This is a genomic window from Herbiconiux ginsengi (genome assembly GCF_900107435.1).
Taxonomy (GTDB): Bacteria; Actinomycetota; Actinomycetes; order Actinomycetales; family Microbacteriaceae; genus Herbiconiux; species Herbiconiux ginsengi.
Genome location: NZ_FNPZ01000003.1, coordinates 227,335 through 285,005, shown reverse-complemented (window position 1 = coordinate 285,005; position 57,671 = coordinate 227,335). Strand labels below are relative to the sequence as shown.

General features: G+C 69.3%; 48 protein-coding genes, 1 tRNA gene and 1 riboswitch (2 of these 50 only partly in view). Of the genes, 21 read left to right on the top strand and 28 right to left on the bottom strand.

Translation table 11 applies throughout. The annotated features are described in order from the left end of the window. On the top strand, positions 1-1,312 hold the 3' portion of the coding sequence (locus BLW00_RS14045) for an MFS transporter (protein WP_092555209.1). The gene continues 68 nt to the left of window position 1, outside the view; the window shows 1,312 of its 1,380 coding nt (coding positions 69-1,380); its start codon lies off the left edge, out of view; the stop codon is at positions 1,310-1,312. Positions 1,313-1,557: 245 nt separating this feature from the next. After that, positions 1,558-2,442 (top strand): LLM class flavin-dependent oxidoreductase, encoded by an 885-nt coding sequence (locus BLW00_RS14040; protein WP_092555208.1) that lies wholly within the window; start codon positions 1,558-1,560, stop codon positions 2,440-2,442. A 15-nt stretch (positions 2,443-2,457) separates the two neighbouring features. Here BLW00_RS14040 and BLW00_RS14035 read toward each other — a convergent pair whose 3' ends face one another. Further along, the gene (locus BLW00_RS14035; protein WP_092555206.1) at positions 2,458-4,776 is read right to left on the bottom strand and encodes an LLM class flavin-dependent oxidoreductase; all 2,319 of its coding nucleotides are present in this window, start codon (positions 4,774-4,776) and stop codon (positions 2,458-2,460) included. Positions 4,777-4,840: 64 nt separating this feature from the next. On the opposite strand from BLW00_RS14035, the gene BLW00_RS14030 reads away from it, so the two are divergent. The 5 genes from BLW00_RS14030 to araA all read left to right on the top strand — a co-directional run bounded on the left by BLW00_RS14030 (position 4,841) and on the right by araA (position 10,542). Then, on the top strand, positions 4,841-5,284 hold the full coding sequence (locus tag BLW00_RS14030; protein ID WP_092555204.1) for a winged helix-turn-helix transcriptional regulator: 444 nt from the start codon (positions 4,841-4,843) through the stop codon (positions 5,282-5,284). Between the two features lie 60 nt (positions 5,285-5,344). Beyond that, on the top strand, positions 5,345-6,403 hold the full coding sequence (locus BLW00_RS14025) for a LacI family DNA-binding transcriptional regulator (protein WP_092555202.1): 1,059 nt from the start codon (positions 5,345-5,347) through the stop codon (positions 6,401-6,403). 169 nt (positions 6,404-6,572) lie between these two features. Next, positions 6,573-8,288 carry a xylulokinase gene (locus tag BLW00_RS14020; RefSeq protein ID WP_092555200.1) on the top strand — a complete coding sequence of 572 codons (1,716 nt, stop codon included), beginning with the start codon at positions 6,573-6,575 and terminating at the stop codon, positions 8,286-8,288. Between the two features lie 29 nt (positions 8,289-8,317). After that, complete coding sequence (locus BLW00_RS14015) at positions 8,318-9,022, top strand: L-ribulose-5-phosphate 4-epimerase (protein ID WP_092556112.1); 705 nt, start codon at positions 8,318-8,320, stop codon at positions 9,020-9,022. Next, the gene (gene araA, locus BLW00_RS14010; RefSeq protein WP_092555198.1) at positions 9,019-10,542 is read left to right on the top strand and encodes an L-arabinose isomerase; all 1,524 of its coding nucleotides are present in this window, start codon (positions 9,019-9,021) and stop codon (positions 10,540-10,542) included. Before BLW00_RS14015 ends, araA begins: the two co-directional genes overlap by 4 nt. Positions 10,543-10,584: 42 nt before the next feature. On the opposite strand, the gene BLW00_RS23490 is transcribed toward araA, so the two are convergent. Continuing rightward, entirely contained in the window at positions 10,585-10,743 is a 159-nt protein-coding gene (locus BLW00_RS23490; protein WP_175494284.1) for a hypothetical protein, read from the bottom strand. Between the two features lie 149 nt (positions 10,744-10,892). On the opposite strand from BLW00_RS23490, the gene BLW00_RS14005 reads away from it, so the two are divergent. Next, positions 10,893-11,705, top strand: a complete 813-nt coding sequence (locus BLW00_RS14005; protein WP_175494283.1) for an alpha/beta fold hydrolase — start codon at positions 10,893-10,895, stop codon at positions 11,703-11,705. A 222-nt stretch (positions 11,706-11,927) separates the two neighbouring features. Here BLW00_RS14005 and ftsY read toward each other — a convergent pair whose 3' ends face one another. From ftsY to BLW00_RS13980, 5 genes are all read right to left on the bottom strand, one after another. After that, on the bottom strand, positions 11,928-12,803 hold the full coding sequence (ftsY, locus tag BLW00_RS14000) for a signal recognition particle-docking protein FtsY (RefSeq protein WP_092555196.1): 876 nt from the start codon (positions 12,801-12,803) through the stop codon (positions 11,928-11,930). Further along, positions 12,796-13,083, bottom strand: coding sequence for a mycoredoxin (locus tag BLW00_RS13995; RefSeq protein ID WP_092555194.1), 288 nt, complete (start codon positions 13,081-13,083; stop codon positions 12,796-12,798). The genes ftsY and BLW00_RS13995 overlap by 8 nt, the downstream gene beginning before the upstream one ends. Continuing rightward, complete coding sequence (locus BLW00_RS13990; RefSeq protein ID WP_092555192.1) at positions 13,080-14,057, bottom strand: ribose-phosphate diphosphokinase; 978 nt, start codon at positions 14,055-14,057, stop codon at positions 13,080-13,082. The genes BLW00_RS13995 and BLW00_RS13990 overlap by 4 nt, the downstream gene beginning before the upstream one ends. Before the next feature lie 20 nt (positions 14,058-14,077). Continuing rightward, complete coding sequence (gene glmU / locus BLW00_RS13985) at positions 14,078-15,523, bottom strand: bifunctional UDP-N-acetylglucosamine diphosphorylase/glucosamine-1-phosphate N-acetyltransferase GlmU (protein WP_092555190.1); 1,446 nt, start codon at positions 15,521-15,523, stop codon at positions 14,078-14,080. A gap of 134 nt (positions 15,524-15,657) precedes the next feature. Continuing rightward, positions 15,658-15,729: transfer RNA gene (locus tag BLW00_RS13980), tRNA-Gln, on the bottom strand. A 78-nt stretch (positions 15,730-15,807) separates the two neighbouring features. On the opposite strand from BLW00_RS13980, the gene BLW00_RS13975 reads away from it, so the two are divergent. Beyond that, positions 15,808-16,308 (top strand): MarR family winged helix-turn-helix transcriptional regulator, encoded by a 501-nt coding sequence (locus BLW00_RS13975; protein WP_092555188.1) that lies wholly within the window; start codon positions 15,808-15,810, stop codon positions 16,306-16,308. A gap of 30 nt (positions 16,309-16,338) precedes the next feature. On the opposite strand, the gene BLW00_RS13970 is transcribed toward BLW00_RS13975, so the two are convergent. Next, positions 16,339-18,141, bottom strand: a complete 1,803-nt coding sequence (locus BLW00_RS13970) for an ABC-F family ATP-binding cassette domain-containing protein (protein ID WP_092555186.1) — start codon at positions 18,139-18,141, stop codon at positions 16,339-16,341. Between the two features lie 104 nt (positions 18,142-18,245). Here BLW00_RS13970 and BLW00_RS13965 point away from each other — a divergent pair, with 104 nt between their 5' ends. Then, the gene (locus tag BLW00_RS13965) at positions 18,246-19,127 is read left to right on the top strand and encodes a spermidine synthase (RefSeq protein ID WP_092555184.1); all 882 of its coding nucleotides are present in this window, start codon (positions 18,246-18,248) and stop codon (positions 19,125-19,127) included. A gap of 184 nt (positions 19,128-19,311) precedes the next feature. Here the strand turns inward: BLW00_RS13965 and BLW00_RS13960 are convergent, their stop codons facing one another. From BLW00_RS13960 to rsmI, 10 genes are all read right to left on the bottom strand, one after another. Next, positions 19,312-19,803, bottom strand: coding sequence for a YdeI/OmpD-associated family protein (locus BLW00_RS13960; RefSeq protein WP_092555182.1), 492 nt, complete (start codon positions 19,801-19,803; stop codon positions 19,312-19,314). Positions 19,804-19,832: 29 nt separating this feature from the next. Next, the gene (locus BLW00_RS13955) at positions 19,833-20,462 is read right to left on the bottom strand and encodes a Pr6Pr family membrane protein (protein WP_092555180.1); all 630 of its coding nucleotides are present in this window, start codon (positions 20,460-20,462) and stop codon (positions 19,833-19,835) included. 56 nt (positions 20,463-20,518) lie between these two features. Beyond that, positions 20,519-21,454 carry a 4-(cytidine 5'-diphospho)-2-C-methyl-D-erythritol kinase gene (locus BLW00_RS13950; RefSeq protein ID WP_092555178.1) on the bottom strand — a complete coding sequence of 312 codons (936 nt, stop codon included), beginning with the start codon at positions 21,452-21,454 and terminating at the stop codon, positions 20,519-20,521. Positions 21,455-21,489: 35 nt separating this feature from the next. Continuing rightward, entirely contained in the window at positions 21,490-22,311 is an 822-nt protein-coding gene (locus BLW00_RS13945) for an alpha/beta fold hydrolase (RefSeq protein ID WP_175494282.1), read from the bottom strand. A gap of 90 nt (positions 22,312-22,401) precedes the next feature. Continuing rightward, positions 22,402-23,706, bottom strand: coding sequence for a cell wall-binding repeat-containing protein (locus tag BLW00_RS13940; protein ID WP_092555174.1), 1,305 nt, complete (start codon positions 23,704-23,706; stop codon positions 22,402-22,404). 74 nt (positions 23,707-23,780) lie between these two features. Next, entirely contained in the window at positions 23,781-24,665 is an 885-nt protein-coding gene (gene rsmA / locus BLW00_RS13935; protein ID WP_175494281.1) for a 16S rRNA (adenine(1518)-N(6)/adenine(1519)-N(6))-dimethyltransferase RsmA, read from the bottom strand. Further along, complete coding sequence (locus BLW00_RS13930) at positions 24,662-25,588, bottom strand: TatD family hydrolase (RefSeq protein ID WP_245741592.1); 927 nt, start codon at positions 25,586-25,588, stop codon at positions 24,662-24,664. The genes rsmA and BLW00_RS13930 overlap by 4 nt, the downstream gene beginning before the upstream one ends. Next, the gene (gene metG, locus BLW00_RS13925; RefSeq protein WP_092555170.1) at positions 25,585-27,153 is read right to left on the bottom strand and encodes a methionine--tRNA ligase; all 1,569 of its coding nucleotides are present in this window, start codon (positions 27,151-27,153) and stop codon (positions 25,585-25,587) included. The genes BLW00_RS13930 and metG overlap by 4 nt, the downstream gene beginning before the upstream one ends. Positions 27,154-27,222: 69 nt before the next feature. After that, positions 27,223-28,146 (bottom strand): NADP-dependent oxidoreductase, encoded by a 924-nt coding sequence (locus BLW00_RS13920; protein WP_092555168.1) that lies wholly within the window; start codon positions 28,144-28,146, stop codon positions 27,223-27,225. An 87-nt stretch (positions 28,147-28,233) separates the two neighbouring features. Beyond that, positions 28,234-29,058: a 16S rRNA (cytidine(1402)-2'-O)-methyltransferase gene (gene rsmI / locus BLW00_RS13915; protein ID WP_092555166.1), complete on the bottom strand. Its 825-nt coding sequence runs from the start codon at positions 29,056-29,058 to the stop codon at positions 28,234-28,236. Between the two features lie 65 nt (positions 29,059-29,123). Here rsmI and BLW00_RS13910 point away from each other — a divergent pair, with 65 nt between their 5' ends. From BLW00_RS13910 to BLW00_RS13900, 3 genes are all read left to right on the top strand, one after another. After that, positions 29,124-30,791, top strand: coding sequence for a dolichyl-phosphate-mannose--protein mannosyltransferase (locus BLW00_RS13910; protein ID WP_245741591.1), 1,668 nt, complete (start codon positions 29,124-29,126; stop codon positions 30,789-30,791). Further along, positions 30,782-31,873 (top strand): YeiH family protein, encoded by a 1,092-nt coding sequence (locus BLW00_RS13905; RefSeq protein WP_407650971.1) that lies wholly within the window; start codon positions 30,782-30,784, stop codon positions 31,871-31,873. Before BLW00_RS13910 ends, BLW00_RS13905 begins: the two co-directional genes overlap by 10 nt. 151 nt (positions 31,874-32,024) lie before the next feature. Next, a complete protein-coding gene (locus tag BLW00_RS13900) occupies positions 32,025-33,359 on the top strand; it encodes a Vgb family protein (RefSeq protein ID WP_092555164.1) in 1,335 nt (444 codons plus the stop codon). Positions 33,360-33,388: 29 nt separating this feature from the next. On the opposite strand, the gene BLW00_RS13895 is transcribed toward BLW00_RS13900, so the two are convergent. Next, positions 33,389-33,703 carry a DMT family transporter gene (locus tag BLW00_RS13895; protein WP_092555162.1) on the bottom strand — a complete coding sequence of 105 codons (315 nt, stop codon included), beginning with the start codon at positions 33,701-33,703 and terminating at the stop codon, positions 33,389-33,391. Between the two features lie 15 nt (positions 33,704-33,718). Then, a riboswitch (guanidine-III (ykkC-III) riboswitch) is annotated at positions 33,719-33,781 on the bottom strand. A 146-nt stretch (positions 33,782-33,927) separates the two neighbouring features. On the opposite strand from BLW00_RS13895, the gene BLW00_RS13890 reads away from it, so the two are divergent. The 3 genes from BLW00_RS13890 (at position 33,928) to BLW00_RS13880 (ending at position 39,553) form a co-directional block, all read left to right on the top strand. Further along, the gene (locus tag BLW00_RS13890) at positions 33,928-35,217 is read left to right on the top strand and encodes an O-acetylhomoserine aminocarboxypropyltransferase/cysteine synthase family protein (protein ID WP_092555160.1); all 1,290 of its coding nucleotides are present in this window, start codon (positions 33,928-33,930) and stop codon (positions 35,215-35,217) included. Between the two features lie 16 nt (positions 35,218-35,233). After that, positions 35,234-35,806 (top strand): CoA-binding protein, encoded by a 573-nt coding sequence (locus BLW00_RS13885; RefSeq protein WP_092555158.1) that lies wholly within the window; start codon positions 35,234-35,236, stop codon positions 35,804-35,806. 300 nt (positions 35,807-36,106) lie between these two features. Then, positions 36,107-39,553, top strand: coding sequence for an AfsR/SARP family transcriptional regulator (locus BLW00_RS13880; RefSeq protein WP_175494280.1), 3,447 nt, complete (start codon positions 36,107-36,109; stop codon positions 39,551-39,553). A gap of 6 nt (positions 39,554-39,559) precedes the next feature. Here the strand turns inward: BLW00_RS13880 and BLW00_RS13875 are convergent, their stop codons facing one another. The 3 genes from BLW00_RS13875 to BLW00_RS13865 all read right to left on the bottom strand — a co-directional run bounded on the left by BLW00_RS13875 (position 39,560) and on the right by BLW00_RS13865 (position 42,698). After that, positions 39,560-40,375 (bottom strand): ABC transporter permease, encoded by an 816-nt coding sequence (locus tag BLW00_RS13875; RefSeq protein ID WP_092555154.1) that lies wholly within the window; start codon positions 40,373-40,375, stop codon positions 39,560-39,562. Next, positions 40,372-41,397 (bottom strand): ATP-binding cassette domain-containing protein, encoded by a 1,026-nt coding sequence (locus BLW00_RS13870; protein WP_092555152.1) that lies wholly within the window; start codon positions 41,395-41,397, stop codon positions 40,372-40,374. Before BLW00_RS13870 ends, BLW00_RS13875 begins: the two co-directional genes overlap by 4 nt. 125 nt (positions 41,398-41,522) lie before the next feature. Then, positions 41,523-42,698 (bottom strand): RtcB family protein, encoded by a 1,176-nt coding sequence (locus BLW00_RS13865; protein WP_092555150.1) that lies wholly within the window; start codon positions 42,696-42,698, stop codon positions 41,523-41,525. A gap of 374 nt (positions 42,699-43,072) precedes the next feature. On the opposite strand from BLW00_RS13865, the gene BLW00_RS13860 reads away from it, so the two are divergent. Beyond that, positions 43,073-43,984: a sulfurtransferase gene (locus BLW00_RS13860; protein ID WP_175494279.1), complete on the top strand. Its 912-nt coding sequence runs from the start codon at positions 43,073-43,075 to the stop codon at positions 43,982-43,984. Between the two features lie 65 nt (positions 43,985-44,049). Here BLW00_RS13860 and BLW00_RS13855 read toward each other — a convergent pair whose 3' ends face one another. Continuing rightward, positions 44,050-46,206, bottom strand: a complete 2,157-nt coding sequence (locus BLW00_RS13855) for a thioredoxin domain-containing protein (RefSeq protein WP_092555146.1) — start codon at positions 46,204-46,206, stop codon at positions 44,050-44,052. Between the two features lie 32 nt (positions 46,207-46,238). Further along, a complete protein-coding gene (locus BLW00_RS13850; protein WP_092555144.1) occupies positions 46,239-46,958 on the bottom strand; it encodes a DUF1684 domain-containing protein in 720 nt (239 codons plus the stop codon). Between the two features lie 281 nt (positions 46,959-47,239). Here BLW00_RS13850 and hrpA point away from each other — a divergent pair, with 281 nt between their 5' ends. The 3 genes from hrpA to BLW00_RS13835 all read left to right on the top strand — a co-directional run bounded on the left by hrpA (position 47,240) and on the right by BLW00_RS13835 (position 53,811). Continuing rightward, positions 47,240-51,313: an ATP-dependent RNA helicase HrpA gene (gene hrpA / locus BLW00_RS13845; RefSeq protein ID WP_092555142.1), complete on the top strand. Its 4,074-nt coding sequence runs from the start codon at positions 47,240-47,242 to the stop codon at positions 51,311-51,313. Between the two features lie 420 nt (positions 51,314-51,733). After that, the gene (locus tag BLW00_RS13840) at positions 51,734-52,939 is read left to right on the top strand and encodes an MFS transporter (RefSeq protein WP_092555140.1); all 1,206 of its coding nucleotides are present in this window, start codon (positions 51,734-51,736) and stop codon (positions 52,937-52,939) included. A 29-nt stretch (positions 52,940-52,968) separates the two neighbouring features. After that, a complete protein-coding gene (locus BLW00_RS13835; RefSeq protein WP_092555138.1) occupies positions 52,969-53,811 on the top strand; it encodes an aldo/keto reductase in 843 nt (280 codons plus the stop codon). A 77-nt stretch (positions 53,812-53,888) separates the two neighbouring features. Here BLW00_RS13835 and BLW00_RS13830 read toward each other — a convergent pair whose 3' ends face one another. Together BLW00_RS13830 and BLW00_RS13825 are read right to left on the bottom strand one after the other, a co-directional pair. Next, positions 53,889-54,878 (bottom strand): aldo/keto reductase, encoded by a 990-nt coding sequence (locus tag BLW00_RS13830; RefSeq protein WP_092555136.1) that lies wholly within the window; start codon positions 54,876-54,878, stop codon positions 53,889-53,891. A 45-nt stretch (positions 54,879-54,923) separates the two neighbouring features. After that, positions 54,924-55,139, bottom strand: coding sequence for a hypothetical protein (locus BLW00_RS13825; protein WP_092555134.1), 216 nt, complete (start codon positions 55,137-55,139; stop codon positions 54,924-54,926). Between the two features lie 168 nt (positions 55,140-55,307). Between BLW00_RS13825 and BLW00_RS13820 the strand changes: the two genes are divergently transcribed. Continuing rightward, positions 55,308-56,183: a DUF4349 domain-containing protein gene (locus BLW00_RS13820; protein ID WP_092556102.1), complete on the top strand. Its 876-nt coding sequence runs from the start codon at positions 55,308-55,310 to the stop codon at positions 56,181-56,183. On the opposite strand, the gene BLW00_RS13815 is transcribed toward BLW00_RS13820, so the two are convergent. Next, complete coding sequence (locus BLW00_RS13815) at positions 56,180-57,178, bottom strand: IS481 family transposase (RefSeq protein WP_139256722.1); 999 nt, start codon at positions 57,176-57,178, stop codon at positions 56,180-56,182. The genes BLW00_RS13820 and BLW00_RS13815 overlap by 4 nt on opposite strands. Positions 57,179-57,293: 115 nt before the next feature. After that, on the bottom strand, positions 57,294-57,671 hold the 3' portion of the coding sequence (locus BLW00_RS13810) for a glycoside hydrolase family 3 N-terminal domain-containing protein (protein ID WP_175494278.1). It continues 870 nt past the right edge of the window; the window shows 378 of its 1,248 coding nt (coding positions 871-1,248); its start codon lies off the right edge, out of view; the stop codon is at positions 57,294-57,296.

Sequence of the window (57,671 nt, the reverse complement as noted above, 5' to 3'; positions counted from 1 at the left end):
GAACGTGGGCACCTGGATGCAGCGCACGGCTCAGGACTGGATCGTGCTCACCGAACTCACCGACCACGACGCCGCGGCGCTCGGCATCACGGTGGCCCTGCAACTCGGTCCGCAGCTGCTGCTCGTGCCGGTTTCGGGGCTGATCGCCGACCGGCTGAACAAGCGGCACACGCTGATGGTCACGCAGATCTCGATGGGGGTGCTCGGACTCGCTCTCGGCATCATCGTGCTCACCGGCACGGCGCAGCTCTGGATCGTCTACGTCTTCGCCCTGCTGCTCGGCGTCGCCTCGGCGATCGACGCTCCTGTGCGCCAGACCTTCGTGGCCGAGCTGGTCTCGGGCGCGAACGTGTCGAACGCGGTGGCGCTCAACTCCGCGTCGTTCAACGCGGCGCGCACCATCGGGCCCGCCATCGCGGGGCTGCTGGTGGCGGTGATCGGCGCCGGATGGGTGTTCGTCATCAACGCGGTCACATTCGCCGCGGTGGTGGTGTCGCTGAAGTTCATCCGGATCGGGGCCGCCCAGCTGATGAAGCAGGCACCGCGGGCCAAGGGGCAGTTGCTGGCCGGTTTCCGCTACGTGCGGGGGCGGCCGGACCTCCTGATCATCTTCGTCATCGTGTTCGTGATCGGCACCTTCGGGTTCAACTACCAGATCTTCACCTCGACGATGGCGACGGTGGAATTCGGGCAAGGCTCGGCCGGGTTCGGATTGCTCACCTCGATCATGGCGATCGGATCGGTCGCCGGGGCGCTGGTGTCGGCCAGCCGCGATCGGCCGCGGGTGCAGCTGGTGTTCCTCGCCAGCGCCGGGTTCGGCGTCAGCGCGCTGGCCGCCGCACTCGCACCGAGCTACTGGGTGTTCGCGGGCGCGCTGGTGCTGATCGGGTTCTCGGGGCAGATCCTGATGACCACCGCCAACGGCACCGTGCAGACCACCACCGACCAGACGATGCGCGGCCGTGTGATGGCGCTCTACATGGCGATCTTCATGGGCGGCACCCCGATCGGCGCGCCCCTCGTCGGCGCCATCGCCAACACTCTCGGCCCGAGGTGGGCGCTCGGTGTGGCCGCCGTAGCGGGCGTCGCCGCCTTCCTCATCGGCGCCGCCTGGCTGGTGCTCCACCGCAGACTCCGCGTGCACCTCGGCCCCGACCACCGCCCCCACGTCGTCTTCGGCCGCGCCGGCAACGAGACCCTCACCGGCTCCTTCGGTGCGGTCGCCGCAGAGCCGATCGTGGCCGCCACCGATCACGGCGAGGAACTCGAGGAAGACTTCGCCCTAGACGAGGCCGATGCGAAGCGAGCCTGAGGTGGTGCGGGTGGGCGGACGCGTCCCGGCCCGTGTGCCCGCACGCACCTCGGCGTCCGCACGGCACCGAACGTCACGGGCCGCTCCCTGACGACCCAGGGTGAGCGCGCGGCCGCTGGCGACCGCACGCGAACATGTCGCGCGGCGCCGGGCAGGGACCGGCGACGCCCGGTGAGGCCGCGCGCAGCACGGCCTCACCGGCAACTAACACAGCCCCGCGCAGAGCCAAGTGGCAGAGTAGCCACATGCGCTACGGAATCGTCATCCTCCCCCAAGACCCTTGGCCCGAGTCCCGCCGCAAGTGGGTGCTGGCCGAGGAGCTCGGCTTCGATCACGCCTGGACCTACGACCACCTCTCCTGGCGCTCGCTCGCCGATGAGCCGTGGTGCGCCACCATTCCGCTGCTGACCGCGGCAGCGACGGCGACCACGCGCATCCGTCTCGGCACCTTCGTGGCCTCGCCGAACTACCGGCACCCGGTTCCGTTCGCGAAAGACCTCGCCACGCTCGACGACATCTCGGGTGGCCGGTTCACGCTCGGCGTCGGATCGGGCGGCACCGGTTTCGACGCGTTCGTGCTCGGCCAGGAGCAGCTGACCCCGCGGCAGCGGCACGAGCGGTTCACCGAATTCGTCGGTGTGCTCGACGAGCTGCTGCGCTTCGAACCCGCCGGCTCGCACGGGATCTCGGCGTCGGGAGAGTGGTACACCGCGCACGAGGCCCGGATGGTGGGGGCGCCCGCGCAGGTTCCGCGGATGCCGTTCATGCTCGCGGCGAACGGGCCGAAGGGGCTCGCGCTGGTGGCCCGCTACGGGCAGAGCTGGGTCACCACGGGCGCCGAGGGGGCGACCGGCGAGGACTGGTGGCGATCGGTCGGCGAGCTGTCGCGCCGCCTCGACGACGCGGCCGAGGCGGCCGGGCGCGATCCGCTCTCGATCGATCGCGTGCTCTCGCTCGACAACCCCGAGACGTATTCGCTGTCGAGCGTCGCGGCCTTCGACGACACCACGGGGCGGGCTGCCGAACTCGGCTTCACCGACGTGATCAGCCACTGGCCGCGACGCGACGGCATCTACGCCGGGTCGGAGGACGTGCTCCTGGAGGCGGCGGCGCGCATCCGTTCGTCCTGAACCGGGTCGGTCGGCTCACGGCAGCAGAGCAGCCCTGCCCACCGCGAAGTTGTCGCGGAACACATGCTCGGGATCGAGCTCCTCTTTCAGCGCGCGGAGGCGGGCGAGCGTCGCGGGCGGGAAGGCGTCGTCCAGGCGCTCCGGTCGCGAGTCGGTCTCGAAACTGAGATAGAGGCCCTGGAAGTGCTCGGCGAGGTCGTCCCAGAGGTCGTCGAGACGCTCGCGGCGCGAACCGAACGCCACCACGGAGAAGTTGGCCGAGCGGTGAGCGTAGGCCGTCGCCTCGGGCTCGACGTCGGCGACCGCACCACCGACCGAGCGGATCTGGAAGAAGTAGACGGCGCCGGTCTCGAGCATCCGCGTGGCCGCCCGCGCGAACTCCGGCGTGATGTGCTCGAGCAGGCCCGAGCGCGAGGTCGGCTCGCCGCGGCCGTCGTGGTCGCCGCCCTGAGCGTTCGCCATCACGGCGGAGTACGGCAGGAGCTGCACCGACTGGTCGACCAGCGGCGCGGCGTCGGCGAGCGGTTGCAGGCGGTCGACGATCGTCTCGGGGTCGGCGGAGTCGACCACGGCGAGCACCTGCGCGATGGCGGGCTGGCCGGGCCGCGGGCCGCCCATGATGAGGAAGCTCGTGAGATCGCGCGGTGCGCTCTCGACGGCCGCGCCCCAGCGCTCGAGGAAGCCGGCGGTGTCGCTGGCGTCGAAGGCGAGCTGCGCCCAGCCGACCTCGCCCACCACGTCGACCTCGAACTCGAAGGAGACCACGATGCCGAAGTTGGCGCCGGCGCCGCGCACCGCCCAGAACAGCTCGGAGTTCTCCTCGTCGCTCGCTCGAACCACGCGGCCGTCGGCCAGCACCACCTCGACGGCGCGCAGGTGATCGATGGTGAGCCCGTGTTCGCGCACGAGCCAGCCGATGCCACCGGCCGTGGCGAGACCGCCGACGCCCACTCCCCCGTAGTCGCCCGAGCTCAGCGCCCAGCCATGCTCGGCGAGGGCGGCTGCGACGTCCATCCAGCGGGCACCGGGCTGGATGCGCACCCGCCGGGTGGCCTCGTCGAGCACCTCGACGCCGTTCAGCTTCGACAGGTCGATCACGATGCCGCCGTCGTTCGTGGAGCGGCCGCTGATGCCGTGACCCCCGCTACGGATCGCGAGCGGCGCATCCGGGTGCCGACGGGCGAAGGCGAGCGCCTCCACGACCTGCTCGACCGAGCCCACCCGGAAGACGAGTCCCGGCGAACCGCCGCGCATGTAGGTCGAGCGCACGCGGGCGAAGTCGAGATCGCCGGGTTCGACCACGGTGTCGCGGAGCGAGTCGGGCACGGAGTCGTAATCGATTCCGTCGCGGCGTTTGGCGAGGGCGATCGAGCTTCGCACGATGCGTTCGACGGTGCTGTCGACCCCGAGCTCACGCTCGACGGATTGCCGGAGCGCCGGCGCGACCTCTTCGGCGAACTGCTGCAGGGTGGCGGGGTCGTCACCCATCAGGATGAACGTGCCGATGCCCTCCTCGACCACGAGTGGGAGGAGCTGCTCGACCCACTGAGCGGGTGGACCGGCGAGCTGGCCGCCGTCTCGGAGCGGAACGGTGGGGCTCCCCGCTCGATCACCGTTCGCGGACGCGGAGAACCGGCCGCCGATGTTGAGGAGACGACGGATCTCGCGCGGGTCGCGCCCCGCATCCGTCGCCGCCTGATCGATGGTGGCGTTGCCGGTTCGGAGGTCACCGGGCTTCAAGTACGCCAAGGAGGGCAGCCAGCCGTCGCCTTGACGGCCGGTGAGACGGAGCATCCGGGGCTTGTAGGCCCCGATCCAGATGGGGATCGGGTGCAAGGGCGCAGGGCCGCGCTTCGCGCCGTCGAGGTGGTAGTACTCGCCCGGCACGCGCAGGGGTGCGCGCTCGCCGGTGTTCCAGATGCCGCGCATCACGTCGATCGCCTCGCTGAGCGCGTCGACGGCCTGTCCGGGGGTGAGGCGGCGGCCGCCCATGGCGTCGATGGCGTCCCAGAAGCCGCCGGCTCCGAGTCCGAGGTCGAAGCGGCCGCCCGAGAGCAGATCGAGGCTCGCCGCCGCGCGCGCGGTGACCGCGGGCGGACGCAGCGGCAGGTTGAGCACGTTGGGAGCGAGGTGGATGCGCTCGGTCTGGGCGGCGACCCAGGTCATCAGGGTCCAGGTGTCGAGGAACGAGGGCTGATAGGGGTGGTCTTGGAAGGTGGCGAGGTCGTAGCCCAGGCGCTCGCTCAGCTGGGCTCGGGCGACGGCGGCCGTGGGTGGAGCGTTCACCGGGGTGATGAAGGTTCCGAACTGCAAGCGGTGACCGTAGTGAGGCATGACCTCAGGATGCGCCGTGCTCACGCTCGGACCAAACCTGGCATTAGTGACTTACACTAGGTAAGTGACGTCATCCCCCGCACCCGCGCCGACCCCCGCCTGGCACCACATCGACGACGCCGCGTGCCGCCGGTTCACCGCGTCGGTGGAACTCGTCGGCAAGCGCTGGAGTTCGGGCATCCTGCTCGCCATCGGCCAGGGAGCCACCCGCTTCAGCGACATCGTGGCTTCCGTGGTGGGGCTCTCGGATCGCTTGCTCGCGCAGCGACTCAAAGAACTCGAGCGCGCAGGCCTCGTGGCGCGTTCGGTCGTGGCCACGACGCCCGTGCAGGTTCGGTATTCGCTCACGCCGCAGGGGGCCGACCTGCTGCAGTCGCTGCAGCCGCTCGTGTCGTGGGGACAGCGCTGGGGCGCATCCACTACCGCCGACATCCCGGCCACCCCAGCCGCGTCCCCGTCCGCGTCCGCGCCCGCGCCCGCCGGGAGGGCCGCGCCCGCCCTCGGCTGACCCTTCGCTCTCGACCGAGGGCTCGACGGCGAGCGCGACGGATGCGGGCATAATCGACGCATGACGCCCGAGCCGACACCCGACGCCGCCAGGCCGTCACAGAGCGCGCCGGGCACCGCGCCGCGCTCGACGCCGCGCGCCGCCAGCGTGTTCGACGTGGCGAAAGCGGCGGGAGTCTCGCACCAGACGGTGTCCCGAGTGCTGAACGGGCACCCGAGCGTGCGGCCCGCGACCCGGCAGAAGGTGCTCGACGCCATGCACGCCCTGAGCTATCGGCCGAATCTGGCGGCACGAGCACTGGTGACCAGCCGTTCGCGCATCATCGGCATCCTCTCCACCGCGAGCGGCGAATACGGCCCGGCGTCGAGCATCAGCGCCGTGGAGGCCGCCGCGCGCAGCCGTGGCTACAGCGTCACGATCGCCAACGCCGACGGGCTCGACCAGGCGTCGATCGACGAGGCCATCAACCATCTGATCGACCTCTCCGCCGAGGGGCTGGTCGTGATCGCGCCGCAACTGCAGGTCTTGGAGAGCCTCTCGAGCCGCTCGTTCAGCGTGCCGTACGTGACGCTGCAGACGCTCGCGACGGTCGGCGCCTCCGAACTCGCCCTCGACCAGGTGGAGGGCGCCCGGATCGCCACCGCCCACCTCGCCGACCTCGGACACCGGCGGATCGGGCACCTCGCCGGCCCCACCGACTGGATCGACGCCACCTCACGTCTCGCCGGATTCACGGCCGAGCTCGAGGGGCGAGGGCTCCTGGCCGATCTGGTGGCCGTGGGCGACTGGAGCGCGGCATCCGGATACCACGCCGGGCTCGGCCTGATCGAGCGAGGGGCGACCGCGATCTTCTCCGCGAACGACCAGATGGCGCTCGGCGTGCTCCACGCGGCGAACGATGCAGGGCTCGACGTGCCACGGCGACTCAGCGTCGTGGGGTTCGACGACACGCCGGAGGCGGCGCACTACCTGCCGCCGCTCACCACCGTGCGGCAGGACTTCGCCGAGTCGGGCCGGCGCTGCGTCGCCCTGCTCCTCGGCGAGCACGAGCCGCCGCCCTCGGTGCTCCCCCTACTCGTGCCTCGCGCCTCGACGGCGCCCCCACCCTCTCCCGCCTGACCCCTACCGACTTCTTGCCGCCAAGAGCCCTATGACGGCGAACGAAGGACCGGAAGAGGCGAGAAGTTCGGGGCGACGGGGGTGCTCGCTTCCCAGAGGCGGGCCGGATGTCGTATGCTCGATCCGAAATGTGAGCGATCACATTGAGAGCCGAAGGAGTCCCTGCATCATGAGCGAGCCCGTCGCGGAAACGCCCGACCCCATCCGCGATGCCATCCTCGCCGGGCACACCTCCCTCGGCATCGAGCTGGGGTCGACCCGCATCAAGGCATGCCTGGTGGGCGAGGATCCCTCCATCGTGCTGGCCGTCGGCAGCCACGACTGGGAGAACCGGTTCGTCGACCGGAGGTGGACCTACTCGCTCGACGACGTCTGGACGGGCGTCCAGTCCGCCTACGCCGACCTCGTCGCCGACGTCGAGAAGCGCTACGGCGTGCGCCCCGAGAGCTTCGGCGCCATCGGCGTCTCCGCGATGATGCACGGCTACCTCGCCTTCGATGCCGCCGGCGACCTGCTGGTGCCCTTCCGCACCTGGCGCAACACCACGACCGGGCCCGCGGCGGCGGAGCTCAGCGAGCTCTTCGGCGTCAACATCCCGCTGCGCTGGTCGATCGCCCACCTGCACCAGGCCGTGATCGACCACGAGCCGCACGTTCCCGAGATCCGCCACATCACCACGCTCGCCGGATACGTGCACTGGCGCCTCACCGGGCGCTCGGTGCTCGGCGTCGGCGACGCGTCGGGCATGTTCCCCATCGATGCGGCGACCCACGACTACGACGCCGAACTCGTCGCCCGCTACGACGGCCTGGTCGCCGCGACGGCGCCCGGATTGAACCTCGCCGACCTGCTCCCCGACGTTCTCGTGGCGGGGCAGCCGGCCGGCGAACTCACGGCCGAAGGCGCCGCGCTGCTCGACCCGAGCGGGGCGCTGCGCCCCGGCGTCGTGCTGTGCCCGCCCGAAGGCGATGCCGGCACCGGCATGGTCGCCACCGGCGCTGTGGCCCCGCGCACCGGCAACGTCAGCGCGGGCACGAGCATCTTCGCCATGGTCGTGCTCGAGCGGCCCCTCGACGAGGTGCACCGCGAACTCGACCTGGTGACCACGCCGGCCGGCGACCCTGTCGCGATGGTGCACTGCAACAACGGAGCCAGTGAACTCGCCGCCTGGGCCGGCCTCTTCGGCCGCTTCTCGGCCGCGGCCGGCGTAGCGACCGGGTCCAGCGCATCCGCCGACTCCGACGCGGTGTTCGACGTGCTGTTCCGCGAAGCCCTCGACGGCGACCCGGATGCCGGTGGCCTGCTCGCCTACAACCACCTCGCCGGCGAACCGATCGCAGGGCTCACCGAGGGCCGGCCGCTCGTGGTGCGCGCGCCCGACAGCCGGTTCACCCTCGCCAACTTCATGCGCGCCCAGCTCTACGGCGTGTTCGGCACGCTCGCCCTGGGCATGCGCGTGCTGGCCGACGAAGGCGTGGCCCTCGACCGGATGTTCGCCCACGGCGGCCTGTTCCGCACCGCCGGCGTGGCCCAGCGATTCCTGGCCGGAGCGCTCGCTGCACCGGTGGCGGTCGCCGAGACCGCGTCGGAGGGCGGCGCCTGGGGCATCGCGGTGCTGGCGTCGTATGTCACGTACGTGTCCGAGGCGACCGGCGACGCCGACGAACCCGACACCTCCGCGAACGCCGCCGGCCGGGTCGTCGCCGCGTCCGGTCTCGACGCCTACCTGCGCGATCGGGTGTTCGCGGGCGCCCCCATCCAGACCGCCGACCCCGATCCGGCCGATGTCGCCGGATTCGCCGCCTACCTCGACCGTTACCGCGCCGGCCTCGCCGTCGAGCGCGCAGCGGTCGACGCACTCCCCCTGAAAGGAACGACCGCGTGACCGACCCCGCGACATCCGCCGAATCCGCCATCGCCGACACCGAGCTCCAGGAGGCGATCGATCGCGTGCGCGCCCAGGTCGCCGCCCTGCACGCCGAACTCACCCGCTACGGCCTCGTGGTGTGGACCGGCGGAAACATCTCCGGCCGCGTGCCCGGAGCCGACCTCTTCGTGATCAAGCCCTCGGGCGTCGACTACGACGACCTCGCCCCCGAGAACATGATCCTCTGCACCCTCGACGGCACCGTCGTGGCGGGCTCCCCCGGCTCCGACCGTTCGCCGAGCAGCGACACCGCGGCGCACGCCTACGTCTATCGCAACATGCCCGAAGTCGGTGGGGTCGTGCACACGCACTCCCCCTACGCGGTCGCCTGGGCGGCGCGCGGCGAGGCGATCCCGTGCGTCATCACCGCGATGGCCGACGAGTTCGGCGGCGAGATCCCGGTGGGGCCCTTCGCCGTCATCGGCGACGACTCGATCGGCCGCGGCATCGTCGAGACCCTGCGCGGCCACCGCTCGCGCGCCGTGCTGATGAAGAACCACGGCCCCTTCACCATCGGCAAGGATGCGCGCGACGCCGTGAAGGCCGCCGTGATGACCGAAGACGTCGCCCGCACCGTGCACCTCTCGCGACAGCTCGGCGAACCGACGCCCATCGCACCGGAAGCCGTCGACTCCCTCTTCAACCGCTACCAGAACGTCTACGGACAAGACCCGACAGGATCCCTCAATTGAGCAAGCTCGAAACCTCCCTCGCCCCCTACGAGATCTGGTTCTTCACCGGCAGCCAGAACCTCTACGGCGAGGAGACCCTCCGCCAGGTGGCGGCGCAGTCGCAGGAGATCGTGGCGACCCTGGATGACGCATCCGTCGTTCCGGTGAAGATCGTCTGGAAGCCCGTGCTCAAGGACTCGGAATCGATCCGCCGCGCAGCGCTCGACGTGAACGCCGACGACAAGGTGATCGGTGTCATCGCCTGGATGCACACCTTCAGCCCTGCGAAGATGTGGATCGCCGGCCTCGACGCGCTGCAGAAGCCGCTGCTCCATCTGCACACGCAGGCGAACGTCGAGCTGCCCTACGCCGAGATCGACTTCGATTTCATGAACCTCAATCAGGCCGCGCACGGCGACCGGGAGTTCGGATACATCCAGACCCGTCTGGGCGTCGCGCGCAAGACCGTGGTGGGGCACGCCTCCAACCCGCTGGTGCAGTCGCAGATCGCCGACTGGTCGCGCGCGGCCGCCGGATGGCAGGCCGTCAAGACCCTCAAGCTCGCCCGCTTCGGCGACAACATGCGCTACGTGGCGGTGACCGAGGGAGACAAGACCGAGGCCGAGCTGCGCTTCGGCGTGCAGGTGAACACCTGGGGCGTGAACGAACTCGCGGCAGCCGTCGAGGTGGCCGAAGCGGATGTCGCGGCCGTGGATGCTCTCGTGGCCGAGTACGAGGAACTCTACGACGTGGTTCCCGAGCTGCGCGCGGGCGGCGAGCGGCACCAGTCCCTGCGTGATGGCGCGGCGATCGAGATCGGGCTGCGCTCCTTCCTCGAGGAGGGCGGCTTCGGCGCGTTCACCACGAGCTTCGAAGACCTCGGCTCGCTGAAGCAGCTTCCGGGCCTCGCCGTGCAGCGCCTGATGGCCGAGGGCTACGGCTTCGGCGCCGAGGGCGACTGGAAGACCGCCATCCTCGTGCGGGCCGCCAACGTCATGGGTGCCGGCCTTCCCGGTGGCGCCTCACTGATGGAGGACTACACCTACGACCTCGTCGAGGGCGCCGAGACCATCCTGGGTGCGCACATGCTCGAGGTGAGCCCGTCGCTCACCACGGCGCGCCCCTCGCTCGAGATCCACCCGCTCGGCATCGGCGGCAAAGACGACCCGGTGCGCCTCGTCTTCACCGCCGACCCGGGCCCGGCCGTCGTGGTCGCGATGAGCGACATGCGCGACCGGTTCCGTCTCGTGGCGAACGTGGTCGAGGTCGTCGAACCGCGTGCGCCGCTGCCGCACCTGCCCGTCGGCCGCGCCGTCTGGCGCCCGGCGCCCTCCTTCGCGGTGTCGGCGGCCGCCTGGCTCACCGCGGGCGCGGCTCACCACACGGTGATGTCGACCGCCGTCGGCGTCGAGGTGTTCGAGGACTTCGCCGCGATCGCCAAGACCGAGCTGCTCACCATCGATGCCGACACCACGCTGAAGGGCTTCGCCAACGAGGTGCGCTGGAACCAGGCGTACTACCGCCTCGCGCAGGGACTCTGACGGCCTCCTCCCGTTCGGGAGGAGCAGGGTGACACGAAGCCCCTAGAGAGGCGTCGTTCCACTCCGCTCCTCCCGAATCGGCCCGAAATCATGCTCGGGCCGATTCGGCATGCGCCGGTAGCCGTCGCGACGCAGATCGACGACGGTCGCGACGATGCCGACGACGGCACCGATTCCGAGCAATACCAGCAGGATGATCATGAGCGCACCTCCATGCGTCCGCATCAGACCGGTGCAGCAGTCCAATTAGTCCAGTGTTCTTGATTGGCTCAATCCTCTCGGCATTGAGAAGTCCAATCAAGATGCCACCTTGGCAGCAATGGACTGCGGGTGCGCGGTAGCGTGGTGACGTGGACTACGCGATCAACCCCGCCGACGGCGCCCGCATCGCGTACCGAATGACCCCTGCAGGCGCCGAGGCCGCTCCGGATGCGACTCCGATCGTGCTCGTGCACGGCACCGCCCTCTCGCAGGCCATCTGGCGCGGCTTCGGATATCTCCGAGCGCTCTCCCCCGATCGACCGGTCGTCACACTCGACCTCCGCGGGCACGGCCGCAGTTCCGCCCCGCACGAGCAGACGGCATACGCGATGGACCTGTTCGTCGGCGACGTCGTCGCCGTGCTCGACACCCTCGGCCTCGATCGCGTGCACTACCTCGGCTACTCCCTCGGCGCGCGGGTCGGCTTCTCGTTCGCAGTGTCGCATCCGCACCGCCTCCGAAGCCTGATCAGCATCGCCGGAGCGCCCGGAACCGGCCACGGCGCCTTCGACCGCGTGTTCTTCCCCGGCGCCCTCGACGAATTGGAACGGGGCGGCATGGCGGGCTTCCTCGCCGGCTGGGAGCGGGCATCCGGTCACCCCGTCGATCCGGCGACACACGCTGCCTTCAGCGCCAACGACGAGGTGGCCCTGGCCGCCTACATGCGCGCCACGCAGCGCGACAGCCGGGTGACGGATGCGCAACTCGCCGCCCTGCCGATGCCCGTGCTCCTGGTGGCGGGCACCCGCGACCCCGAGCGTCTCCGAGCCGCCGAGCACGTGCGCGCGGCCCTCCCCACGGCGGAGCTCGTGGTGGTGGAGGGCGCCACCCACTCGGGAACCCCGCGCGAGCCGGAGACACTAGCGGCCGTGCGGAAGTTCCTGGCGCGATTCGGGGACTGAGTGGTTTGGGCGCGGGAATTGGGGTACCGCTTCGCCACTTTCCCGCGATGCGCGGCCTGCGGTCGCGCGTCGCTCGCTGCCGGCGCCGCCGCTGCTGCGGCGCCGGGCGACATGTTCGCGTGAGGTCGCTGACGCGGCCTCGCGCTCACCCTGGGTCATCGAGCGCGGCCCGCGGCCTGCGATCTCGTGCCTCCGCGCTTGGGGAGTGACCCCGGCTAGTTTCTAACCCACCAGATTCTGGGCAAAAACGTGGGGCGTGAAACCCGTGAGGTCGTTGATTCCCTCGCCCTGGCCCACGAGCTTGATGGGGATGCCCGTCTTCTCCTGCACGGCCAGCACGAAGCCGGCCTTCGCCGATCCGTCGAGCTTCGTGATGACGAGTCCGGTGACTCCGGCGTGCTGGATGAACGCATCCGCCTGCGCGAGCCCGTTCTGCCCCGTCGTGGCGTCGAGCACCAGCAGCACCTCGGCCACCGGCGCCTGCTTCTCGATGACGCGGCGGATCTTGCCCAGCTCGTCCATCAGGCCGCCCTTGGTCTGCAGCCGGCCGGCCGTGTCGATCAGCACGATCTCGGTGCCGCGCGCCTTCGCCTGCTCGATGGTCTGAAAGGCGACGGATGCCGGATCCTGACCCTCGTGCTGCGGCCGCACCACGTCGGCTCCCGCCCGCTCGGCCCAGGTGGCGAGCTGCTCCACGGCGGCTGCGCGGAAGGTGTCGGCCGCACCGACCACCACCGTGCGGTTGTAGGTCTTGAGAAAGCGCGCGAACTTGCCGATCGTCGTGGTCTTGCCCACGCCGTTCACGCCCACGACGAGCACCACTGCCGGGCGCTCCGTCAGCTTCAGCGTGGGATCGTATTTCGCGAGCCGCTCCTCGATCGACTCGCGGAGCATCCGCTGCAGGTCTTTGGGGTCGGTGGTGGAGTAGCGCTGCACCTTCGCCCGCAGGTCTTCGACCACGTCGTCGGTGATCGCCGGGCCGAAGTCGGCCTTGAGCAGGGCGTCTTCGAGGTCTTCCCAGGTCTCCGCGTCGATGGTGCGCTTCGCGAACATGCCGCGGAGCGCGCCCGAGAGCGACCAGGGAGTGCGATCAGCCAAGGCGGGCCGCCACGTCGCGAGCCGAGGGGTTGGTGGCCGTGGAGCCGTCGGGGAACACCACCGTCGGCACCGTCTGGTTGCCGCCGTTGACCGAGGCCACGAGCTCGGCGGTGCCGTCGACCTCCTCGATGTTCACCTCGGTGTAGCCGATTCCGGATGCGTCGAGCTGCTTCTTCAGGCGAGCGCAGTAGCCGCACCAGCTGGTGGAGAACATCGTGACCCTGCCATCGGCCGGGGTGAAGGACTCGAGGGTCGGCGTCGCGGCCGGTGCGCCGCTCATGCGTCACCGTCGAACATCGTGGTGACCGATCCGTCGGAGAAGACCTCGTTGATGGCGCGCGCGATCAGCGGGGCGATCGGCAGCACGGTCAGCCTGTCCCAGTGCTTCTCGGGCGGCAGCGGCAGCGTGTCGGTCACGACCACCTGGTCGATGAACGACGACTGCAGGATCTCGGTGGCCGGGTCGGAGAAAACGGCGTGCGTCGCCGCCACCACGACGCCGATCGCGCCGTTGGCCTTGAGCGCCTCGGCGGCGGCCACGATGGTGCGGCCGGTGTCGATCAGATCGTCGACCAGCAGGCACACCCGGCCCGACACGTCGCCGACGATCTCGTGCACGCTCACCTGGTTCGGCACCCGTGGATCGCGGCGCTTGTGGATGATGGCGAGCGGGGCGCCGAGCTTGTCGCTCCAGACATCCGCTACCCGCACCCGGCCCATGTCGGGCGAGACGACCGTGAGAGTCGACGGGTCGAGCGACTTGCGCATGTGCTCGAGCAGCACCGGCATGGCGAAGAGGTGATCGACCGGGCCGTCGAAGAAGCCCTGGATCTGGGCCGCGTGCAGGTCGACCGACATGATGCGGTTCGCGCCGGCGGCGAGGAAGAGGTCGGCGACGAGCCGGGCCGAGATCGGTTCGCGGCCGCGGCCCTTCTTGTCTTGGCGGGCGTAGGGGTAGAACGGGGCCACCACGGTGATGCGCTTGGCCGAAGCCCGCTTCAGCGCGTCGACCATGATCAGCTGCTCCATCAGCCACTCGTTGATCGGAGCCGTGTGCGACTGGATGACGAACGCGTCACAGCCGCGCACGCTCTCGCCGTAGCGGATGTAGAGCTCACCGTTGGCGAAGGTGCGCGCTTCGGTGTCGACGAGGTCGGTGCCGAGGGCGGCAGCGATGTCCTGCGCCAGCTTCGGATGCGCTCGCCCCGAGACGACGACGAGGCTCTTCTCTCCGCTGGCCTTGATTCCGGACACTGTTCTCCGCTCTTGTTGGGCTATTCGGCCGCGGAATCGGACTGCGACCCGGCCGCCTGCGCCGCCGTCGCCGCATCCGTTCCGGGCCGGTTCTGTTCGACCCAGCCGGCCATGTTCCTCTGAGGAGCCACGGTGATCGCGAGCGCACCGGACGGGACGTCTTTACGGACGACCGTCCCTGCACCCGTGTAGGCGCCATCTCCGATTCTAACCGGGGCGACGAACACGTTGTGCGACCCGGTGCGCACATGCGAGCCCACCTGGGTGCGGTTCTTGTTGACGCCGTCGTAGTTCGCGGTGATGGTGCCGGCGCCCACATTGGAGCCGACGCCGATCTCCGTGTCACCGATGTAGGACAGGTGCGGCACCTTGCTGCCGGCGCCGATGTGCGAGTTCTTGGTCTCGACGAAGGTGCCGATCTTGCCGTCGGCGTCGAGCACCGTGTTGGGCCGGAGATACGCGAACGGACCGACGGATGCGCCGGCGCCGATCACGCTGAGGGTCGCGTCGGTGCGCTTCACCACCGCGTTCTCGCCGACCTCGCAGTCGACGAGGGTGGTGTCGGGGCCCACGATCGCACCCCGGGCGATGCTCGTCGCGCCCTTGATCTGGGTGCCGGGGAGGATCGTGACGTCTTCGGCCAGGCTCGCCTTGAGGTCGATCCATGTCGTCGCCGGGTCGACCACGGTGACGCCGTTCAGCTGCCAGCCGCGCACGATCAGCGCGTTGAGCTTCGCGGCGGCGTCGCTGAGTTGGGCGCGGTCGTTGATGCCGGCGACCAGCCAGGGTTCGCTCACCGGCACCGCCGCGACATCCGAACCGGCCCGACGGAGAAGACCGATGACGTCGGTGAGGTACTTCTCGCCCTGCGCGTTGGCCGTGGTGACCTGCGCGAGCTGGTCGCGGAGTTCGGCCAGCCCGAAGACGTAGACACCGGCGTTGATCTCGCTGATGGCGAGCTCGGAGTCGGTGGCGTCTTTGTGCTCCACGATGCGGTCGAGCATGCCGTCGTCGGTGCGCACGATGCGACCATAACCTGCGGGTTCGTCGAGCACGGCCGACAGCAGTGTGGCGGTGGCGTGGCTCGCGCGATGCGCCTCGATCAGCTGCCCGAGTGTCGCGGCGTCGAGCAGCGGAACGTCGCCGCTCACGACGAGCACGTCGCCCTCGAAGTCGGCGGGGAGGGCGGCGACGGCCTGCTCGACCGCACGGCCCGTGCCGGGCACCTCGTCCTGGTCCACGATCAGCGAGCTGGGGAAGTGGTCGTGCACGACCTCTTGCACGGCATCACGTTCGTGCCGCACCACGGTGACGGTGTAGGCGGCATCCAGTTGCCCCGCGGTCGCGAGCACGTGCCCGATCAGCGGAACGCCCGCGATCTCGTGCAGCAGCTTGGGGGTGCGGGACTTCATCCGCGTTCCCTGGCCCGCTGCCAAGACCACGATGGCGAGTCTTTCGTCAGTCATGCGTGCCTCTTTCACTCTTCAAGGTGGGCGAGCCGTGTGGTCTCGGTCGGTTTTTCTTTCGGCCGCCTTTGGGCGAAGCCCAACCGAAGGCAGAAAGGAAAACCGACCGAGACCACACGGCGCAACCCAAACCGCTCCGCCTCCAGGACTCGAACCTGGACCTAACAGCTCCAAAGGCTGTCGTGCTGCCATTACACCAAGGCGGACCGCCGGACGCACCGGCAGAGAACAAGTCTGCCAGACGCGCGCCGCCACGAAGCGACGGCCGCGAGGATAATGGGGGGATGAACTCCAGGGAAAGCCGCGACACGGTCGACGAGATCGTCGAAGCCTGGATGCGCGAGCACCCCGGTCTCGACTTCTCACCGCTGAAGATCCTGTCGCGCGTGACCCGGCTGGCCAAGCAGTTGGAGAAGACCCGCCGAGCCTCCTTCGCCACCGCGGATCTCGAGCCCTGGGAGTTCGACGTGCTCGCCGCGTTGCGTCGTGCCGGGTATCCGCACGAGCTCAGCCCGAAGGCGCTGCTGGAGCAGACCTACGTCTCCAGCGGCACGATGACCAACCGGATCGACGGGATGGTGCGGCGCGGTCTCGTGGAGCGGCGCACGCATCCGAACGACGGGCGCGGCGTGCTGGTGTCGATGACCGCCGAAGGACGCGACCGGGTGGATGCCGCGATCTCGCACCTCGTGGCGGCCGAGACGGAACTCCTCGCGGGCCTGTCGAAAGCCGATCAGGACCGGTTGGCCGGCCTCCTCCGCCGCCTCTCCCTCGACATGGCCTGAGCAGCGAGCGCCTGCGGGGCTCCACCGACCTCAGCCGAGGAGTTCGGAGAGCTCCAGCCAGCGGGTCTCGAACTCCGCGATCTGGCGCTCGAGCGGCGCGACCTCGGCCGTGAGCACCCCGAGGCCCTGGTAGTCGGACTGGTCGTGCTCGGCGATGCGCACGTGCAGCGCATCGATCTGCTCGGTGTACTTCGCGATCTTCCGCTCGAGCGACGCCAGCTCCTTCTGCGCGTTGCGGAGCTCGGCGCCGTTCAAGGCGGGCTTCGCGGCCTCGGCGTCACGGGCATCCGTCGCCTTCTGATCCGACGCGGCGGTAGCAGCGGATGCTGCCCCCGACTTGCGGAGCGCCAGATACTGTTCGAGGCCCCCCGGCAGGTGGCGGAACTTGTGGTCGAGCACCGCGTACTGCTGGTCGGTGACGCGCTCGATCAGATACCGGTCGTGCGACACCACGAGCAGCGTGCCCGGGAAGGAGTCGAGCAGGTCTTCGAGGGCCGCGAGCATGTCGGTGTCGAGGTCGTTGGTGGGCTCGTCGAGGATGAGCACGTTCGGCTCGTCGAGGAGGATGAGCAGCAGCTGCAAGCGGCGCTTCTGACCGCCGGACAGGTCTTTCACGGGGGTGGAGAGCTGTGCGCTGGTGAAGCCGAGACGCTCGAGCAGCTGGCCGGGCGTGAGCTCCTTGCCACCCGCGATGTAGGAGGTGCGCTGGCGCCCGATCACCTCGCTGACCCGGTCGTTCCAGACGTCTTCGAGTTCGGAGAGCTGCTGGGTGAGGCTCGCGATCTTCACGGTCTTTCCGTGCTTCACGCGCCCGGTCGTGGGCTGCACCGTGCCGGTGACGAGACCGAGGAGCGTGCTCTTGCCGGCCCCGTTCACGCCCAGGATGCCGGTGCGCTCGCCGGGAGCGATGCGCCACTCGACATCCTTCAGCACGAGCTTGTCGTCGAAGGAGACCGAGACGTCGAGCAGGTCGACGACGTCTTTTCCGAGGCGGGCCGTGGCCATCTGCGTGAGCGAGACGGTGTCGCGGGGCGGCGGCTCGTCGGCGATGAGCTCGGCGGCCGCGTCCATCCGGAACTTCGGCTTCGTCGAGCGTGCCGGGGCCCCGCGGCGGAGCCAGGCGAGCTCCTTGCGCATGAGGTTCTGGCGCTTGGACTCGGTGGCGGCCGACATCCGGTCGCGCTCGACACGCTGCAGGATGTAAGCCGCGTAACCGCCCTCGAAGGGCTCGACGATGCGGTCGTGCACCTCCCACGTGGCGGTCGAGACCTCGTCGAGGAACCACCGGTCGTGGGTCACGACCGCGAGGCCGCCGCTGCCGGCCGACCAGCGCCGCTTGAGGTGCTCGGCGAGCCAGGCGATTCCTTCGACGTCGAGGTGGTTGGTGGGTTCATCGAGGAAGATGACGTCCCAGTCGCCCACCAGCAGGGCAGCGAGCGCGACACGGCGGCGCTGTCCCCCGGAAAGGGTGCCGACGACGGCGTGCCAGTCGAAGTCGGAGAGGAGTCCACCGATGACGTCGCGGATCTTCGCGTCACCCGCCCAGACGTGCTCGTCGATGTCGCCCACCACGGCCTGAGCGACGGTGAGCGCCGAGTCGACGGTGTCGGCCTGGTCGAGCATGCCGAGCGTGACGCCTCGGCGCCGGGTGACGCGGCCTCCGTCGGGTTCGATGCGCCCGGCGAGGAGTTTCAGCAGGGTCGACTTGCCGTCGCCGTTGCGCCCGACGATGCCGACGCGGTCACCTTCGTTCAGGCCCAGCGTGACGGAGTCGAAGATGACTCGGGTCGGGTATTCGAGATGGAGCGCCTCAGCGCCCAGGAGATGAGCCACCCGTCGAGGTTACCCGCTCCGCTCGGGAGCGGCCTGCGGGTGCGGTCAGCCCCCTGCCCGAGACCCGGCTGCTCGGCCCGCCGGCCCGCGCCTAGACTATGCGGATGCACGCCGACCGCCGCGCCTTCACGCTCGACCTGGCGCACCACCGGGCCGAACTGGTGCTCTATTACCGCAAGAGCCAGAGCTACGAGCTGATCGTCGGGGGCATCCCGCAATCGCGCGTCTCGCTGGCCTACCCCGAGCTGCTCGACTACCCCTACGTGCGGCATATCGCGCGGATGCTCGACGCTGCCGCTCCCACGGGCACACCGCTCCTCGTCGTGCATCTCGGCGCCGGCGCGCTCACGCTGCCGCGCTACGTCGCGGCCACGCGGCCAGGCTCGCCCCAGATCGTGGTGGAGTACGAGCGAACCCTGGGCGAGGCCGTGCTCGAGGCACTGCCCCTGCCGCCCGGCGCCGACGTGACGATGCTCTGGGGCGACGCGCGCGAACTCGCCGCCACGACGACGCCCGAGACCGGCTGGCGTGACGTCCCGTTCACGATCGTCGACCTCTGGGATGCGGCGCGCGTCTCCGCGCACGTCTCCAGTGCCGAGTTCTACACGCTCGTGTCGGCCCGGATGTCGCCCGGCGGCGTGATGGCCGTGAACCTGCTCGACGGCGGCACCTTCGACTACGCCCGGGGGCAGGCTGCGACCCTCGCGACACTCTTCGAGCACGTCGCGGTCGTGCTCGACACCGAGCCGTTCGGGCATCCGCCGGTCGACAACGTGGTCGTGTTCGCAAGCGACACCCCGATCGCCGTCGCGGAGCATCCGGAGCTCCTCGACGACAACGACAACGACGAAGACGACCCGGCCGGCCCCCGCCCCACCGTGCTGAGCGGTGCCCGACTCGACCTCTGGATCGGCGACGCGCCTCCGGCGACGGATGCCACAGCCGTCGATTCCCCCGACCCGTACGACCCGCGCTTCCCGGCCTGACCTGACTCGACCCGGAAGCGGGCCGGCCCGGTGATCGGAGGCCGGCCCGCCGCCACGTGCTACGGTCGCGGCTTGGGGGGAAGCGTGCCCATCGGGTCGCCTTTCTCGGATCGGATCTCTGACCCGGCAACCGTAACCCGCCCACCCGGCCTTGCCGGTTGAGTAGTTTCTACCTCACGCCCGACTACTTGAGGCGCGCGCCGGTCGCGAGCATCTCCGTCATCTTCTCGATGCGGGAGGCACGCGTCTCGGGTCGCTTCGCGCCCTCGATCCACTGCTGGTATTCGCGCTGGTGGCTGTAGCTGAGGGCGTCGAATGCGGCCGACCGACCCGACTCCTCGAGAGCCGCCCGCGCATCCGGAGCCAGCTCGATCGTGCGCGGCGCGGTGTCGAGCGCCACCGTGACGTGCACCGTGTCGCCGGGCTGCTTGCCGATCGTCTCGCGGATCTCGCGGAGCATCCCGAGCAGGTGGGTGTCTCCACCGCCCATCTTCATGAGCGACCCGCGATAGGGCTCGCCGTCGAAGGTCGCCACGACGGGCACGCGTCCTTTCACGCCGAAGAGCTCGGGCACACTGTGGGGGAAAGCCACCCACGCGGTGGAGTTCACGACCTCCGTGTTGCGCAGGATCACGGCATCGAACTCGAGGGGCCCGGGATCTCGGTAATCGACCATGGCACCGATGGTAGCGCCGGAGCGCGACCTCAGCTGCGGAGGATGCGGGTGCGGCTGAGGCCGATCACCGCACAGGCCATCAGCCCGATGAAGCCGGCGATGGCGACCACGTAGACGATGACCGCGCCGTATCCGCCCGGCTGTGCGGGGTTGAGGAACGGATACGGGTACCAGCCGACGAGAGGGCCGCGGATCATCGTGTAGACCACCCAGACGATCGGGAACGCGATGATCGCCCAGATCGACGTCCATTTCAACGGCGACTTGCCCGGTGTCAGGAGCCAGACCAGAACGATGTAGATCGGCGCGATGAGATGAAGCACCTCGTTCGACCAGGCGAGCGTGCGCCCCTGTTCGAGCGTGATGGTGCGCAGCAGCAGGTTGTAGACCACTCCCGTGGTGGCCATGTAGGTCACCACGGCGGCCAACGACAGGTTGTACCAGGGGGGATCGCGACGCACGGTGAACGAGTAGTAGGCGCCGATCAACAGCGCGATCGCGGCGAGCGCGTTCGAGAGGATCGTGAAGTAGCTGAAGAAGTTCACGAGGAAGAACGGGATGTCGGGGACGACTTCGATGCTGTAGATCAACTGACCGACGATCGCAGCGATGATGATCCCGGCCGCGATGATGCGGATGACCCCGAACACTGTGCGCATGGCGTCACTCTAGCGAGCGGACGGGGCTCGGCCGCAGCGGCTCGCTAGCGGGCGCGTCAGTCGCCGACGATGCGGGCCCCGGCCACCGGACCCGTCACCCGCACGACGTGGTAGCGGGCCGCGGAGAGGGCGATCTGCAATTCGAGGGCGCTGTCGATGTCGGCAGTGAGGAAGGCGACCGTCGGGCCCGATCCGGAGACGAGTCCGGCCAGCGCACCGTTCGCTTCACCCACTTCGAGAATGGCTGCGAGCCCCGGGTTGAGGTGCAACGACGGCGCCTGCAGGTCGTTGTGCAGCGACTCGGCGAGCATGTGCGGGTCGCCGGCGCGGAGGGCCTGGAGCACGTCGGTGTCGACCACCGGCTGACCCCGGGCCGGGAAGATGTCTTGCGAGTGGCGTTCACGGTGCCGATCGAGCTCGCGGTACACCTCGGGAGTGCTCAGCCCGTGGTCGGGCAGCACGAGGATCCAGTGGAACTGCCCCTTGGCGAGTGCCGGGCTCAACTGGTCGCCCCGCCCGGTGCCGATCGCCGTGCCACCGGTGAAGGCGAAGGGCACGTCGGCCCCGAGTTCGGAGGCGAGCACGAGGAGTTCTTCGCGACCCACGTCGGTTCCCCAGAGCGCATCGCAGGCGAGGAGAGTCGCCGCGGCATCCGCCGAACCGCCGCCCATGCCGCCGGCGATGGGCACGTTCTTGTCGATCGCGAGGCTCACGCCGCCGCGAAAACCGGTCTTGCGCGCGAGCAGGCGAGCGGCCCGGATGGCGAGGTTCGAGCCATCCGTCTCCAGTCCGCTGGTGTCGATGTGACCGCCGAAACGCACCGAGAAATCACTCGCCGGGGAGGCGTAGACGTCTTCGTAGAGTGAGACCGCCTGGTAGGCCGTGGCGACGTCGTGATATCCGTCGTCCATCACCGCGCCGACCTTGAGGAACACGTTGATCTTGCCCGGGGCCCGCACATGCACGGTCTTCTCTAGGCCCCGAGTGGTCATGCATCCAACCTATCCCACGAGCCGTCCTCCCCCGTTCAGGGGGCGATCAGGGCTCGCGCTTCGGCGACCACGCGATCGGGGTCGTCGCGGTGGATCGAGTGGCCCGCTCCCTCCACGACCGCGAACGAGAAGGAGTCCGGCGACGCAGCCGACAGGCGGTCGCCCTCGGCCGCGGTGAACGAGGCACCGAGCTGCGGGTCGGCGCCGAGCACGCGTACGTGCGAACGGATGCGGGCTGCCACCGGTTCGAGGTTCCACCCCACGTTGTCCCGCACCGTGCGCTCGACCACGAACGGGCTGACGACGCGGGCGGCGGTCACCTTCTGCACGGCGTCTTCGGTGTGCCAGCGCGGATTGGCGCGCAGGAGATCGTCGGCATCGAGGTGATCGAGGTCTCCCAACAGATCGGCGATCACGGCGTCGTGCTGGTCGTCAGGCATGCTCAACACGGGATCGAGCAGCAGGAGCGCCCGTGTCCAGTCCTGGTGCGCTTGGGCGGCGACCGTCGCCACCGCACCGCCGAGGGAGTGACCCACGACGAGGTCCCACGGCCGGCCCGCTGCGCTGGTCGAGGTCGACGCCGTCACCGTCGACCTCGCCGGAGGGTCCAGGGCCAGCACGTCGGCGGCGTAGTCGGCCAGTCGATACCGGAGGGTCCGCGGCGAACCACCGTGCCCGCGCAGGTCGGGGGCCGTGACCGACCACCCGCCTGCCGCGAGCGCACTCGCGACCTGCCACCACGTTCCGCCGGCCGAGGTGAGGCCGTGCAGGAGCAAAGCCCGGGGATGCGCATCCGCTTCACCCCAGTGCAGGGTGGTGAGGCCGACGGGGAACGGGGTGGCGGCGTTCGAGGTCACCCCTCGATCCTCACACGCCCGGCCACCTATCGGTTGAAATGCCCGATCGCTTGGCGTCGCTGAGTCGAACGTTTCTAGACTGCGATCAAGTCAGGCGGCGAGATACATCCTGAGCCGCGTCAAAACGTCTGCAGAGATGGAATTTACGCCCCCGAGGACGATCAGACGAATCGGATTCAAGCGGTTGAGTTCCCTCTCCACTGCAGCCGGAATGGAGTCCTTCTTGACAAGCAGCACGGGCGCTTCGAACTTGATCGCTGCTGCAGAGCCCGACAGGGCATCCGGGAACACCTCCCCCGAGGCAACAAAGACCGTGCGAGTCCCCGTGCTAGTGAACGCCTCCGCCGAGGCGGCGGCCGAGACGTCGAAGCGATCGGCTCCCGTGATGCGCGTGGTATCGTGCTGAACCGTCTTCAGTTCGTCGATAGCGGCCTGTGAGATGGAATCCGGACCTCCAAGCACGACAATCTTGCTCGGCGCTAAGTTCATGAGTTCTGCTTTGATCGCAGCGGGGACGTTGTCCTTCGCGATAAGAAGAATACGGCCATTCATATGTGCGGCAGCCGGCGACCCCGATAGCGCGTCGGGAAAGGTAGTGCCGGACGTGATCCAGACGATCGATCCTGGCAACGCAGGCGTGTCCGCCGAGATCGCAGAAGACACCGCAAACCGATCAGCTCCCCCGATCCTACGGACGTTGTGGGAATAGGCGCCGAGGCTACCCTGAACTGCGACGCCGATGGAGTTCTCTCCGCCTATGATCACTATCTCCTTCGGCCTGAGTCGCTCGAGCTCGCTTTTGACCTGGGCGGGGATTGTGTCTTTTGCCACGAGAAGCACTGGCGCGCCACGCGAAGCCGCTGCGTATGATGCCGAGAGGGCATCGGGAAAGGCCTCGCCCGAGGCAACGTATACAACGTCGGGGTTCGGGGAAAAGAGTTCAGACACAATGGCGGCCGAGACGGCGAACCTGTCAGCGCCGTCGATCCGGTCGAGCGTAGGCTTTACCGTGATGTGGACGGTCGCCGACCCACTCATACACGGAAGCACTTGGGGTTTGATTGTCACGCAATAGCTGAACGAGTCCTCACCACTGAACCCGAAAGTCGGCGCGTATGCGAAGGAACCTCCTGACCCGACCGCCGAGGCGCCGCCATGGTTCGGACCCTTCGTTATCGCGATCGACCAAGCGGGATCGGCCCCCGGGTCGTTTGCGAGTGGCCCTCGGTCAACGGGAGAGTTGAAGAATACATTCGGTTTCGCGATGTAGCTGTCGTCGACGGCAGCGACGGCAGCTATCGCAGCGTTCGGCGCACTCAAGAACGCGGCGCATGCCAGCACGACGCCAAGTGCAGAGACGATCCGGTTGCCGAGGGTTCGGAACGAGACAGACATACGAAGCTCCAAGATTTCACGATCGAGATTATCTCATTTTCGTGCTAGTGCGAGCGGAGCGGTATGAGTACTCACTACTCCCAAGCGGTCAGCGACGCTCGCGCCACCGCCAAGAAGTCGTTCACCGTCAGCTCCTCGCCGCGTGCGGTGGGCGCGACGCCCGCGGCCGTGAGCACCTCCGACGCCCGCGCTGAATCGCCGAGCACCACCGACAGTGCCTGCCGCAGCATCTTGCGCCGCTGCTGGAACGCCGCGTCGACGATCTCGAAGGTGCGCACGCGCAGCTCCTCAGTGTCGAGCCCTGTGCCGACCCGCGAGAACCCCACGAGCACCGAATCGACGTTCGGCACCGGCCAGAACACCTGCCGGCTGACGTTCCCGGCGGTGCGCCAGTCGCCGTACCAGGCGGCCTTCACGCTCGGCGAGCCGTAGACCTTCGATCCCGGTTCGGCAGCGAGCCGGTGCCCGACCTCGGCCTGCACCATCACCACGCCCGACAGGATCGACGGGAAGTGCTCGAGCAGGTGCAGCAGCACCGGCACCGAGACGTTGTAGGGCAGGTTCGCCACAAGTCGCGACGGCGACGACGGGAGCGACAGGATGCGTAACGCGTCGTCGCGAACGACGGTGAGCGCCGCATCCGGAGCCAGCTGCGACACGGTCAACGGCAGTTGCTCGGCGAGTCGCCGGTCGATCTCGACCGCGACGACCTCCGCGCCTGCCTCGAGCAGACCGAGCGTCAGCGATCCGAGCCCGGGCCCCACCTCGAGCACCACGTCACCGGCCTCGACGCCCGCCACGCGCACGATCTTGCGCACGGTGTTCGCGTCGATCACGAAGTTCTGCCCGAGCTTCTTGGTGGGGGTGAGGTCGAGCAGGGCGGCGAGATCGCGGATCTCGGCCGGGCCGAGCAGGAAGACGGATGCGGGTTCGCCGCCCGTCGACGAGGTCGAGTTCACGAGGCCTGCACCGGGTCGTCATCCCAGCGCCCGTAGACCAGCTCGGTGTTCGAGGAGATCTGCGCGGCGAGCATCGACACGTCGGTGCCGAGGTGCGCGGCCATCGCGCGCAGGGTGTGCGGAATCAGGTAGGGCGCGTTCGGGCGGCCACGGAACGGGGTGGGAGTGAGGTACGGCGCGTCCGTCTCCACCATGATCAGCGAGCGCGGAGCCACGTCGAGGGCCTCGCGGAGCGCGCCGGCGTTCTTGAAGGTGACGTTGCCGGCGAACGACATGTACCACCCGTTCTCCGCGCAGAGGGCCGCGAACTCCGCGTCACCCGAGAAGCAGTGGAACACGGTGCGCTCGGGGGCTCCCACCCGGCGGAGCGTCTCGACCACTTCACGGTGGGCGTCCCGGTCATGGATCTGCAGCGCGATGCCGTTCTCCTTCGCGATGGCGATGTGCGCCTCGAAGGAGCGGTACTGCGCGGCGATCCCCGCCTCGGACTCGGTGCGGTAGAAGTCGAGACCGGTCTCGCCCACGGCGCGCACCCGCGGCCAGGAGGCGAGTTCGGCGATCTCGGCGAGCGCGTCGTCGAGCCCGCCCGCCTCGTCGTAGGAAGGCGCGTCGTTCGGGTGGATGGCGACGGCCGCGAGCATCCGCGGTTCCCGGGCGGCCTGCTCAGCCGACCAGCGGCTCGTCTCCAGGTCGGTACCCACCTGCACGACACCGCGCACGCCGACCGCGGAGGCTCGGTCGAGGTGCTCGTGGTAATCGATCGGATCGTCGCCGTCGGCCACCTCGAGATGCGTGTGGTTGTCGTAGACCGGCACCACGAGCGCCTCCGGCAGCGGCGGATAGGTCTGGTCGCCGCGCTCGGAGGGCTCCCGCTTGCGGAGGTACGCGGGCGGCTCTCCCTCGGCCGGCGAGAGCGACGTCACGACGCGTCGACCTCGATCCGCGGGAAGAGCGCCTCGAGGGGTTCGACGCGCGCGCCGCCCGTCCATTCCCAGGCCGAGCGGATCGGCTGGTCCTGCACAGATCCCGTTCCGGAGAGCGCCGTCCACAGTTTCGCGGCGGCCTCGGGAACGACGGGCGAGAGAAGTACCGTGAGCGTACCGAGCCCGTGCACCGCGGTGTTGAGCACGGTGGCCAGCCTGTCGGCCTGCGACGGGTCTTTCGCCAGCACCCACGGCTCTTGGAGAGTGATGTACCCGTTCAGTTCGTCGACCAGCTCCCACACGCGGGCAATCGCTTCGTGCACGGCCAGCCGCTCGATCGCTTCGTCGGCGGCCTTGGTCGCCCGGCGCTCGGTGGCTCGGATGGCACGATCCGCATCCGTCAGCGCCGACTCCACAGCCGCGGGCACGGTGCCGCCGTGGTAGCGCGTCACCATCGCGATCACGCGCGACGCGAGGTTGCCGAAGCCGTTGGCGAGCTCGGCCTGGTAGCGGGCCGAGAGGTCTTCCCAGCTGAACGAGCCGTCCTGTCCGAAGTTGATGGCGCGCATGAAGTAGTAGCGGAACGCGTCCGAGCCGAAGGTGTCGGTGATCTGCTCAGGCGCGATGCCGGTGAGCTTCGACTTCGACATCTTCTCACCGCCCACCAGCAGCCAGCCGTGACCGTAGACCTGCTTCGGCACCTCGAGCCCCGCGGCCATCAGCATGGCCGGCCAGATGACGGCGTGGAAGCGCGCGATGTCCTTGCCGACGATGTGGGTGGCCGGCCAGAGCCGGTCGAACTTCTCCTGGTCGTAGCCGTAGCCGGCCGCGGTGGCGTAGTTGAGCAGCGCGTCGAACCAGACGTAGACGACGTGCGTCTCGTCCCATGGCACCTTGATGCCCCAGTCGAAGGTCTGCCGCGAAATGGAGAGGTCGGTCAGGCCGCGCTTGACGAACTGCACGATCTCGTTGCGCACGCTCTCGGGCTGCACGAAATCAGGGCGCGACTCGTAGAGGTCGAGCAGCGGCTGGGTGAAGTCGCTCATCCTGAAGAAGTAGTTGCGCTCCTTGAGCAGTTCGACGGGCTTCGAGTGGATCTTGCAGACCAGCTGACCCTCGTACTGCCCGGTGCCGTCTTCGAGGTCGGAGAGCTGCTTGTACTCCTCGCAGCCCACGCAGTAGTAGCCCTCGTACTCGCCGGTATAGATGAATCCGGCGTCATAGAGGCGCTGCAGGAAGAGCTGCACGTTGACCTCGTGCCGCTCGTCGGTGGTGCGGATGAAGTCGTCGTTCGAGATGTCGATCGTGTTGAGCAACGGCTGCCACGACTCGGCCACGAGCTTGTCGGCCCACTCCTTGGGGCTCATGCCGTTGGCCGTCGCGGTGCGCAAGATCTTCTGGCCGTGCTCGTCGGTGCCGGTGAGGAACCAGGTGTCATCGCCCGCCTGCCGGTGCCAGCGCGCGAGCACGTCGGCGGCCACCTCGGTGTAGGCGTGCCCGATGTGCGGCACGTCGTTCACATAGAAGATCGGCGTGGTGATGTAGAACGAAGAGCCGTCGGACATGCTGACCATCCTAAAGGCCGCGAACGGCCGGGGTGTTCGTGTGACAAGTGGAGGAAGGGATGGGCGAAGTCACTCCATCCGCAGCACGATCTTGCCGCGCACGTGCTGCTTCTCGAGGTGGCCGTAGGCCTCGGCGACGCGCTCGAACGGATAGATGGTGTCGATCGGGATGCGCAGCTCGCCTTCCACGATGAGGGCCGCCAGCTCGCTCAACGTCTGCGCTCCGCCGCCGGCCGCGTTGCCCTCGGACTTCACGCCGTACTGCTTCGCCGCGGCGAAGTCGGCGATGGTGTCGATGCGGTCCGGGCTGACGCCGAGCTCGATGGCGAGCGCGACGTTCCCGCTGCCGTGGGTGTCGATGAAGGCGTCGACGCCTTCGGGAACGGCGGCGCGGATGCGCTCGGCCACCCCGTCGCCGTAGCTCACCGGAATGATCTCGAGGCTGCGCAAGAAGTCGTGTTCTTCTTCCCGGGCCGTGCCGACGACCGTGGCGCCCGCGTGACGCGCGAGCTGAGCAGCGAAGATCCCCACGCCCCCGGAGGCCCCCGCCACCACCACGACGTCGCCCAGGTCAGCGCCCACGGCACGAACCGCCGCGAAGGCGCTGGTGCCGGCGACGTAGAGTGTCGCGGCCTCTTCCCAGGTGACGGTGGCCGGCTTCGGCACGACGTTCGCGGCCGCCACCACCACCTCGGTCGCCTGAGACGAGCGGTCGTCGCTGAACCCGATGACCTCTTGGCCCAGGCCGATGCCCTGCACGCCGGCGCCGCGCGCCGTCACCCGGCCGGCGAAGTCGCTGCCCTGGCCGGAGGGGAAGGTGGCGGGGAACACCGCATCGAAGAGTCCGCGACGGATCGCCGCCTCACCCGGGTTGATGGAGGCGGCCACCACTTCCACGCGCACCTCGCCCGGCCCGGGTTCCGGCCGTGCCACCTCGACCACGCGCAGCACCTCGGTGCTGCCGTAGCGATCGAATCGAACCGCTCTCGTCATCGGGTCCTCCTCCTGCCGCCCACCAGCTGCAACGCCGTCGCACGCCACCGTATGCCCGCTCGGTCTCTGCGGCGAGCGCACCGGGGATCAGGACGGGCGGCGGGCCGCGAGGGCGCCCTCGTAGAGATCGCGCTTGCCGAGGCCGGTGGCCTCGGCGATGCTCGCGGCGGCATCCTTCAGGCGGTAGCCGTCGGAGACGAGCTCGAGCACCTGCGCGATTCCCGAGGGGAGGTCGGCGACCAGGGCCTCGGCGCCCGCCACGACGATGCAGATCTCACCTTTCACTCCCCCGGCCGCCCATTCGGCGAGTTCTGCCGCCGTGCCGCGTCGCGCCTCCTCGAACATCTTCGTCAGTTCGCGCACCACCACCACCCGCCGCTCAGCGCCCAGCACCGTCGCGAGGTCGGTCAGCGCGTCGGCCAGCCGGTTCGGCGACTCGAAGAACACCATCGTGCGCGGCTCGCGCTCGAGCATCCGGAAGGTCTGCAACCGCTCGCCCTGTTTGCGCGGCAAGAAGCCCTCGAAGGTGAAGCGGTCGGTCGGCAGCCCCGACAGCGCGAGCGCGGTCACCACGGCCGACGGGCCTGGGATCACGGTCACGTCGACACCGGCCTCCACCGCCGCGACCACCAGCTGGTATCCCGGGTCGGACACCGTCGGCATGCCCGCATCAGAGAGCAGCACCAGATCCGTCTCGCGTGCCAGCTCCACGAGAGACGCGGACTTCTCCCGCTCGTTGTGCTCGTGCAGAGGGATGAGTCGGGGCCGGTTCTCGATGCCGAGTCCGCGCAGGAGTTTGGCCGTCACCCGGGTGTCTTCGGCCGCCACCACAGTGGCCTCGGAGAGCAGTTCGATCAGCCGCAGCGACGCATCCTTGAGGTTCCCGATGGGCGTCGCCGCGAGAATGAGCATGCCCACAGTCTCGCACTGCCGCCGCGCAGCCGATCGCGACCAGACGCACCCGTTAGCATGGCCCGGTGAGCACAGAGGTGACGACCCCGCCCGAGCCGGGGCGCGTGCCCGGCGGAGCCGACGAGATCTCTGCCCAGGAGTACGCTCCCGTCGCCGAGCCGGTCGGGTCGCGCCTCGACGACTGGTGGCTCCGCGCGATGGGCACGCCCGCCCGTCAGCGGCTCTGGCGGTGGGGCGGTCCGATCGCCGTCACGCTCCTGGCCGCCGTCCTGCGCTTGGTGAACCTCGCGCATCCGCACGCCATCGTCTTCGACGAGACCTTCTACGTGAAGGATGCCTGGACCACCTGGAACCTCGGCTACGAGGCCTCCTGGCCGGCGAACCCCGACCAGCAGTTCGCGGCGGGTGACACGAACATCTTCCGCACCGATCCGTCGTTCGCCGTGCATCCCCCGCTCGGCAAGTGGATCATCGCCCTGGGGCTCGCGGTGTTCGGCGCCGACAGCTCCTTCGGGTGGCGCATCTCCGTGGCGGTCTGCGGCATCCTGCTGGTGCTGCTCACCACCCTCATCGCCACGAAGCTGTTCAAGTCGACCTTGCTCGGCACCATCGCCGGCTTCCTGCTGGCCATCGACGGGCACGCCATCGTGATGAGTCGCGTCGGCATCCTCGACGGAATCGTCGCACTGTTCTGCCTACTCGGTTTCGGGGCCGTGCTGATGGACCGCCACTGGCACGAAAGCCGGCTCGCGGCCGCGGTCGCGGCGCGGAGCGGCCCGCCCGATGCCGACGGCCGGCGTTCCGTTCCCAGCTGGGGGCCGGTCATCTGGTGGCGGCCGTGGCTTCTCGCCGCCGCGCTCGCTTTCGGCTTCGGCTCGGGGGTGAAGTGGTCGGCCTTCTACTTCCTGGCCGCATTCGGCGTCTACCTCATCGTGGTCGACGCGCTGGCCCGGCGGCGGCTCGGCATCCCGTTCTGGTTCAGCTCGGCCGTGCTGAAGCAGGGGCCGGCGACCTTCCTGCTGCTCGTTCCGGTGGCCGCCGTGTCGTACTTCATCACCTGGATCGGCTGGTTCGCGACATCCGGCGGCATGTACCGCACGTGGGCGCAGACCTCGAACGGGGAGTGGACGGGTGCGCTCTCCTGGGTGCCGCTGTCGCTGCAGAACTTCTGGCACCTCGAGGCGGCGGTGTACAACTACCACGTCAACGAGCACTCGCCACATCCCTACCAGGCGAATCCGTTCAGCTGGCTCTTCCTGGTGCGGCCGACCCAGATGTACGTGCAATCGGTCGACCCGAGTCAGTGCGGCGGGCAGACCTGCTACGAGAACATCACCTCGATCGCGAACCCGATCATCTGGTGGTGCGCGACGGCCGCCCTCTTCTACCTGGTCTACCGCCTGGTGCGTAAGCGGGAGTGGCAGGTGGGCCTCGTGCTCATGGGCATGGTGGCCGGCTACCTGCCGTGGCTGCTCTACGTGAACCGCACGATCTTCCAGTTCTACACGATCGCGTTCGAGCCCTACATGATCCTCGGGTTGACGTTCGTGATCGGGTTGGCACTCGGGTCACGTGGAGATCCGCGGTGGATGCGCACGCGCAATCTCACCGTGGTCGGCGTGTTCCTGGGGTTGTGCGTGGTGGTGTCGGCGTTCTTCTACCCGGTCTGGGTCGGGATGCCCGTGCCGGCCTGGTTCCTGAGCCTGCACTACTGGCTGCCGACGTGGCGGTGACCGGCCCCGGCGGCACTGCTGCCGAGCCCGTCCGCCGGCGCGCACCGTGGCTTACCGGCCTCGCGGTCGCCGCGGCGGCGACCGTCGTGGCGTTCGGCATCCACCTCGCGATCCCCGCAGTGCCGATGCTCACCGCAGCGGTGGGACTCGGCATGATCGCCGGCCAGATCCCGGCGGCGCAGCGCGTGCTCGACGGCGTGCTGAAACCCGGGCTCGGCATCGCGGCGCGGCGGCTGCTGCGCATCGGCATCGTGCTGCTCGGGCTGAAGCTCAGCCTGGTCGACATCGCCGGCCTCGGCTGGGAGGCGATCGTCGTGATCGTGCTGATCGTGTCGATCACCTTCGGCGCCACCCTTCTCTTCGGCAAGCTGCTGCGCCTGCCCGGAACCCAGCCCATCCTGATCGCGGCCGGTTTCTCCGTCTGTGGCGCCTCCGCGGTCGGCGCGATGAGCGCGGTGACCCGGTCGAAGGATGAGGACACGGCCACCCCGATCGCGCTGGTGACCCTCTGCGGAACCCTGGCGATCTTCGTGCTGCCCGTGCTGCGCATCCCGCTCGGCCTGTCGGCGGAGGACTTCGGCGTCTGGGTCGGACTGAGCGTGCACGACGTCGGGCAGGTGGTGGCCACGGCGCAGATCGCCGGGCCCGTGGCACTCGCGTCGGCCGTCGTGGTGAAGCTGACGCGCGTCTTGACCCTCGCGCCGATGATCGCGATCGTCGGGCTCGTCGAACGGCGAGCGGATGCGCGCAACGCGGCCCTCGGCGCCGGTCACCCCGATTACGTCGAGCGTCCGGCGGCGAAGCGGCCGCCGATCGTGCCGCTGTTCATCGCCGGCTTCATCGCGGCGGTCCTGGTGCGCACATTCGTGCTGCCGTTGCTCGGCGACGCTGCGACGAGTGGTGTCCTCACTGCCGCCGACATCGGCCAGACGGTCCTGCTGGCGATGGCCCTGTTCGCGCTCGGATCGAACATCCGGTTCAGGGCGCTCGCCCGCACGGGATGGCGAGCGCTCATCGTCGGTCTCGCGTCGTGGGTGTTGATCGCGGCGCTGTCGCTGTTCGGGGTGTGGATTCTCGCCTGATCCATTGTGAGTTTTGCTCGGAATATGGGAAGATGAGGTATATTCGCCACTTTCCGAATGGGGTTCCATGCGACTTTCACGACTTGCCGTCCTTCCACTTGCCGCAGCGTTGGCCGTAGGAGGTGTCGCTGCAGCCGCCACGGGAGCTCCAGTGGTCACCAATGTGCTGGCGACTCTGCCGACCGGTTCGCTCACGACGACTCTGGTGGTCGACGGCGCCGCGAACGTGTACACGTTGAACGCCACCACCCGCACGATCTCCAAGGTGGGATCCGACGGCACGCTCACCGCCGCGTGGGCGACGTTGCCGCTGCCCCTCGCAACGAGCAAGATCGTCTCCACGACAGACGGCACGCTCTACACGGCCAACGCGGGCAACAGCACGATCTCCCGGGTGATGCCCGACGGAACGGTGAATCTCACCTACGCGTCACTGCCCGGGCTGTCCAGTCCATTCGGCCTGGTGATGGCAGACAACGGAACGCTGTACACAGCGAATGCGGGCACCAGCTCGATTTCCGCTATCGACTCGTCAGGCGCGGTCACGCCCTTCGCAACTCTCGCATCCGGATCGAAGCCGTTCGACGTGGTGGTCAGCAAGGCCGGCGATCTCTACACGCTCAATCAGAACGGCACGGTCTCGAAGGTGACGGCGAGTGGAACCGTCACAGCGGTGTTCGCGACGCTCGCCCCCGCCGTCACGCCCGTCAACGTGATGGTCAGCTCGACGGGGCATGTGTTCGCGCTCGAGTCGGGCATCAACCAGATCGAGGAGTTCGACGCCACCGGCACCCTCGTGCGCGCCATTGCGCTCCCGGGTCTGGCCGGGCGGATCGCGATCGACGGCCACGACAATCTCTTCGTGACCCTGCGTCCGACCAAGTCGATCGGGCTCGTGCCGCCCGGAGGCGCTCTCGTCCCCTCCATCGCGACGCTGACCCCTGGCGCTGACTACGGGCCATTGGCCGTCACATCGACCGACACCGTTTATGCCGTAGGACTCAGCAACCCGATCGTGTCAAAGATCTCCTTGGCAGCGTCGATCACGTCCGCTCCCGTGAACGGGAACGCTGCGGCGGGTGGCGCGTTCAGCGCTACCGTCAAAGCGACCGGCTACGAGCCGCTCACCTTCTCCCTCACGGGCGCGGTGCCTCCGGGAGTGTCGATCGATCGGGCGACCGGCGTCATCAGCGGGCCTGCGAACACCGCGGGCACGTATCGTTTCGGCGTGGTGGCGACCAACATGTTCGGGTCTTCGAGCGCGCAAGAGGCGACTCTGACGGTGACGGCGGTCACGACGCCGACCCCCACCGCCATCCCGACTCCTGGCTCGGGGTCCGGTTCAGCCGCGGGCGGGCGCGGTGGCAGCGCTTCCGGCTCGCTCGCGAGCACCGGCGCCGAGGTCATGCTCCCAGGCGCCCTGGCACTCGTGCTCACCGCTGCCGGTGTCGCCGGTCTTGTGACGGAACGTCGCCGCCGAGCCTGACGCTCCAAGCCGTCGCGTGGTGGGCCTCCTCAGTGCAAGAGCTTGAGGCCCACCACGCAGGCCACGATGCCGAGCACGAGCAGCACCTTGACGACCGAGACGGCCTCGCCGCCGAACGCCATGCCGTAGCCGACCGTGAGCGCCGCACCGATGCCCACCCAGACCGCGTATCCGGTGCCGACCGGAATGCTCCGCAATGCGAAGGCGAGCCCGGCCATGCTGGCGAGCAGCCCGCCCGCGAAGATCACGCTCGGCCAGAGTTTCGTGAAACCCTCCGACTTGCCGAGAGCAGTTGCCCAGACGGCCTCGAGAACACCAGATGCGATCAGCACGATCCATGACATGACAGTCCACTCCTCGTGGTCAGTCTTGTCGCTCTCCGGGTACTGCGCCCTCGTCCGGAAGCCGCTCGGCGGCCTTGCTTCCACTCTCGCACGGCGCCCTGATCACCCCCTGGGCACACCCGGTGACGCCTACCTCTCCTCCACAATCGGGGAGGCATGAGAACGTATTACGGCCCGAGTCAGGAGCGCAGTAACCTGCCATCGGGGGCTAGTACGGTGAATGCATGGCAGATCGCGAATACGGCTTCCGCACCCGGGCAATCCACGCGGGCAACATCCCCGACGCAGTGACCGGTGCACGCGCCCTGCCCATCTACCAGTCGAGCGCCTTCGTGTTCGACGACACGGCGGATGCCGCAGCCCGCTTCGCTCTGCAGAAGTACGGCAACATCTACAGCCGCCTCGCGAACCCCACAGTCGCCTCCTTCGAAGAACGCATCGCGAGCCTTGAAGGCGGTCTCGGCGCAGTGGCCACCGGCAGCGGTCTGTCCGCCCAGTTCATCACCTTCGCCTCGCTCGCGGGAGCCGGCGACCACATCGTCGCGAGCGCGAACCTCTACGGCGGGTCGATCACGCAACTCGACGTCACGCTCCGCCGCTTCGGTGTCGAGACCACCTTCGTGAACTCCTCCGACCCGGCCGACTACGCCGCCGCGATCACCGACCGCACCAAGCTCGTCTTCGCCGAGACCATCGCGAACCCGTCGGGCGAGATCGCCGACATCGAAGGTCTCGCGGCGGTCGCACACGCCGCCGGTGTTCCCCTCATCATCGACTCCACCATCGCCACGCCCTACCTCAACCGGCCGATCGAATGGGGCGCCGATGTGGTCATCCACTCGGCCACGAAGTTCCTCGGCGGGCACGGCACGACGCTTGGCGGAGTGGTGGTCGAATCGGGTCGGTTCGAGTGGCACAGCGACCGATTCCCGGCCTTCGGCCAGCCGGTGCCGAGCTATGGCGGGTTGCAGTGGTCAGGCAACTTCGGCGAATACGCCTTCCTCACGCGACTCCGGGCGGAGCAGCTGCGCGACATCGGCCCGGTGCTCGCACCGCACTCGGCGTTCCTGCTCGCGCAGGGCGTCGAGACGTTGCCGTTCCGGATGCAGGCCCACGTCGACAACGCGAAGATCGTCGCAGAATGGCTGGATGCCGATCCGCGCGTGGAGTACGTGAACTGGGCCGGCCTTCCGGCGCATCCGCACCACGAGCGTGCTGCCAAGTATCTGCCGCTCGGCGCCGGTTCCGTCTTCAGCTTCGGTGTGAAGGGCGGGCGGGATGCAGGCCGCACGTTCATCGAGTCCGTCGACCTCGCGAGCCACCTGGCCAACATCGGCGACGCGAAGACCCTGGTCATCCACCCGGCATCCACCACCCATGCGCAGCTCACCGAGCAGCAGCTCATCGACGGCGGGGTGCTGCCCGGGCTCGTGCGCATCAGCGTCGGAATCGAAGATCCCGACGACATCATCTACGATCTCGACCAGGCGCTCGCAACGGCGACCGCCGCCTGACCGGCGCGGAGGAACCATGTCCACCACCGAACTCGTCGCAACCCAGCTGACCAACGGCCTCACCTGCGAGCTGCCCGCCGACTCGCCGCTGGCGAAGCTGCTCAAATCGCAGCGCACCTGGGTGGGTCCGTCGGCGAAGGAACGACTGCGCATCCTGCGCAACGCGAAGTCGGTCGCGATCGTCGGAGCCTCGCCCAACCCGGCCCGATCGAGCTATTTCGTGGGCACCTACCTGCAGCAGTCGAGCGACTTCCGTGTCTACTTCGTGAACCCGAATGCCGACGAGATCCTCGGCCAGAAGGCCTACCCCGACCTGGCTTCGCTGCCGGAGGTGCCCGACATCGTCGACGTGTTCCGCCGCGCCAGCGACATCCCCGCGGTGATCGACGACGTCGTCGCCATCGGTGCGCCCACGGTGTGGGTGCAGCTCGGCATCTGGAACCAGGAGGCGGCCGAATACGGTGAGTCGAAGGGCCTGACGGTCGTGATGGACCGCTGCATCAAGATCGAGCACGCCCGCTTCCATGGCGGTCTGCACCTGCTCGGGTTCGACACGGGGCAGATCTCGGCGCGCAAGACGATCCGGTAGCTGCGTCAGCTGTCCCGGAGGCGCCGTGCTTTGCGCGGGTGCGTTGGTCGCCGAGGGCGCCGTGCTTCGCGCGGCGTCCTCGGGCGTCGCCGGTCCTTGCCCGGCGCCGCGCGACATGTTCGCGTGCGGTCGCTGGCGCGGCCGCGCGCTCACCCTGGGTCGTCGACAACGGCCTGTTGCGTTGCATTCTCGGTCCCACCTGGTCGAGCGGGAGGGATATTTCGGCGGGGCAGACGGGAGAGGGCGGGAGTCGTGGCGCTCGGGGGTCGGGCGGGGAGCGCAGGAACTAGGCTTGCCGGGGTGAGTGAGCGTTCTGCTGCCGAAGGGTTGGCACCCGTGCGGGTGGCGGTACTCGGCGCGGTCGCGGTGCGAACGGCATCCGGGGCGTTCGTCGAACCCGCCGGCCATCGCGCCAAGGCCCTGCTCGCCGCGCTCGCCCTCGCTGCGCCGCATCCGGTCTCCGCGGATCGACTCATCGACGACGTCTGGCAGCACGAGCCGCCCCGCGGATCACGGGCAGCTCTGCAGACGCAGATCTCACGCATCCGGGCGGCGCTCGGCGACGACCTGATCGAATCGCTCCCCTCCGGCTACCGGCTCGCCGCCACCGCCGACGAGCTCGACCTCACCCTCGCCGAGAACCTCCTCCTCGCCGCGCGGTCGCACGTCGGCGAGCACCGCCCGGCAGAAGCCGCGGCCGTGGCGCGCTCGGCCATCTCGCTCTGGCGCGGAGATCCCGGTGCCGACCTCGACACCGACGAACTCTCTTCAGCACTCGCCGAGCGGTCGGGTCACGTTCTCGACGGGCTGGAGAGCGTGCTCGCCACCGCCGCTCTCGCGGTCGGGCAGGCCCTCGACGCCGAAGAGCTGGCCCGGCGCCTCTGCCAGCGATCACCCTATGACGACAATGCGCACCTCCTGCTGATGCGCGCCCTCGACGCCCAAGGCCGCTCCACCGAGGCGGTCGGCGTCTACGCCACCTTCCGCGAGCGGGTTCAGGACGCCTTCGGCACCAGCCCCGCGCTCGAGCTGCAGGCGCTCAACCTCGATCTGCTGGCGCGCGACGGCGCGAGTCCGAGGCATCCGGTCAACGCCACCGCCACCGCCGAACATCCCGTGCCTGACATCACGGAGCCAGACACGGTTGCTGCGGCATCCGCCGCGCCGACGAGCGGGGAGGCACCGAACGAGACTCCGGCTGCATCCGCAGCGCGACGACCGGTCGACGAGCCCTCCTCCCCCGCAGCGCCCCGCCGTGCGGCGGTCGCCCGGGGGATCCGTGCGGCCCCGAACGCCTTGATCGGCCGGGACGACGCGCTGCGGGAGATCGAGGGGCTGCTCGCCACTTCGCGCGTCACCACCGTTCTCGGACCGGGCGGCCTGGGCAAGACACGGGTGGTGCACGAGATCGCGTCCCGGGCATTGACGAGGTATGACGCCGTGATCGTGGTCGAGCTCGCGAGCGTGCGCAACGCCGACGACGTGGTGTTCGCGATCGCCTCTGCTCTCGGCATCCGTGAGGTCGCTTCGAGCAAACGGATCGGCGATCGGATGGTGCGCGACGACCTCCGCGGCCGCATCGTCGCGCGGCTGGGCGACGCGCCGACCCTGCTCGTGCTCGACAACTGCGAGCACGTGATCGATGCCGCAGCCGAGTGGAGCGCCTCCCTCACCGCCGAACTGGGTGGCCTCACCGTCCTCACCACCAGCCGAACGCCGCTCGCCATCTCGGCCGAGCGGGTCTTCGCTCTCGCTCCGCTCGGCCGGGCGACTGCCGGCGGCGGATCGCCAAGCCCGGAGGATGCCGCGGTGCGCCTGTTCGTCGACCGCGCCACCGCCGCCCGCCCCGACGCGTCGCTCCCCCTCGACACCGTGGCGCGTTTGTGCGACCGGCTCGACGGCCTGCCGCTGGCCATCGAACTCGCGGCTGCGCGCATCCGCTCCATGTCGATCGACGAGATCGAGCGTCGCCTCTCGAACCGATTCGCCCTGCTGGCCGGCGGCGATCGTTCCGCGCCCGAGCGGCACCGCACGCTGCTGGCGGTGATCGAGTGGAGCTGGAACCTCCTGGACACGGCCGAGCAGCGGGCGCTCTCACGCCTCTCCGAGTTCGCCGACGGCTTCGGCGCAGAGGCCGCCGAGGCCGTGGTCGGCTGCGCCGTCGACGACGTGCCCGACCTCCTCGACGGCCTGGTGGCCCAGTCGCTCGTAATGATGCGCGAGACCGACTCGGGCGTGCGCTATCGGATGCTCGAGACCGTGCGGGAGTTCGGCCAGCTGCAGCTCGACCGCGCCGGCACCCGCGACGAGGTGCGCGATGCCGTCTTCGACTGGGCCGACCGGTTCGCGCGGCACCTGCACCCCCGCACCGACGGCGTCGAACAGGTCGCCACGTTCACAGCCATCGCCGTGGAGGAAGACAACCTCGTCGACGTGCTGCGCCGGGCCATCGACGCCGAGCGGGCCGACATCGTGGTCTCGGTGTTCGCGCTGCTCGGCTACTACTGGTCGCTGCGGAGCGCGCACAGCGAGGTGTTCGCCTTCGGCAAGCCGGTTTTCGAGAGCATCCGGGACTACGAACCCGGTCCCGAGAGCGTCGACCTGATCGTGGCCGTGCTCGTCATCATCTCGATGACGACGATCCTCACCGACATGCGCTTCGCGGTGCGCCCGAGGTCGCGGCTGCGGAAGATCGTCTCGAGCCGCGACGTCTCCGGTTCGCGATTGGGCGCCATGGCCGCCCTGGTGCTGAACGCGGGCCACGAGAGCCGCACGATCGAACAGGTCGAGGCCGCCATAGCCTCCGACGACCAGGGCACCGCCATGCTGGGCTCGATCATCGGGAGCGTCGCCGCCGAGAACGAAGGCCGTCGTGACGACGCCGTGGCCCTCGCTCGTGGCGCGGCGCGGATCGCAGACAGCCTCGGCGACACCTGGGGCGGCGCCATGGCCGGTCAGATGCTCGGAGCACTGCACAGCCAGAGCGCCGAACCCGAGGAGGCTCTGCGTTGGGCCCGGAAGGCGCGGATCGGGCTGGCGAAGCTCGGCGCCACCGAAGACATCCGGCAGATCGAGTGGACCATCGCCACCAACGACATCGCCGTGGGCGCCTACGACGAAGCCCTCGAGCTCTTCGAGCGGCTGATCGAGTCGCCGGGTCAGGCCGACGGGATCGACGTCGCGTCGATCGGGCTAGCGGGCCGCGCCGAGGTGCTCCGCGCCCGCGGCCGCCTCGAGGAGGCGCGCGAGCAGCACCTGCAGGCTCTGGCGTCCTTCGACCCTCCGCGGACCCGCTCGTCGCCGTGGTTCCGCATCATGCTGTCGTCGGTGCTCTCGGCGCTCGTCATCGACGGCACGGGCACCCTGGAAGAACGCCGGCTCCTGGCACGGCGGCTGCGCTCACGCGCGCTCGCGAGCTTGCGCTCGCCGATTCCCTACGTCGACCGCCCGGTGCTCGGGGCATCCGTCATCGGACTGGCGGTCTGGGTGGAGGACACGGCCGCGGTCGATCCACGGATCGGCCTCGACCTGCTCGCCTTCGCCGAGGTGATGGGTGCCCGGCAGGACCCGCCGGCCCTGCACCTACGACCACTGTTCGAGCGGTTCACCCGCCGGTTCGGCGCCGACGAGGTCACCGCCGCCCGCACCGCCGCCGCCGCGGTGCCGAACGAGGAACGGCCCGAGCGCGTCGCAGCGTTGCTGCGCGCACCCGGGCCGTGGTCGTGGGGCTGGGTAGCGACCGCCTAGAAGCGCCTAGGCCTTCTTCATGTAGGCCCGCACGGTGAGCGGCGCGAAGATCGCGACGATCACGGCCGCGCCGAGCAGCGACAGCCATGCATCCACCGTCCACATGCCCGTGTTCGCGAGGTCGCGCACCGCCGTCACGAGGTGTGACACCGGGTTGATGTTCACGAACCACTGCAGGAACGGCGGCATCGTGTCGGGGTTGACGAACGCGTTCGACAGGAACGTCAGCGGGAACAGCACGAGGAAAGAGATGCCCTGCACGCTCGACGCGCTGCGGGCGATGACACCGAAGAACGCGAAGATCCAGCTGATCGCCCACGAGCTCACGATGACGAGCAGCCCCGCCAGGATGACGTTGCCGATGCCGCCCTCGGGCCGGTAGCCGAGCACGAAACCCATCACGAAGGTGAGTGTGGTGGCGATGGCATACCGCACGGTGTCGGCGAGGAGGGCGCCCGCGAGGGGCGCGATCCGCGCGATCGGCAACGACTTGAAGCGGTCGAACACGCCCTTGTCCATGTCTTCGCGCAATTGCACGCCGGTGACGACGGATGTCGTGATGACGGTCTGCACGAGGATGCCCGGGATGAGCGTGGGCAGGTAGTCCGCCACACTTCCCGCGATCGCTCCACCGAAGATGTACGAGAACATCAGGGTGAAGATGATCGGCTGCAGTGTGACGTCGATCAGCTGCTCCGGCGTGCGGCGGATCTTGAGCAGCCCACGCCAGGCCATGCTGAACGAGTTCTGCACGGTCTGGCCGAAGCTGACGTGGTTCTTGAGGGTGCGGGAGACCCCCGGTGTGATGGTGAGCGAACTCATCGCGCATCCTCCAATTCGCGTTCGGGGTTGCCGGCCTCGGCCTCGGCTGCGGCCGCGTCGGCCTCCTCTTCCTCCGTGGCCGAGTGGCCGGTGAGGGCGAGGAAGACCTCGTCGAGAGTGGGCTGCTGCACCGACAGTTCGGCGACGGCGATCCCCTCCTGGCGGAGGCGGAGCAGCAGGTCGGTGACGGTGTCGGGGTCGCTCATCGGCGCCGTGATGCGGCCGGCCTCGGGCGAGAGCACCGATTCCACGCCGAGCACGTCGAGGATCGCGAGCCGCGCCCGCTCGAGGTTCGCGGCATCCGCGAGCTTGAGCAGCAGCGACGACGACCCGACGGAGCCTTTGAGCTCGTCGGCGGTGCCCTCGGCCACCACGATGCCGCGGTCGATCACCGCGATGCGGTCGGCCAGCTGGTCGGCCTCGTCGAGGTACTGCGTGGTGAGCAGCACCGTCGATCCGGTCGCGACGAGCCGGCGGATGGTGTCCCACATCTGAGCGCGCGTGCGCGGGTCGAGACCCGTGGTCGGCTCGTCGAGGAAGATCAGCGGCGGCTGCGAGATGAGGCTCGCCGCCAGGTCGAGGCGACGGCGCATGCCGCCCGAGAAGTTCTTCAGCGGCCGCTTGGCCGCCTCGCTCAGCCCGAACTCCTCGAGCAGCTCGGCCGACTTGCGGCGCGAGTCGGCCCGGCTCAGGCCGTTCAGGCGGGAGAAGAGCACGAGGTTCTCGGTGGCGCTGAGCGTCTCGTCGACGCTGGCGTACTGTCCGGTGACGCCGATCAGCTGCCTCACGATCTGCGGTTCGCGACGGATGTCGTGACCGAAGATCGTGGCGTCGCCGCCGTCGGGCTTGAGCAATGTGGCGAGCATGCGGATCGTCGTCGTCTTGCCGGCGCCGTTCGGGCCGAGCACGCCGTACACCGTTCCGGTGCGCACGCTCAGGTCGACGCCGTCGACCGCCCGGTTGTCGCCGAACACCTTGACGAGGCCGTGGGCCTCGACCGCCCATTCGCGTGATTTCGGCATTCGATCTCCTTTCGATCGTTGTCGTGGGGTGAAGTTCTCTTCGAGTGTGAAGCGGGCCGCTTACCGGGCGCTTACACGCCGCTGTCGTGGGGTGGTCCCGGGTGACAGCGGCGTGTAAGCGATGGTCAGTTGCCTTTGACGTTCACCAGCTGCCGCAGGGTGTGGCGGATGCGCACGAGGTCGCGTGCATCCTCCATCACCCGGTCGATCGGCTTGTAGGCCTGCGGGATCTCGTCGATGAAGGCATCCGTGTCGCGGAACTCGATGCCCGTCATCGCCTCCCGCAACTGCTCGTGCGTGAAGGTCTTGCGAGCCGCCGACCGCGAGTACTCCCGCCCGGCGCCGTGCGGCGACGAGTTCAAGGCCAGCGGGTTGCCGAGCCCCTCCACCACGTACGACGCCGTGCCCATCGAGCCCGGGATGAGTCCGGGAGCCCCGTCGGTCGCGATGATCGCGCCCTTCCGGGAGACCCAGACATCCTTGCCGAAGTGCCGCTCCTTCTCGGTGAAGTTGTGGTGGCAGTTGATCCGCTCGATCTCGTCGACCGGCGCGCCCATCCACTCGCTCACCTGGCGTACAACGCGGTCCATCATCTCCTCGCGGTTCAGCAGCGCGTAGTGCTGTGCCCACCGCAACTCGGCGATGTATCGGTCGAACTCATCGGTCCCCTCGACCAGGTAAGCCAGGTCACGGTCGGCCAGCGTGATCCAGTACCGCTCCATCAACGCCTGGGCGACCTTGATGTGCCGACCCGCGATCCGGTTGCCCACACCCCGGCTGCCCGAGTGCAGGAACAGCCACACGGCGTCCGCCTCGTCGACCGAGACCTCGATGAAGTGGTTGCCGGAGCCCAGCGTGCCGAGCTGCTGCCGCCAGTGCTTCGCCGAGTGCGCCGGGTCGAACCCGGCATCCTCCGCGAGCGCCTCCAACTCCGCGATTCGCGGCGCGGCGGTGGCCACGATCTTGTTGTTGGCTCCGCCGGCCGAGAGTGGGATGGCACGCTCGATCTGCTCGCGCAACTCCGTCAGCCCGCGAGGGTTGCCGGTGAGGTCGCCGCGTACGAACTGCGTCTTCACGGCGATCATTCCGCAGCCGATGTCGACACCCACGGCAGCCGGGATGACGGCACCGAGCGTCGGGATGACCGAGCCCACCGTCGCGCCGAGGCCGAGGTGGGCATCCGGCATCAGGGCCAGGTGCGGATGGATGAACGGCATGGTCGACGTCGTGAGTGCCTGCGCCCTCGCGTTCTCGTCCAGGATGCTTGCCCACGAGAACAAGCGGTCGGTGATCTTTTCCATGATCCTTTCTCTCTGGTGTGCCCAGGGGATCCGGGGCCGCCGGCCCGGGGTGGGCGAGAGACGGGAGGCATGAAAAAAGCCCCGGACCACGACGGGTGCGGGGCGATCGGGGCCGGTCGGCCTAGATCGTGTGCACCACGTCGACGTGCTGAAGGACGCGCTCATCGCGCTTCGTGAGCTGGTAATCGCGATTCGTGCTTTTCACGAGCTCTGTCCTTTCGGCCTTTGTGGTGGGGGCGACGCGGATGCGCGGCCTCGCCACGTTAGCGGGCGCATCCGGATGCTCGCCAGGTCGGCCGACGCACCGTTACGTTCTCGTTACTTTCTATTGCAATGCCCAGGCTCGTGTCGGTGGGAACGAATACCGTGGAGCCGTGACCACAACCGACAGCTCTCACCTCTCGCCCCTGCTGACGTCGCCCCTCGTGTCGACGCAGTGGCTGGCCGATCACCTCGGGTCGGAGGGCCTCGTCGTGCTCGACGCGACCGTGCTGCCGATCGCGTCTCCGGCCGGGGCCGGAACCGCGTGGCTCAGCGGTCTCGACCAGTACCTCCTCGCCGGGCACGTTCCGGGCGCGGTCTTCGCCGACCTGCTCGACGTGTTCTCCGACGCGGAGGGGTCGTTCGGTTTCGCACGCCCCTCGCTCGCCCAGTTCGAGGAGGCTGCGGCATCCGTCGGTGTCGACAACGACACCAGCGTCGTGGTGTACGACTCGGTGGCCGGTCAGTGGGCGGCACGGCTCTGGTGGCTGTTCCGGGCCTTCGGCTACGACCGGGTCGCGGTGCTCGACGGCGGTTTCGCGAAGTGGAGCGACGAGGAGCGCCCCACCGAGACGGGCAACGTGCTCCCGTCGTCGGGAGCGGTCTTCGTCGGCGTCGAGCGGCCGGAGCTCTGGGCCTCTAAGGCCGAGGTGGAGGCGATCGTGGCGGGTTCGACGGACTTCCCGGCCACCCTCGTGTTCGCCGGGCCTCCTACCGACTTCACCGGCGAGACCTCGCCGCGCACCCGAGCCGGACACATCCCGGGCAGCGTGAGTGTGCCGGCGGGGCGGCTCGCCGACCGCTCGACGAAGGCGCTGCTGAAGGGCGACGCGTTGCGCGAGAAGTTCGTTCCGGCACTGGCCGGCGACACATCGCGGGTCGTGACCTACTGCGGTTCGGGTATCGCGGCGGCCTCCGCGGCGCTGGCGCTGACGGTGCTCGGCGAGGAGCAGGTCTCCGTCTACGACGGCTCCCTCAACGAGTGGGCGGCCGACCCCGAGGCGCCCCTCGTGACCACGGTCTGAACACTCCGACTTCTTGCCGCTTCCCGCCCTTCATCGCGCCTTTTGGGGCCGTTAGGGGCAAGAAATCAGGCCCGGAGGGCCGAGGCCGAGGTCGCGGGGAGGCGGCAGACGAAGTCGAAGCAGCGGTAGGCCGTCGGATGCCCGTCGCGGGCCACGCGGTCGGCGAAGAGGTCGAAGCCGCCCTCGGCGAGCATCCGGGCTTCCGCCTCAGTCGCGATGGCGACGACGTTCGCACCCGACCACATCCGCACCTCCGCGCGGAGACCGTCGGCCTGCATGGTGGCGTCGTGGTCGGGGGCTTCGGTGGGTTCCGCGGCGAGGCCCGGGCCGGCGTCGGGCTCGATGAGCACGAGCTGTTCGGCCGGCCGGGCCGCTCGCGCGAATACTTCGAGCGTCGCACCGAACGAGATCGGGCGGGCCGCCGCTTCGGCCGCGAGCGGCGCGAGGGCGGTGAGCGCCGCCTGCCGGTAGCGCGGGTCGGCCGTCAGCGTGTGCAGCAGCAGGGCGGCGGATGCGGTGGCGCTGGTTCCCGACGGATATGCGCCCTCCGAGGGGTCGAGTTCCACGGCGAGACCTTGCGCCCGCAGCACGGGGTCGCCGCCGCCGGGCGCGCGGAACACGGGGGCGGCGGCACGCTCGCTGGCAGTGCCCGCTTCCGTCGCGGCGGCGCCCGTCGGGGCGTCGCCGGCCGCGGAGTGGCCGAGCGGCTCGCGTTCGCTCCCCTCATCCGTCGCGCCGGCGGAGCGCTTCCCGCCACCCGGCACGGTCTCGTCGCGCATCGCGTCCGACGAGCTCGGCGCGAGCGAGCCGTCGCCGGCCGCGGCCGCATCGAGCACCACCACGTCGAGCACCGCGTCGACGAGCATCCGGCCCACCGTCGCGTAGCGCACCGAACCCGTCACCACCGCAAGCCGGAGCAGCCCGTCGGCGAGCATCCCGTAGTCCTCGAGCGTCGCCGCGGCCGACGAGACCCGCCCGTCGATGGAGGCCCGCACGAGCCGCGTGCCGGCCACCCTCGTCGAGGCACCGTCGGCCGACGCGGAGATGTGCGCCTCGACGAGGTAGTCGGCAGCATGCTCCGCCGCCATCGCCCAGTCGTCGCGCCCGAACACCAGTGAGGCGCGGGCGAGCGCTCCGATCGCCAGGCCGTTCCAGCCCGAGAGCACTTTCTCGTCGAGCGCGGGCGGCACCTGCCGGGAGCGCTCCTCGGCGTCCAGCGCGTAGTAGCCGCCCTCGACCCGCGATCCGTCGACCGTGCTCTCCGAATCCTGCGCCGACGCGAATCCGCCGGAGGGCAACTGCATCACCTCGAGCAGGAAACGCGCGATCCCCTCCGCCGCTTCTCGCGCCCACGGGAGTGCGGGATCGAGAGCCCACTGCGTCGTGTAGGCGTCGAGCAGCAGGGCGTTGTCGTAGAGCATCCGCTCATAATGCGGGTCGCTCCAGTCGCGACGGGTGGCGTAGCGGAAGAACCCGCCTTCCACCGCATCGCGCAGCTCCGACCCCGCCATGACCTCGAGCGTCCGCGTCGCCAGACCGGTCGATGCGGGCGTGCCCGCCTCGAGCAGGAAGCGCAGCACGGGCGCTACCGGGAACTTCGGAGCCCCACCGAATCCGCCGAACCCCTGATCTTCATACCGCCCCAGCTCGGCGACGATCGCGTCGAACGGCACACTCGCCGGGTCGAACTCGGCCGTCTCGGGACCGGACGCCAACCCCTCCTGCCCGGCGGCGAGCGCCGAGGCAACCTGGTCCGCCGAGAGCAGCACGTCGGCGTTGCGGGTGGTCCAGGCCTCCGTCACCGCTTCGAGCACCTGCCGGAACGACGGATGACCCTGCGCCGGCGTCGGCGGCGAATAGGTTCCGCCGTAGAACGCCTTGCCCTCGGGCGTGACGAAGACGTTGAGCGGCCAGCCCAGATCCTGGGTGAAGGCTCCGGCGGCGGCGAGGTAGACGGTGTCGACCTCCGGATGCTCCTCCCGGTCGACCTTGATCGCCACGAAGTGCTCGTTGAGATAGGCCGCGAGCTCTGGATCGCTGAACGACTCGCGCGCCATCACGTGGCACCAGTGACAGGTGGAGTACCCGATCGAGACCAGAACGGGCACCCGGCGCGCACGAGCGGCGGAGAACGCCTCCTCGCCCCACGGGAACCAGTCGACCGGGTTCTCGGCGTGCGAACGCAGATACGGGCTGATCGCGTGGGCGAGGCGATTCGTCATGCAATCAGCCTCCCATTCGCTCGGGCGCCGCCCTAGCGCGTCACGACGTTTTTCTCGCCGGCGCGGATCGGAATCGACAGGCGGTTCTGCGCCGGTGGCAGCGCGCAGACGTAGAAGTCGGCGAAGACGCAGGGCGGCAGGTAGGCGCGGTTGAGGTCGACCTCGATCTCGTCGGTGCCGGGCCGCCCGTGCAACCGCAGGAAGCGGAAGCGGTAGGTCTCGTCGCCGCTCGTCGCATCCGAGAACACCACCTGCATGCTCTGGCGCGAGCCGGTGGCCACGAATTCGACCGGCCGGCCGTCGATCTCCAGAGCGACGGTTCCGGCCAGCGACTCGTTCTCGACGTAGCCGTCGATCTCCTCGACCGCGAGGGTGTCCCCCTCCGCGGCCGGGGTGAACCGCCCCGTCAACACCCATGCCTCGTCTGGCATATAGGCGTCGACCTCGGCCACGGCTGCGCGGGTCGGTGCTTCCGGATCGAGCACTCGGAGGGCCACCTGGTCGTCGCGGCGGAAGTGCCGGAGCACCCGGCCGCCGACGAGCGCTTCGCCGCCCTGCTCGATGGTGAAGTCGTCGCCCACGATGGCGGCGCCGTCGAGATACCACTCGCCGTCGAGACCCTCGATGCGCTGCGGCTCGGGCGTGAGCCAGTGCGTCGCGACGAGCGACGCCAGACCGTGCGGGCCGGTGATGGTGCGCATCCGCGCCCGGTGCCAGTTCTGCCAGGACTCGTCGAACTCGTGCTGCGTCACCCTCCGAGCCTACGCCCGGTTCGCCTGCCGTCGACCCTCGATTGCGCGAGACCCGCGCCGAGCAGCCGGAGCGGGAAACCGGGTTCGCGCCGTCGATCAGCCAGAGCGCTAGGAAGCCGAGTCCCCAGGCGAGGCCCCAGACCAGCTCGATCACCCAGACGAAGGCCGCCTGCTGGTCGTGCACGCTGAGCTGCTGCTTGCTGAGCAGCGCCATCATGGCGGCCGGGTCGAGTGCGCTGTCGTCGTCGGGTGATGCGTACCCGTCGTACGATGTAAGGCTGATGTCTGCCCCCACTCCTCTTCGCATCGTCTTTCCTCCTGAGCTGCCGGTCAGCCAGAAGAAGGACGAGATCGCGCGCGCCATCCGCGACAACCAGGTGGTGATCGTGGCGGGCGAGACAGGATCGGGCAAGACGACCCAGCTGCCCAAGATCTGCCTCGAACTCGGCCGCGGGAACATTGGGCATACCCAGCCCCGACGGCTCGCCGCGCGCACCATCGCCGAGCGCATAGCCGAGGAGCTCGGCCAGGAGGTCGGCGGCCTCGTCGGCTACCAGGTGCGGTTCACCGACAAGGCGTCGGCGTCGACCCGCATCAAACTGATGACCGACGGCATCCTGCTCAACGAGATGAACCACGACCGTCTCCTGAGCCGCTACGACACGATCATCATCGACGAAGCGCACGAGCGCAGCCTCAACATCGACTTCCTGCTCGGCTACCTCAAGCAGCTGCTTCCGCGCCGCCCCGACCTCAAGCTCATCATCACGAGCGCCACCATCGACCCCGAGAGCTTCGCGCGGCACTTCGCGGCGCCCGACGGCAGTCCGGCGCCCATCGTGGAGGTCTCGGGCCGCACCTTCCCGGTCGAGATCCGCTACCGCCCGCTCGCCCCCGACGCCGAGGACGAGGACGCCGACACCGACGTCGACGCTCCCTCGACGGCGGCTGCCGAGCGCTCATCCGCAGGTAGTGGCAGAACCGGCGGCGCGGATTCCCGCCAAGACATGCGGATGAATGCCTCAGGCGGGCATCGAGGAAGTGGCTCGGGCGGGAGAGGCGGGGCAAGCGGGAGCGGCGGCGGTCGCGAGCGCGAGCCCAAAGACCTCTTCGAGGCCATCGGCGACGCGCTCGACGAACTCGCGCGCGAGAAGCCCGGTGACGTGCTCGTCTTCCTCTCGGGCGAGAACGAGATCCGCGACGCCGAGGAGGCCCTCCGGGGGCGCCTCACCTCGGGCGGGCGCTCCGGCGACACCGAGATCCTCCCCCTCTACGGCCGGCTGAGCGCCGCCGACCAGCACAAGGTGTTCCAGCGCTCGAGCACCCCGGGCGTCCGCCGCCGCGTCATCCTCTCCACCAACGTGGCCGAGACGAGCCTCACCGTGCCGGGAATCAAGTACGTGATCGATTCCGGCACCGCCCGCATCAGCCGCTACTCGGTGCGCTCGAAGGTGCAGCGGCTGCCGATCGAGCCGATCTCGCAGGCCTCCGCCAACCAGCGCTCCGGCCGCTCCGGCCGCACCAGCGACGGCATCGCCATCCGGCTCTACTCCGAAGAGGACTACACGCGGCGCCCCGAGTTCACCGATCCCGAGATCCTGCGCACCAATCTCGCCGCAGTCATCCTGCAGATGATCTCGCTCGGTCTCGGCGACATCGCCGCCTTCCCCTTCCTGCAGCCGCCGGATTCGCGCGGCATCAAAGACGGCCTCGACCTCCTGTCGGAACTCAACGCGATCACCACCGCGAAGGATGCCGGACCGGCGCTGACGAAGATCGGCCGCGATCTCGCGCGCCTGCCGATCGAGCCGCGGTTCGCCCGGATGGTCGTCGAGTCCAAGCGCACCGGCACCAGCCGCGAGGTGCTCGCGATCGTCGCCGGTCTCACGATCCAGGACCCGCGGGAGCGCCCCCTCGAGAAGCGCGGCCGCGCCGACGAACTGCACGGGCGGTTCGCCGACCAGACGAGCGACTTCCTCACCCTGCTCAACCTCTGGAATTACCTCGAGGAGAAGCAGCGCGAGCTGTCGTCGAGCGCGTTCCGACGGCTCTGCAAGGCCGAGTTCCTCAACTACCTGCGCATCCGCGAGTGGCAGGACGTCTACCGGCAGCTCCGGCAGCTGGCCAAGCCGCTCGGACTCACGATCGGTGAGCCGGGCGTCAATCCTGACGGCATCCACAAGTCGATCCTGTCGGGTCTGCTCAGCCAGCTCGGATTGCGAGACCAGGCCAAGCGCGACTACCTCGGCGCGCGCCAGACACGGTTCATGATCTTCCCGGGCTCCGCGCTGGCCAAGAAGCAGCCTTCGGCCGTCATGAGCGCCGAGCTGGTGGAGACGAGTCGTCTGTTCGCCCGAATGAACGCGGCCATCGATCCGGCGTGGGCCGAGCCGCTCGCGGGCGACCTGCTGAAGCGCAGCTACTCCGAGCCCCACTGGGAGAAGAAACAGGGCGCGGCGGTCGCCTACGAGCGGGTGACGCTCTACGGGGTGCCGATCGTCGCGCGGCGGCGCATCCAGTTCGCCCGGGTCGACCCCGAGTACGCGCGCGAGCTCTTCATCCGCCACGCCCTCGTCGAGGGCGACTGGGAGTCGCAGCAAGCCTTCGACCGGGCCAACCGGGCGTTCCGGCGCGACCTCGAGCAGCTCGAGGAGCGGAGCCGGCGGCGCGACATCCTGCTCGACGACGAGGCGGTGTTCGAGTTCTACCAGGCGCGCATTCCGCGCGACGTGGTGTCGCAGCGCACCTTCGAGGGCTGGTGGAAGAAGGCGCGGCACGACGACCCCGATCTGCTCACGATGACGCTCGACACCCTGCTGCCCGAGGGGGCGCCCGAGGTCGACGAGACCGAGTTCCCGGCCCAGTGGCAGCAGGGCGACCAACGACTCACGCTGCGCTACCGCTTCGAGCCGGGCTCCGACGACGACGGCGTGACCGCGACCGTGCCGCTCGCCCTGCTGCCGCGTCTGGACCCGGTGGCGTTCGAGTCACAGGTGCCCGGGTTCCGACAGGAGCTCGTGACCGCGCTCATCCGCTCGATGCCGAAGCGATTGCGCGTGAACTTCGTGCCGGCCACCGACTGGGCGGTGCGCCTGCTCGCCGAGCTCGGTCCCGACCCGGTCGACGGATCGGATGCGACGGACGGGTTCCTCGCGCGCCTGGCGGCCCTGATGACGCGGCTCGCGCACGTGCCGGTCTCCGCCGACGACTTCGACCGCGAGCGGTTGCCCGACCACCTTCGGGTGACCTTCCGAGTCGTCGACGAGCGCGGCGCCACCGTCGGCGCGGGCAAGGACCTCACGGCCCTGCAGGCGCGTCTGGCCGACGCGGCGCGAGCGAGCATCGCCCGGTTGTCGTCGGGTGCCCCGGCCGCGCGCACCGCCGGCGACCGCCGAGACCGTGACCGCAAGCCGGAGACCACCACCGTGGCCGGAGCCACGTCTGCAGCCTCGAGGATCGCGGGCGCCTCATCCGGAGGCGCGGTGGAACGCAGCGGGCTCACCGACTGGACCATCGGCGATCTCCCCCCGTTCGTCGACACCCGACAGCACGGCGGCGTCATCCGCGCCTACCCCGCGCTGGTCGATGAGAAGTCGAGCGTGGGCGTGCGCCTCATGGCCACCGCCGACGAGCAGGCCCGCGCGACCCCGGCCGGGGTGCTGCGGCTGCTGTTGCTCGCGGTGCCGAGTCCCGCGTCCTACGTTCGTGAGCATCTCACGCAGAACGAGAAGCTGCTGCTGGCCACGAGTCCCTACCAGAACGTGCAGGCGCTCTTCGACGACGCGATGCTCGCCTGCGCCGACGAGGCCCTGAGGGCGCTGCACCCCGACGGCCTGATCTGGACCCGGGCGGAGTTCGACGCCGTTCGCGACCGGCTCTCGGCAGCCGTGCTGCCGCTTCTCGACCAGACCGTCGCGACGGTCGTGCGCATCCTGAGCGCCGCTCGCGACGCGGATCGCGCGCTGAAGACGGTGACGAGCATGGCCCTCCTGCCAGCCATCACGGATGCGCGGGAACAGCTGGGCGCACTCGTGCGACCCAGGTTCATCAGCGGAACCGGACTCGCCCGCCTCGGACATCTCCCCCGTTACCTCGCGGGCATCACCTACCGGCTCGAGAAGCTCCCCGACAACCCGGCTCGCGACCGCGCCTGGATGAACGAGGTGCAGACGGCGACCGAGCGCCTCGTCGACGCAGGCGGCAGCATCCCGCTCCGCCCGCACGCCCCCGACAACCTCGTGCGCGCCCGCTGGCTCATCGAGGAGCTCCGCATCGGCCTCTTCGCCCAGCCCCTCGGCACGGCCGAGCCCGCTTCCCTGCAGCGCCTCACGAAGCTCCTCGCGCCCCCGAAGTAGCGCGACACGAGCCCGCCGGCCGCAGGCCGCGCTCAACGCCCTCAGGTGAACGCGACGCCGCACCACCAAATCGGGCGGCACGAGACCGCAGGCCGCAGGCCGCGCGCCGCGCTCAACGCCCTCAGGTGAACGCGACGCCGCACCACCAAATGGGGCGACACGAGACCGCAGGCCGCGCTCAACGACCCAGGTAAGGCCGAGTCCGCGCCACCGAAATAGCGCGGCACGAGACCGCAGGCCGCGGGCCGCGCTCGACGACCCAGGGTGAGCGCGAGGCCGCGTCAGCGACCTCACGCGAACATGTCGCCCGGCGCCGCAGCAGCGGCGGCGCCGGCAACGAGCGACGCGCGACCGCAGGCCGCGCATCGCGGGAATCCAGCGGGGCGGTACCCCTCCCACACCACGTAGACTCGATCAGTTATGAGCAGCTACACCTCCCTCCTCAAGACGCGCGGCGTCGCCCGCATCATCGCTGCTCAGCTGACCGCCCGTTTTCCGTTCGGAATGCTCTCGCTGGCGTTCCTGCTGCACATCGAGCACACCTACGACTCCTACGGCGTCGCGGGTCTGGTGCTCGCCGCGCTGAGCATCGGGCAGGCCATCGCGGGGCCCCTGACCAGCCGGCTGATGGGCGTGTGGGGAATGCGCCGCGTCATCCTGCTCACCATGATCATCTGCTCTTTCGCCATCTCCGCCATCGCGCTGCTGCCGCTGCCGATTCCGGCCGCCATGTCGGTCGCGTTCGTCGCGGGCCTCACGATGCCGCCCATCCAGCCGGCCGTGCGCACGATCTACCCGAAGATGGTCAACTCGAAGCAGCTGACCCCGCTGTTCTCGCTCGACGCCTCGGCGCAAGAGATCATCTGGGTGCTGGGCCCCGTCATCACGACGTTCGTGTCGATCCAGATCGGCACGGTGTGGGGCATCCTGCTCGCCGTCGCGTTCCTCGTGGGCGGTGGCATCTGGTTCCTCACCAGCCCCGAGCTCGGCCGGGTGCGCATCCCGCGCTCGAAGCGCAAGCTCGGCGCGGTGCTGAAGAAGCCGCCGGTGTTGCTGGCCACCATCGTCGGGTTCCTGTTGGTCGCCACCTGCGCGGCCATCGAGGCCGGAGTGGTCGCCACTTTCGGCGAGGGCGGCGCCCAGGCGGGAATCGTGCTCGCGATCTTCGCGATCGGGTCGCTCGTCGGCGGCCTCTCGCTCGGTCACAAGCCGATCGGCCCGTGGGCGCTCGCCCGCCGTATGGCGATCGTCTTCGTCGGAACCGCCGTCGCCGCCGCTTCGCTCAACATCTGGTGGCTCGCCATCACGCTCTTCATCGCCGGCATCGGCATCGCGCCCGCTCTCGCCGTGATGTTCGCGATCGTCTCGGTGAGCGTGCGCTTCAGTGACACGGCCGAAGCCTACGGCTGGGTCGGCACGGGACAGCTGATCGGGGCGGCGGTGGGATCGGCACTGGCCGGCTTCCTGATCGACGGTGTCGGGGCGATCGGCGCCTTCGTGGTGGCGGCCGCGCTCGCCCTCCTCGGCTTCCTGGTGCCCCTGCTCGGCAAGCGCTTCCACCCCGACCTCCGCGGTCGCGACGCGAGCCCCATCCCCGACACGGAGCCCGTGCAGCTGACCGGCTGAGCACGCGCGCGCCGCGGGATAATCGATTCATGGTCGACGCGCTCTCCCCCACGCTCCTTCTCGACGACGGCCGGCGCATCCCGCAACTCGGACTCGGCGTCTACAAGACGACGGATGCGGAAGCCGCGGATGCGGTCGACTTCGCCCTCCGCAACGGCTACCGCCTCATCGACACGGCGGCGATGTATCTCAACGAGAAGGGTGTCGGCGAGGGGGTGCGGCGTAGCGGCCTTCCCCGAGACGACGTCTTCGTGACCACCAAGGTGTGGTTCACCGAGAACGGCTACGACAGCACGCTGCGCTCGTTCGACGAGAGCCTCGAGCGGCTCGGCACCGACTACGTCGACCTGTACATGATCCACTGGCCGGCGCCTGCCAACGACCGCTACGTCGACACCTGGCGAGCACTGGAGAAGCTGGCGGCCGAGGGACGGGCGCGATCGATCGGCGTCGCGAACTTCCACACGAAGCACCTCGACCGCCTGATCGCCGAGACCGGCACGACGCCCGCCGTCAACCAGGTCGAACTGCACCCGTGGCTTCCGCAGGCGGAGGTGCGCGCCTACGACGCAGCCCACGGCATCCTCACCCAGGCCTGGTCGCCGCTGGCGCGCGGCCACGTGCTCGACCCGGCCCACGGCGGCGACGTGCTCGCCGGAGTGGCGCGCAAGCACGACAAGAGCCCGGCGCAGATCGTGCTGCGCTGGCACGTGCAACTCGGCGTCTCCGTCATCCCGAAATCGGTGACGCCGCAGCGCATCCGCGAGAACATCGACGTCTTCGACTTCGCCCTCGACGCCGACGATCTCGAAGTCATCGCCTCCCTCGCGACGGGCGAGCGCACCGGTGTCGACCCCGACGACCGCAACTGACTCCCGCAACTTCTTGCCCGTAACAGCCCTAAAACTCGGGGTTGAGGGCCGCTAGGGGCAAGAAATCGGGCGCGGGGCTACCAGCGCGGGTGAACGGCCTCGCGGAAGGAGCGGTCGTAGATCTCGTGCACACCCGCGTCGAGCGCGGAGGGCACGGTGAGGGCACCGGCAGCCGCGTTGGACTCCGCCTGCGCACGGTTGCGCGCACCGGGGATCACCGAGGTGACACCGGGCAGGCTCGCGATCCAGGCGATCGCGGCGGCCGCCGGAGCGGTCCCAGGCATCGTCGACTCCACCAGCGCCGAGAACTCGCGCGCCGCCGCGACTCCCTGTGCGTAGTCGACGCCCGAGAAGGTCTCGCCCACGTCGAAGCTGCCGCCGTCGCGGTTGTAATTGCGGTGATCGTCGGCCGCGAAGGTCGTCTGGGCGGTGTAACGGCCCGTGAGCAACCCCGATGCGAGCGGAACCCGGGCGATGATGCCGACACCGGCGGCCAGCGCGGCCGGCAGCACCTCGTCGAGCGGCTTCAACCGGAAGGCGTTGAGGATGATCTGCACACTGGCCGTGCCCGGCCGGGCGATCGCGGCGAGCGCCTCGGCGCAGGTCTCGACGCTGACGCCGTAGTTCGCGATCGCGCCCTCCTCCACGAGGGTGTCGAGCGCGTCGTACACCGCATCGCTCGAGAACACCGGCGTCGGCGGACAGTGCAGCTGCACGAGGTCGAGGCGGTCGACGCCGAGGTTCGCGCGGGAGCGGTCGGTCCAGGCCCGGAAGTTCGCCAGCGTGAACTCGCCCGGCTCCTGCGGCCCACGGCGCCCCATCTTCGTGGCGACCGTCAGCGGGGCCGACGGGTTCTCCCGCCGAAAGCGGCCGATAACGGTCTCGCTGCGTCCGTCGCCGTAGACGTCGGCCGTGTCGAAGAAGGTGACTCCGGCGTCGACGGATGCGCCCAGCACGTCGAGCGCGGCCGTCTCGTCGACGTCACCCCAGTCCGCCCCGAGCTGCCAGGTGCCGAGGCCCACGATCGATACCGAGCGGCCGGTGCGGCCGAGAATTCGTTGCTCCATGATGCTTCGAGCGTAGCCGCCCCGCGCGGGCGGGAAAGCCCGGGCTCAGTCGCGCAGCTTCTCCTTGTAGTCGTTCTTGGCCTGGGTGGCGTCACGCTCGGCCTCGGCCCGCTTCACGTCGCTCTCGGCGCGCTTGACCTCGGCGTCGGCCTTGACCTCGTCGACCTTGTCGTCGATCCGCTCCTTGGCGTCTTCCACGGCCCGGCCGATCTTCTTGCCGGTGGCCTCGGCCGCGTCTTTCGCATCGTCGATGAATCCCATGATGGTCTCCTTCCGTCGGTGACCTCACCCTAGGACGACCCTCCCGAAGCCGCTCGCGGGTGTCAGCCAGCTCTCAGCAGAGCCCCAGCGGCGCATCCGGATAACGACCGGATAACCATCCGCGGAGTTCCAGGCAGCACACAGAGATCCCTCTCTACAGTGAGCGTCATGAGACGAATGATCCTCGCTTCCTCGGCTGTCGCCGCCGTGCTCCTGTTGGCCGGATGCGCGGCCTCCGGTGGGTCGTCGTCGGCCCCGTCCGGCATCGTCGCCCCCGCTCAGGGGGCCAAGGAAGGTTCGGCGAGCGACGGCGGCCTCGCCGGCGACGCCGCCACCACCGACCAGAGCGTCATCACCACCGGCTGGATCACGGTCACCGTCGACGACCCGGCCGCCGCCACCGACGATGCCGTCGCCCTCGTCGAGTCGCTCGACGGGCGCATCGACTCACGCACCCAGCAGGCCGGCTCCGACGACCAGCGCGCCAGCGCTCAACTGACGATCCGGGTGCCGGCCGATGCGGTCGACAAGACCATCGACGAACTGAAGAAGCTCGGCACGGTCGAACAGGTCTCGCTCAGCAGCACCGACGTCACCCTGCAGGTGCGCGATCTGGATGCGCAGATCAAGGCGCTGCAGGCATCCGTCGACCGTCTGCTCGCCCTCGTCGACCAGGCGGCCACCACGGCCGATCTCGTCGAGCTCGAGACGGCGATCTCCGATCGGCAGGGTCAGCTCGACGGCTTGAAGTCGCAGCGCGAGTACCTCGCCGACCAGATCGACTACTCCACCATCACGCTCGACCTGCAGGAGAAGGGTGCCCTCGCACCGAGCGTTCCGGGCGACTTCTGGAGCGGCCTGGCCACCGGGTGGGCAGCCTTGACCGCGGGATTGGCCGGCTTCGTGGTGGCGCTCGGGTTCTTCATCCCGTTCCTGATCCCGCTCGCCGTGATCGCGGCGATCGTGGTGCTGATCGTGCTGCTGGCCCGCCGCGGTGGCAAGAAGCCGCGCACGCCCGCCCCGCCCGCTCCCCCGGTCCCTTAGCTGTGGTGTTCAGGGAGGTTGTTGAGTCTGCTGATGGGTGGGGCGCCGATCGCGGTGTGGAGCCTGTGCTGGTTGTAGTAGTGGAGCCAGCCGGGCAGTGTTGCTCGGCGTTCTGATTCTGAGGCATAGAACCGGGCGTAGGCCCATCCGTCGGCGAGGGTGCGGTGGAAGCGTTCGATCTTCCCATTGGTCTGGGGTCGGTAGGGGCGGGTGTGTTTGGGTGTGATCCCGAGTTCGGAGCAGCTGTCTCGCCAGGCGTGTGACTTGTATGCCGAGCCGTTGTCGGAGAGGACTCTCTCGACAATGACACCCCGGTCCGCAAACCAGGCCACGGCCCTGCGAAGCACGCCGATCGCGGTGGCTGCGGTCTCGTTGGCGCAGATCTCGACGTAAGCGACGCGAGAGTGGTCATCGATGACGGTATGCAGGAATGCGGTGCCCAGAACGGGGCCGCGTGATGCTGACCGGGGTGTCCCGGTTCGTTCGACGGTCGCGGCCCGATTCCGGTCGCCTTGTTGCTTACCCACGTATCGCCATCCGCCGCCGTCAGGAATGTTGCCGAACTTTGTGACATCGACGTGGATCAGCGAACCGGGATGATCGTGCTCGTAACGGCGGATCGGTTCACCGAAGGCTCGATCGATGCGGCTTAGCTTGTTGATTCGACACCGCACCAACACCGCGTGCACGGTGGATACGGGCATCCCGGGCTCGCCCGCGATCTGAGCCGGCCCGAGACGCTGTCGCCACCTCAGCTGGACGATCTTTCGCACCACATCCGGCGCGGTCTTGTTCGGGATCGACCGCGGGCGGCTTGACCGGTCGACCATCCCGGCCGGCCCCTCGCCGCGTAATCGCGCCGCCCACTTGCGGGCAGTCACAGGGGAGATCATGAACATCTTCGCGGCAACCGCGACCGGCCAATGCTCCTCAACGATGAGCTGGGCGAGCTTGAGACGAGCGCGGGGAGTTAGAGCAGCGTTAGCGTGGGACACGAAGGCCTCCTGATTCGTGAAGCGGTTCCTAGATAGCTCCACTTCACAACAGGAGGCCTTCGCCTGTCAGCACCTCAACGACGAATACCCGAAACAACGTCCCTGGACATCACACTTAGCGCGCCGGCGCCGGTGCCGGCACCACGGGAACGGGGTGCTGGCGCAACCACAGGTCGCGGCGCAGCGAGAGGTCGCGCAACGCCGCGTCGTCGATGGTCTGCTCCGAGATCAGGCCGCCCTGCACCGCTGCCACCATCGCCGCCGTCATCGCGGGGAGATCGAGCTGCGTGTTGTAGAGCAGCAGGTCGTTGCCCGCGTTGATGGCCGCGATGGCATTCGCGGTGCGGTCGGCGTACTCCGGAACGCCGGATGCCTCGAGCATCAACAGATCGTCGGTCACCACCACGCCGTCGAACCCGAGCTGCTCCCGCAACACCTGATGCCAGGCGGGCGACAACGACGCCGGCGCCGAGTCGACGGCCCGGTAGACGAG

Excerpts from the sequence above, each read along its gene's own strand:
- BLW00_RS13825 (WP_092555134.1), bottom strand. The coding sequence starts at position 55,139 with ATGGGATTCATCGACGATGCGAAAGACGCGGCCGAGGCCACCGGCAAG.
- BLW00_RS13975 (WP_092555188.1), top strand. The coding sequence starts at position 15,808 with ATGAACTCCAGGGAAAGCCGCGACACGGTCGACGAGATCGTCGAAGCC.
- BLW00_RS14025 (WP_092555202.1), top strand. The coding sequence starts at position 5,345 with ATGACGCCCGAGCCGACACCCGACGCCGCCAGGCCGTCACAGAGCGCG.
- BLW00_RS13835 (WP_092555138.1), top strand. The coding sequence starts at position 52,969 with ATGGTCGACGCGCTCTCCCCCACGCTCCTTCTCGACGACGGCCGGCGC.
- BLW00_RS13840 (WP_092555140.1), top strand. The coding sequence starts at position 51,734 with ATGAGCAGCTACACCTCCCTCCTCAAGACGCGCGGCGTCGCCCGCATC.
- BLW00_RS23490 (WP_175494284.1), bottom strand. The coding sequence starts at position 10,743 with ATGATCATCCTGCTGGTATTGCTCGGAATCGGTGCCGTCGTCGGCATC.
- BLW00_RS13890 (WP_092555160.1), top strand. The coding sequence starts at position 33,928 with ATGGCAGATCGCGAATACGGCTTCCGCACCCGGGCAATCCACGCGGGC.
- glmU (WP_092555190.1), bottom strand. The coding sequence starts at position 15,523 with ATGACTGACGAAAGACTCGCCATCGTGGTCTTGGCAGCGGGCCAGGGA.
- BLW00_RS13895 (WP_092555162.1), bottom strand. The coding sequence starts at position 33,703 with ATGTCATGGATCGTGCTGATCGCATCTGGTGTTCTCGAGGCCGTCTGG.
- BLW00_RS13855 (WP_092555146.1), bottom strand. The coding sequence starts at position 46,206 with ATGACGAATCGCCTCGCCCACGCGATCAGCCCGTATCTGCGTTCGCAC.
- BLW00_RS14035 (WP_092555206.1), bottom strand. The coding sequence starts at position 4,776 with ATGCCTCACTACGGTCACCGCTTGCAGTTCGGAACCTTCATCACCCCG.
- BLW00_RS13830 (WP_092555136.1), bottom strand. The coding sequence starts at position 54,878 with ATGGAGCAACGAATTCTCGGCCGCACCGGCCGCTCGGTATCGATCGTG.
- BLW00_RS13870 (WP_092555152.1), bottom strand. The coding sequence starts at position 41,397 with ATGCCGAAATCACGCGAATGGGCGGTCGAGGCCCACGGCCTCGTCAAG.
- BLW00_RS13820 (WP_092556102.1), top strand. The coding sequence starts at position 55,308 with ATGAGACGAATGATCCTCGCTTCCTCGGCTGTCGCCGCCGTGCTCCTG.
- BLW00_RS13920 (WP_092555168.1), bottom strand. The coding sequence starts at position 28,146 with ATGACGAGAGCGGTTCGATTCGATCGCTACGGCAGCACCGAGGTGCTG.
- BLW00_RS14040 (WP_092555208.1), top strand. The coding sequence starts at position 1,558 with ATGCGCTACGGAATCGTCATCCTCCCCCAAGACCCTTGGCCCGAGTCC.
- metG (WP_092555170.1), bottom strand. The coding sequence starts at position 27,153 with ATGTCCGACGGCTCTTCGTTCTACATCACCACGCCGATCTTCTATGTG.
- BLW00_RS13950 (WP_092555178.1), bottom strand. The coding sequence starts at position 21,454 with ATGACCACTCGGGGCCTAGAGAAGACCGTGCATGTGCGGGCCCCGGGC.
- BLW00_RS13875 (WP_092555154.1), bottom strand. The coding sequence starts at position 40,375 with ATGAGTTCGCTCACCATCACACCGGGGGTCTCCCGCACCCTCAAGAAC.
- rsmI (WP_092555166.1), bottom strand. The coding sequence starts at position 29,058 with ATGCTCATTCTCGCGGCGACGCCCATCGGGAACCTCAAGGATGCGTCG.
- BLW00_RS13955 (WP_092555180.1), bottom strand. The coding sequence starts at position 20,462 with ATGCGCACAGTGTTCGGGGTCATCCGCATCATCGCGGCCGGGATCATC.
- BLW00_RS14020 (WP_092555200.1), top strand. The coding sequence starts at position 6,573 with ATGAGCGAGCCCGTCGCGGAAACGCCCGACCCCATCCGCGATGCCATC.
- BLW00_RS13965 (WP_092555184.1), top strand. The coding sequence starts at position 18,246 with ATGCACGCCGACCGCCGCGCCTTCACGCTCGACCTGGCGCACCACCGG.
- BLW00_RS13940 (WP_092555174.1), bottom strand. The coding sequence starts at position 23,706 with ATGTCTGTCTCGTTCCGAACCCTCGGCAACCGGATCGTCTCTGCACTT.
- hrpA (WP_092555142.1), top strand. The coding sequence starts at position 47,240 with ATGTCTGCCCCCACTCCTCTTCGCATCGTCTTTCCTCCTGAGCTGCCG.
- BLW00_RS13995 (WP_092555194.1), bottom strand. The coding sequence starts at position 13,083 with ATGAGCGGCGCACCGGCCGCGACGCCGACCCTCGAGTCCTTCACCCCG.
- BLW00_RS13885 (WP_092555158.1), top strand. The coding sequence starts at position 35,234 with ATGTCCACCACCGAACTCGTCGCAACCCAGCTGACCAACGGCCTCACC.
- BLW00_RS13865 (WP_092555150.1), bottom strand. The coding sequence starts at position 42,698 with ATGGAAAAGATCACCGACCGCTTGTTCTCGTGGGCAAGCATCCTGGAC.
- BLW00_RS13960 (WP_092555182.1), bottom strand. The coding sequence starts at position 19,803 with ATGGTCGATTACCGAGATCCCGGGCCCCTCGAGTTCGATGCCGTGATC.